Source organism: Pinibacter aurantiacus, assembly GCF_019130065.1.
In the GTDB taxonomy this organism is placed as follows: domain Bacteria; phylum Bacteroidota; class Bacteroidia; order Chitinophagales; family Chitinophagaceae; genus Pinibacter; species Pinibacter aurantiacus.
Map to the genome: position 1 here is coordinate 173,015 of NZ_JAHSPG010000006.1, position 57,671 is coordinate 230,685.

Annotated in this window: 31 protein-coding genes (2 of these 31 running past the window's edge); 25 read left to right on the forward strand and 6 right to left on the reverse strand. The window is 42.8% G+C overall.

Going from position 1 to position 57,671, the window contains the following annotated elements; translation table 11 throughout:
• The 4 genes from KTO63_RS10320 to KTO63_RS10335 form a co-directional block, all read left to right on the forward strand.
• Nucleotides 1-878 carry the 3' portion of a DUF885 family protein gene (locus tag KTO63_RS10320; RefSeq protein ID WP_217791187.1) on the forward strand. 859 nt of this gene lie to the left of the window's left edge, so only the last 878 of its 1,737 coding nucleotides appear in the window; its start codon lies beyond the left edge, outside the window; its stop codon occupies nt 876-878.
• Nucleotides 879-908: 30 nt separating this feature from the next.
• Nucleotides 909-2,159, forward strand: a complete 1,251-nt coding sequence (locus tag KTO63_RS10325) for an NAD(P)/FAD-dependent oxidoreductase (protein ID WP_217791188.1) — start codon at nt 909-911, stop codon at nt 2,157-2,159.
• Between the two features lie 694 nt (nt 2,160-2,853).
• Nucleotides 2,854-5,874 carry a SusC/RagA family TonB-linked outer membrane protein gene (locus KTO63_RS10330; protein WP_217791189.1) on the forward strand — a complete coding sequence of 1,007 codons (3,021 nt, stop codon included), beginning with the start codon at nt 2,854-2,856 and terminating at the stop codon, nt 5,872-5,874.
• Between the two features lie 20 nt (nt 5,875-5,894).
• On the forward strand, nt 5,895-7,280 hold the full coding sequence (locus KTO63_RS10335) for a SusD/RagB family nutrient-binding outer membrane lipoprotein (protein WP_217791190.1): 1,386 nt from the start codon (nt 5,895-5,897) through the stop codon (nt 7,278-7,280).
• A gap of 242 nt (nt 7,281-7,522) precedes the next feature.
• Here the strand turns inward: KTO63_RS10335 and KTO63_RS10340 are convergent, their stop codons facing one another.
• Nucleotides 7,523-8,419 carry a helix-turn-helix domain-containing protein gene (locus tag KTO63_RS10340; protein WP_217791191.1) on the reverse strand — a complete coding sequence of 299 codons (897 nt, stop codon included), beginning with the start codon at nt 8,417-8,419 and terminating at the stop codon, nt 7,523-7,525.
• Nucleotides 8,420-8,673: 254 nt separating this feature from the next.
• On the opposite strand from KTO63_RS10340, the gene KTO63_RS10345 reads away from it, so the two are divergent.
• The 12 genes from KTO63_RS10345 (at nt 8,674) to KTO63_RS10400 (ending at nt 29,679) form a co-directional block, all read left to right on the forward strand.
• Nucleotides 8,674-9,609 carry a dihydrodipicolinate synthase family protein gene (locus tag KTO63_RS10345; RefSeq protein ID WP_217791192.1) on the forward strand — a complete coding sequence of 312 codons (936 nt, stop codon included), beginning with the start codon at nt 8,674-8,676 and terminating at the stop codon, nt 9,607-9,609.
• Between the two features lie 109 nt (nt 9,610-9,718).
• Complete coding sequence (locus KTO63_RS10350) at nt 9,719-11,242, forward strand: aldehyde dehydrogenase (NADP(+)) (RefSeq protein WP_232373116.1); 1,524 nt, start codon at nt 9,719-9,721, stop codon at nt 11,240-11,242.
• A 50-nt stretch (nt 11,243-11,292) separates the two neighbouring features.
• A complete protein-coding gene (locus tag KTO63_RS10355; protein WP_217791193.1) occupies nt 11,293-12,294 on the forward strand; it encodes a 4-hydroxyproline epimerase in 1,002 nt (333 codons plus the stop codon).
• 264 nt (nt 12,295-12,558) lie between these two features.
• Nucleotides 12,559-14,799 (forward strand): putative Ig domain-containing protein, encoded by a 2,241-nt coding sequence (locus tag KTO63_RS10360; RefSeq protein WP_217791194.1) that lies wholly within the window; start codon nt 12,559-12,561, stop codon nt 14,797-14,799.
• A gap of 60 nt (nt 14,800-14,859) precedes the next feature.
• The gene (locus KTO63_RS10365) at nt 14,860-16,314 is read left to right on the forward strand and encodes an APC family permease (protein WP_217791196.1); all 1,455 of its coding nucleotides are present in this window, start codon (nt 14,860-14,862) and stop codon (nt 16,312-16,314) included.
• A 45-nt stretch (nt 16,315-16,359) separates the two neighbouring features.
• The gene (locus tag KTO63_RS10370) at nt 16,360-19,095 is read left to right on the forward strand and encodes a DUF5695 domain-containing protein (RefSeq protein WP_217791197.1); all 2,736 of its coding nucleotides are present in this window, start codon (nt 16,360-16,362) and stop codon (nt 19,093-19,095) included.
• A 35-nt stretch (nt 19,096-19,130) separates the two neighbouring features.
• Nucleotides 19,131-21,692: an alpha-L-arabinofuranosidase C-terminal domain-containing protein gene (locus KTO63_RS10375; RefSeq protein WP_217791199.1), complete on the forward strand. Its 2,562-nt coding sequence runs from the start codon at nt 19,131-19,133 to the stop codon at nt 21,690-21,692.
• Between the two features lie 31 nt (nt 21,693-21,723).
• Entirely contained in the window at nt 21,724-23,130 is a 1,407-nt protein-coding gene (locus KTO63_RS10380; RefSeq protein WP_217791201.1) for an aminopeptidase P family protein, read from the forward strand.
• Nucleotides 23,131-23,372: 242 nt separating this feature from the next.
• On the forward strand, nt 23,373-25,739 hold the full coding sequence (locus KTO63_RS10385; RefSeq protein ID WP_217791203.1) for a glycoside hydrolase family 127 protein: 2,367 nt from the start codon (nt 23,373-23,375) through the stop codon (nt 25,737-25,739).
• 382 nt (nt 25,740-26,121) lie between these two features.
• Nucleotides 26,122-28,290 (forward strand): family 43 glycosylhydrolase, encoded by a 2,169-nt coding sequence (locus KTO63_RS10390; protein WP_232373117.1) that lies wholly within the window; start codon nt 26,122-26,124, stop codon nt 28,288-28,290.
• 193 nt (nt 28,291-28,483) lie between these two features.
• Nucleotides 28,484-29,134 (forward strand): hypothetical protein, encoded by a 651-nt coding sequence (locus KTO63_RS10395; RefSeq protein WP_217791205.1) that lies wholly within the window; start codon nt 28,484-28,486, stop codon nt 29,132-29,134.
• 62 nt (nt 29,135-29,196) lie between these two features.
• Nucleotides 29,197-29,679 (forward strand): thermonuclease family protein, encoded by a 483-nt coding sequence (locus KTO63_RS10400; RefSeq protein ID WP_217791207.1) that lies wholly within the window; start codon nt 29,197-29,199, stop codon nt 29,677-29,679.
• A gap of 99 nt (nt 29,680-29,778) precedes the next feature.
• Here the strand turns inward: KTO63_RS10400 and KTO63_RS10405 are convergent, their stop codons facing one another.
• The 5 genes from KTO63_RS10405 to KTO63_RS10425 form a co-directional block, all read right to left on the reverse strand.
• On the reverse strand, nt 29,779-30,042 hold the full coding sequence (locus KTO63_RS10405) for a YciI family protein (protein ID WP_217791209.1): 264 nt from the start codon (nt 30,040-30,042) through the stop codon (nt 29,779-29,781).
• Nucleotides 30,043-30,157: 115 nt separating this feature from the next.
• Nucleotides 30,158-30,481 (reverse strand): ArsR/SmtB family transcription factor, encoded by a 324-nt coding sequence (locus tag KTO63_RS10410; RefSeq protein WP_217791210.1) that lies wholly within the window; start codon nt 30,479-30,481, stop codon nt 30,158-30,160.
• A complete protein-coding gene (locus KTO63_RS10415; RefSeq protein ID WP_217791211.1) occupies nt 30,478-30,906 on the reverse strand; it encodes an SRPBCC family protein in 429 nt (142 codons plus the stop codon). The genes KTO63_RS10410 and KTO63_RS10415 overlap by 4 nt, the downstream gene beginning before the upstream one ends.
• Before the next feature lie 343 nt (nt 30,907-31,249).
• Entirely contained in the window at nt 31,250-33,685 is a 2,436-nt protein-coding gene (locus KTO63_RS10420; protein WP_217791212.1) for a beta-propeller fold lactonase family protein, read from the reverse strand.
• 402 nt (nt 33,686-34,087) lie between these two features.
• Nucleotides 34,088-36,733, reverse strand: a complete 2,646-nt coding sequence (locus KTO63_RS10425) for an AfsR/SARP family transcriptional regulator (protein ID WP_217791213.1) — start codon at nt 36,731-36,733, stop codon at nt 34,088-34,090.
• A 491-nt stretch (nt 36,734-37,224) separates the two neighbouring features.
• On the opposite strand from KTO63_RS10425, the gene KTO63_RS10430 reads away from it, so the two are divergent.
• The 9 genes from KTO63_RS10430 to KTO63_RS10470 form a co-directional block, all read left to right on the forward strand.
• Nucleotides 37,225-40,494: a SusC/RagA family TonB-linked outer membrane protein gene (locus KTO63_RS10430; RefSeq protein ID WP_217791214.1), complete on the forward strand. Its 3,270-nt coding sequence runs from the start codon at nt 37,225-37,227 to the stop codon at nt 40,492-40,494.
• A gap of 34 nt (nt 40,495-40,528) precedes the next feature.
• Nucleotides 40,529-42,304 carry a SusD/RagB family nutrient-binding outer membrane lipoprotein gene (locus tag KTO63_RS10435; protein ID WP_217791215.1) on the forward strand — a complete coding sequence of 592 codons (1,776 nt, stop codon included), beginning with the start codon at nt 40,529-40,531 and terminating at the stop codon, nt 42,302-42,304.
• Nucleotides 42,305-42,324: 20 nt separating this feature from the next.
• Nucleotides 42,325-43,440 carry a glycoside hydrolase family 99-like domain-containing protein gene (locus KTO63_RS10440; protein ID WP_217791216.1) on the forward strand — a complete coding sequence of 372 codons (1,116 nt, stop codon included), beginning with the start codon at nt 42,325-42,327 and terminating at the stop codon, nt 43,438-43,440.
• 300 nt (nt 43,441-43,740) lie between these two features.
• Entirely contained in the window at nt 43,741-45,981 is a 2,241-nt protein-coding gene (locus tag KTO63_RS10445) for a GH92 family glycosyl hydrolase (RefSeq protein WP_217791218.1), read from the forward strand.
• A 213-nt stretch (nt 45,982-46,194) separates the two neighbouring features.
• Nucleotides 46,195-47,469 carry a glycoside hydrolase family 71/99-like protein gene (locus KTO63_RS10450; protein WP_217791220.1) on the forward strand — a complete coding sequence of 425 codons (1,275 nt, stop codon included), beginning with the start codon at nt 46,195-46,197 and terminating at the stop codon, nt 47,467-47,469.
• A gap of 265 nt (nt 47,470-47,734) precedes the next feature.
• Nucleotides 47,735-49,966, forward strand: coding sequence for a GH92 family glycosyl hydrolase (locus KTO63_RS10455; RefSeq protein WP_217791221.1), 2,232 nt, complete (start codon nt 47,735-47,737; stop codon nt 49,964-49,966).
• 11 nt (nt 49,967-49,977) lie between these two features.
• Entirely contained in the window at nt 49,978-53,604 is a 3,627-nt protein-coding gene (locus tag KTO63_RS10460; RefSeq protein WP_217791223.1) for a glycoside hydrolase family 2 protein, read from the forward strand.
• 317 nt (nt 53,605-53,921) lie between these two features.
• Nucleotides 53,922-55,718, forward strand: coding sequence for a GDSL-type esterase/lipase family protein (locus tag KTO63_RS10465; protein ID WP_217791224.1), 1,797 nt, complete (start codon nt 53,922-53,924; stop codon nt 55,716-55,718).
• Nucleotides 55,719-55,979: 261 nt separating this feature from the next.
• Nucleotides 55,980-57,671 carry the 5' portion of a glycoside hydrolase family 3 N-terminal domain-containing protein gene (locus KTO63_RS10470; protein ID WP_217791225.1) on the forward strand. The gene runs 666 nt beyond the window's last position, so only the first 1,692 of its 2,358 coding nucleotides appear in the window; it begins with the start codon at nt 55,980-55,982; its stop codon lies off the right edge, out of view.

The following is a 57,671-nucleotide window of genomic DNA, read 5'->3' on the forward strand; positions in this document are numbered from 1 at the left end:
AAGCCAGCAGGGAAATGGGATTTGGCGATAACTGGAAACAGGCGCTGGAAAAAGTTAAGACAATGTATGTGAAGCCGGGAGAACAGCCTGCAGCAATGCTTGCGCTGTACAATGAATCTGTCGAATTCATTAAAAGTCATGACCTCATTACCATACCACCATTGGCCGAAGAAACATGGCGCATGCGCATGATGACGCCAAAGGAGCAACTGATCAATCCATTTTTTACAGGAGGAGAAGAATTTAGTATTTCTTACCCCACCAATAGCATGAGCCAGGATGAAAAGCTAATGAGCATGCGCGGTAACAATCCGCATTTTTCAAGGGCAACCGTGCATCATGAATTGTTTGCGGGACATAGCTTGCAGGAATTTTCAACGAACCGTTATAAAACATATCGTCACTTTGAAACACCATTTTGGATAGAAGGGTGGGCGCTGTATTGGGAAATGTTGCTGTGGGACCAGGGGTTTGCAAAAAAGCCGGAAGATCGCATTGGCATGTTGTTCTGGAGAATGCATCGTTGTGCAAGGATCATATTTTCTTTAAACTATCACACCGGCAAATGGACACCGCAACAATGCATCGATTTTTTGGTGGATCGCGTGGGTCATGAACGTGCGAATGCAGAAGGCGAAGTTCGTCGCTCCTTTGTAGGAAGCTATGATCCTTTGTATCAAATCGCATACATGATCGGTGGGCTGCAGATCATGTCGTTGAAGCGTGAATTGGTAGATTCAGGAAAAATGACCTTCAAACAATTTCACGATGCCTTCATTCAACAAAATATGATGCCCATTGAAATGGAGCGTGCCATTCTTGAAAATAAACCACCGGCAAAAGATTTTACAACCAGCTGGAAATTTTATAACTTTTAAAGGCATCGACAAAAACAAGGAAACAGATTTATGAAAAATGTTATCGTGATAGGTGGGGGCGTGATCGGTTTAAGCAGTGCTTTCTATTTGCAACGTGCAGGCCATAAGGTGACAGTGATTGATAAGAATGGGTTTACCGACAATTGCTCATACGGCAATCTTGGTTACGTTTGTCCGAGCCACTTCATTCCGCTTGCGGCGCCGGGCATTGTGTGGCAAGGATTTAAATGGATGTTCAACAGTAAGAGTCCGTTTTATGTGCAGCCTTCCCTGAACCTTTCATTGATTGACTGGGGATTGAAGTTCATGAAAAGTGCAAGCAAAAGAAATGTTGAAAATTCGGCAGTGCCGTTAAAGGACATCGCCGTTTTCAGCCAGGCGGAATATGCTTCATGGGAACAAATGCCGGGTTTCGATTTTGCCTTTGAAAGAAAAGGCATGCTTGAAATTTTCCAGACAGGAAAAGTCGGTCACCATGCGCAGGAAACTGTAGAAGCAGGCAAAAGGCTGGGCCTTGATGTAGATCTTATTGATCAGAAAGGGCTGAAGGAATTGGAGCCGCAAACAACCATCAACGCGCTGGGCGCCATTTATTTCCGTTGCGACTCGCATTTGTATCCGGATAAATTGATGGCGAGCCTGAAAAATTATTTGACTCAAAACGGTGTGAGTATGTTGCATGAGGAAGTGAAAGGCTTTGAATTCATCTCCGGAAAGGTAACCAAAGTCGTTACGGATAAATCAGTTCATGAAGCAGATGATGTTGTGATCGCAACGGGCTCATGGAGCAGGGAGGTAGCGGCGATGCTGCAAACAAGCATTCCGCTAATGCCTGGAAGAGGTTATTCATTTACACTTGAAAATTCCCCATATAGTTTAAACAGGCCCGCCATACTCACAGAGGGCCGCGTTGCCATTGCGCCAATGGATGGCAACAAAATGCGTTATGGCGGTACAATGGAAGTAGTTAGCACAAAAACACCGCCACGATATGAGCGTGTGGAAGGCATTGTAAAAGCCGTGAAAAGTTTTCTTCCGGAGTTTGAAATTGCACTTCCTTCACAGGATAAAATATGGTATGGCTATCGTCCCACCTCCGCGGATGGAGTGCCTTATATCGGCAGGATAAAACGCTTTAAGAATGTGATAGTTGCAACAGGGCATGCTATGTTGGGTCTTAGTCTTGGCGCGGGCACCGGTAAGCTGGTAAGTGAATTGGTGGAAGAGAAAAAAACAAGCATCGATTTGCAAGCCTTTGCAGTTGAAAGGTTTGGGGGATGAGTTAGGAGTTAGGAATTAGGAATTAGAATATCACTCTAATAATTAAGAGATTGCTTCGCAGTTCGCGGAGCAATCTTTTTCTTTTTATAGACCCGAAATGTTTTATCGGTTTTTCACCACTAAGACACTTAGGGCACTAAGTTTCACTAAGAGAGTTTTTTAACCACAGAGTGCACGGAGAAGGAGTTTCGAAAGAAGTGGTGTAACTCACGAGAGCACAGAGGAAAGGAGGGCTGCTGGATTGATAGCAAAAGAATGGAGGTAAGGGAAGGTTTTCAAATCTTTTTTGCTGAATTTTCTAAAGGTGCTTGTTTACCAAGAACATCCTCCTTTCCTCTGTGAAAAAAATCTCCTTAACTCTGTGGTTAAAAAACTCTTAGTGCGTCTAAGTGTCCTTAGTGCCTTAGTGGTAAAATTTGATCTCCTTTCACGTCATAAAGTGTCAATTTTACACAACAGTTGTAGTATAAAATAAACCATTCTGTAAATAAAGTATCAGGATAAATCGTGTTACCAATCAAAGCCTTGCCCATATTGATATTTGTATAAATGACAATTTTTAAAATCGCACACAAAACTTCAGTGTGAAATAATGGTTAAATATCGCTAAGGATGGGTTAAATTCTCTAAAGTAATAATGTAGATCCAATGATAGATTTGTTTTATTAAATCAAGCTTTTTTAAACTCTGACATATGCTGTATTTAACCAAAACAAAATTGTCATACGGTCTGCTTGTCCTCATGGCGTTCCTCTTTTGTTGCATGCACGTGCAGGCGCAGCAAAACCTCAGGGGCAAGGTCATCGACTCGCTGGGCAAGGCAATTGCCGGAGCCTCCGTAAAAGACAGAGCATCAAAGATTACAACCGTTACGAAAGAAGACGGTTCTTTTACACTTCCCGGTGGAAAGAAAACAACACTTGAAATTTCCTATGTCGGTTACGCTGCAAAAGAAGTGGCAGTAAACGGACAATCCGATGTAGTTATCACACTCTCTAACAGTGGCACTGCACTAAATGAAGTAGTAGTTACCGCGCTGGGTGTAAAAAGAGAAAAGCGCAATCTTACTTACAGCACCCAACAATTATCGGGCGATGAAATTCTGAAAGCGAAAGAGCCCAACCTTGTAAACGCCGTTGCGGGAAAGATTTCCGGCGTGCAGGTTACAAGCTCCTCAGGTAATGCCGGTGCTTCTGCCCGCATTGTGATCAGGGGAAATAGTTCTGCTACAGGAGACAACCAGGCTTTGTTTGTAGTGGATGGAATTCCTATCAACAACGACGAAACAGGTTCTGCGGGCGGTGCTGCTCCCGGTGCTGGTATGAATCGTGTGGTGGACATTGATCCCAACACCATTGAAAGCATCAACGTGCTGAAAGGCGCTGCTGCCACTGCCTTGTATGGATCATCCGGTGCAAAGGGTGTAGTGCTGATTACTACAAAATCCGGCGCGGCAGATAGAAAGCCGGTTATCACTGTTTCATCTGATCTGTCATTTGAAAAACCATTGTTGCCTGAGAGACAGACAGCTTATTCACAGGGAACCACCGGCATATTTTACGATGGCGAAACGCAAAAAACGAGTGCATCTTGGGGCGCACGAATGGATACATTGAAGATCAACGGAAAGCCTGCTCCCCAATATGATCCGTACGATTTTTTCCGCACGGGTATTACCTCGAACTCCACCGTTTCGGCAGCAGGAGGAAATGGAAACTCTGCATACTATCTAAGTTATTCTTTCTATGATCAGAAAGGAATAATGCCTGGCAACGATTTTAAAAGACATTCCTTCTTCGCAAAATACAACAGCAAGATTGGTAAGTATGTGAACACGGTGTTCCAACTGGGATATAGCAACTCCAATCAAAATAGGTTGCCGGAAGGCGCCAGCAATGGGCCTTTGTTTGTTGTGCTCGATCAGCCGGTGTCATGGAACCCTTACCCGGTGTTGGATTCGAACGGTAACGCACGTATGTACAGGTACTCAAGAAACAGTCCGCTGTGGTCTGTTGACAACATGAACAACAATGATGTGGTAAATAGATACCTGCCAGTGTTTACATTAAACGTGACACCCGCAAGCTGGTTGACCATTACCGAAAGAATTGGGGCGGACATGTACAGTGAGCAAAACAAATACTTCGAAAATCCGCAACCGGCCATTGGATTGAATGGCAAGGTGATTGACAACAATTCAAACTTCCGCCAGTTTAATAACGATATCATGATCAATGCGTTCCAGCACTGGGGCAAGTTTGACGCAAACCTTCTGGTGGGGAATAACATTCTTTCCACTTACTACCAGAACACAAACCTTACGGGCAATGGCTTAACGGTAGAAGAATTCTACAACGTTTCGGCTGGTAGCAATATCGCTTCGTCTGAAAGTCATTCACTGCAAAGAAAAATCGGTTTTTACGCCCAGGCAAACGTTGAGTACAACAAATTGATCAACTTATCTCTTACAGGCAGATACGATGGTAGTTCTGTTTTGGCCAAGGGAAATAATTTTTATCCTTACGGATCAGTTGCTGCAAGCTTTATGTTCTCCGAACTTTTAAATACCAATGTTAAAAACGTGCTGAGCTTTGGTAAGCTAAGATTATCTGCTGCCACTGTTGGTAATGACGGTGTAGGTCCATACTCATTAAACACGCCGTTCATACAAGCTGGAAGGAACACAAACGCAGGCTACTTTTTGTATCCATACCAGGGGCAGCCGGGCTTTTTGCAAAGTTCAGTATTGGGCAACCCAAATTTGCAGAACGAAAGATTGGAAGAATACGAAGGTGGTCTTGAATTGAAGTTCCTGAAAAACAGGATCAGTTTTGAAGGTTCTTATTTCTATCGCAAATCACACAACGGTATTATTCCGGGTGTAAGCATTTCAAATGCAACAGGCTTCAGTGGAACAACTGTAAATAGTGCCAGCATTGAAAACAAAGGTCTCGAGTTGTTGTTAAGTGCAACTGCCATCAGATCGAAAGACTTTAGCTGGGACATCACCTTCAACTTTACAAAAATTAAAAACAAAGTACTTGCACTGTATCCGGGCATTGATCAATTGGGGCGCATTATTGTTGGTCAGCCTTACAACGTCTTCTATGGTGTAAAATATAAACGCACTGCAGATGGTCAGTTGCTGATCGATGCAAACGGTTTGCCGGTAGTAGGAGATCAGGGTGTTGTGGGCAATGCTACACCTGATTGGCTTGCGGGTCTTGAAAATACTTTCCGCTACAAACAATTTGCGTTGTCGTTTTTCTTCGACATGAAGAAAGGCGGCGATGTGCAAAACGATGTTGACAGCTACGGATTCTTTTACGGTACTGCAAAAGCAACAGCGGACAGAAATCCAATCGTTGTGAAAGGTATCAGTGAAGTGGACAACAAACCAAACACTGTTGCTGTGAACGCGCAGACTTATTGGCAAAGCAGGCAATACGAAAGCACCATCCAGGATGGCACTTACCTGAAACTAAGAAATGTTGCCCTGACATACAATGTAAATCCTAAAGCGCTCGCACATTCATGGGTGAAAGGTGTAAGCCTCACCGCATCAGGAAGAAACTTATGGATATACAGTCCGCACTTCACAGGAGCCGATCCTGAAGTGAGTTCTTATGGCAACAACAACTCTGCGCAGGCGATCTATGCGTTTTCAACGCCTACTTCAAGATCATTCCTGTTTTCAGTAAAACTTAATTTTTAATGACGCTCAACATTATTAAAATGAAAAAGAAATTATTATTCATCATAGTGACGCTGGGCATTGCAGCAACAGGTTGTCAGAAGTTCCTGGATGTAAACAAAGATCCTAACAATCCGTTGAATGTTCAGGAGTCGTTATTGCTGCCACCAATTGAACAAAATGTATCTGACAATATACAAGGTGGCAATGCAAGCATCAATGTTCAAAACTATCTGCAGAACATCGCGCCGAACCAGCTCAATCCAGGCATCTGGAACTATCAGTCTTTTAATGTTGATTTCGACGGCGACTGGAATGCGTTCTATGTCATCTGTCTAAACAATCTTAAGATCCTGAATGACAAAGCCACCACCAATAAAAAATGGAACTATGCAGCGATAGCAAAAATTCTGACCGCCTATACACTGGGCTCTGCCACAGACTATTGGGGTGATATTCCTTATTCAAAAGCATTTGACAAGACTCATTTCTTGGTGCCATACGACAGCCAGGAAAGCATTTATAATACCATACAATCCTTGCTCACAGCAGCAATTGATGATATTGACCAAAACAGCGGACCAGTTCCCGGCGGTGATGATTTTTTATACAATGGAGATATGGGTAAATGGCGAAAAGCAGCATTGTCATTGAAGGCAAGGTATTTCATGCACTTAACCAGAGCTCCCGGACACACTGCTGCCACACAATGCGACAGTGTGTTGAAAGCACTAAGTGGAGCAATGGCAGCAAACGATGATGACTTAAAATTCAGTTATGGTGGTGAAACAGGATCTGAAAATATCTGGAACCTGACTTTCTCACCTGTTACTACCTATGTGTTGAATGAAACATTAATAGAAACGCTCAAACAAAGAAACGATCCGCGTTTGCCTTTTATAGCTTTGAAAGCAGAAGGCACAGGCAAATACACAGGACGAAGAATTGGAGCGCCTACGGCAGATCTAACTATTTATTCGTACCCTAATAACTTTTACGGTGGTACAAGTTCTTCCAATTATTTAATGACATATACAGAGTCATTGTTTCTACAGGCAGAAGCTCTATTCAGAAAGTCAGGATTTGCGGCTGCTCAACCTATATACGTCAATGCGATCAATTCCAACATGTCGAAAATGGGACTTGATACGCTTTCTGCAGCAGCGGTCGCTTACGTAGCATCAAGAACATTAACAGCACAAAACGGATTGCAGCGCATCATGGAAGAGAAAGCAATGGCAAACCTTTTCAACTTCGAAACATGGACAGACTGGAGGAGAACCGGTTATCCGGCACTCGTAAAAGTTGATGGCGCATTATCTGAAATACCAAGAAGAATACTATATCCAAATAGTGAGATTTTAACCAACCCGCAAGCGCAGCAGTCGGCGAAGTTGACTGACCGTGTTTGGTGGGATGTGCAATAGGTTTTGAGTCCCGAATTTTTACCACTAAGGCACTAAGAACACTAAGCCTCACTAAGAGAACCCGAACTTTCAGGGATTCCTTAGTGAACCTTAGTGGTTTCTTAGTGCCTTAGTGTTTTTATTTTGAACTGGCACAAACAAAGTCACGAAACATTTGGAGCGTGTAAAAGCACTTGCAGAATGCAAAAAAGCTCCCAAATTCGGGAGCTTTTATTTTGAATAACCATAGACAGTAATTGAACTCAGGCACTAGCCATCGGCTGTTCAATATTTTGAAAGTAATTATCAATGTACTCTTTCGGGGATTTTTTTACAATGCTTTTAAAAACACGATTGAAATTGGTAATGCTGTTAAAGCCAGTATTGTATGCAACTGAAGCGATGCTGTCATAGTTTTTGTCAACCAGTTTTTTACATGCTTCATTTACACGCACCTGGTTCACAAACGAAACAAGCGTATTGTGTGTGTGTTTTTTAAAGTAACGGCAAAACGCCTGCGGTGTCATGTACGCCAGCTTTGATACTTCATCCAGTGTGATCGGCTGTTTATAATTTTGCATCACATAGTTGTAAATACTCGCGATCCTGATCCCTTCAGTATCATCATAAGAAGCTGTTTGTGTCTCCGCGGCAAGTGGATCAAGGTTTTCAAACGAAGCAATAAGTTTAAGCAGATCTATAAAATAAAGGAACTGTTCAACACCATTGGTGCTTTTTACTTTCACCATTTTTTCAGATACTTCTTGAATATACTTTTCAGGAATCTGAAAACCACCGCTGTTTTGCTCAATAAAGTTTTTCAAATGCTTTACCTCAGGAATAGAAAAGAAAGAACCAAGTTTCGAGTCACAACTGAAAAAGATGTCAATGGAGTGTGTGCTTTGGTTGCTTGTACTTTCAAAATAGCTTGGGTCGCTTTTAAAAACATGTGACTGATTCGCCGCTATCCAATAGATCTGGTTACCATGAAAGGCATGCATCCTGTTGTCAACCACCAGCGTGCCTTCGCCTTGTATTACCCAGGTTAACTGCACTTCATTATGTCTGTGTAAATGAGGATAGAAGTGGTGCAAAGACTCTTCCTTACATATCAGGGTCTTATTATCCGGAACCGGAAGTGTGAATTGAAGGATCTTCATGGCAGTTCTTTTTAGTTAATAATGGTTAGTAATCTAATTTACGGAAATTATCCGCCTTTTGCCAAAAAACTAGGCCATTGGGTTAAAATACGGTTATAGTTGGTTAAAATAGATCAATTGTTACAGCATCTTAAACGTGTTTTTGACACTTAATTTGCACGGGATCATTGGGTTAATATCAGGTTATTATTTATTAAAAACGATAAATTCCTCAGCCTTTTTGTGGGATAGTTTCGTAAGAAATTATTAGCAATATGGCAATTGAATGGAAAGGCGTATTTCCAGCGCTTACAACAAAATTTGATGCATACGATCAGCTGGATCTTCCTGCATTTGAGAAAAACCTTTACGCACAATTGGAAGCAGGGGTAGACGGAATTATTTTAGGAGGCACCCTTGGTGAAAGCAGCGTATTGACAGTAGAGGAAAAAGAAATCCTGGTTAAGTTTTGTATAGCAAAAGTAAACGGAGCCGTACCGGTCGTAGTGAATATTGCGGAAGGTTCTACCAAAGAAGCCATCAGGCAGGCAAAGCTCGCCAAAGAATGGGGCGCAAAGGGCTTGATGTTATTGCCGCCGATGCGATATAAAACCGATCATCGTGAAACGGTTGAATACTTCAAAGCAGTTGCTGCGGCGACAGATCTGCCGATTATTCTGTACAACAATCCCATCGATTATAAAACTGAGATCACACTTGAAATGTTTGATGAGCTCGTAAGTATTCCCTCCATACAGGCCGTTAAAGAATCAACAAGAGATGTGACCAATGTAACGCGTATGATTAACCGCTTTGGTGATCGCTTTAAATTGCTTTGCGGTGTGGATACACTTGCAATGGAAGAAATGCTGCTCGGTGCCAGCGGTTGGGTAGCTGGATTGGTATGTGCATTTCCTGCAGAAACAGTTGCGATCTACCGCCTTGTGAAAGCCGGCAGAGCAGAAGAAGCCGTTCCGATTTATCGTTGGTTCATGCCATTGCTCGAGCTTGATATTCATGCAAAACTTGTTCAATATATTAAACTCGCGGAGGCTCAAACCGGCATTGGTACAGAGAATGTAAGAGCGCCAAGACTTGCTATTGTTGGTGCAGAGAGAGAAAGAATATTGGGCATCATTACGAAAGCATTACAAACGCGTCCCAAGCTACCTGAATACCTGAGCATCGAAGAAAAAATATTAGCTGTTTAATTGTCTTCAATGTACGATGTACGAAAGTCATCCGCATGTTGCACTCTAACGAATTTCGTACATCGTACACCGTATGTAAGCTGCAATAATGAATTTAAAAAAATAAGGAATGGCCGGAAATTTTACAACTGATATGATCGCTCCTTCTACGCAGGTTGATATTGCTGAAGTAATGGAACGTTCTGGAAAAGCGTTTGCTGATTACAAAAAACTGTCACCACAAAAGCGTGCGGATTTTTTGTTAGCAATTGCTGCACACATAGAAGATGCAAGGGAGGAGCTTATATTGCTTGCACAGGAAGAAACAAATTTGCCGCAGGGAAGACTGAACAACGAAATAACACGGACAACAACACAGTTAAAAATGTTTGCGTCTTTGCTGCAGGAAGGCAGTTGGGTAGAAGCAACAATTGACACCGATATTGATGGCTCGGTACCAGCGAAACCAGATACGAGGAAGATATTGTTGCCTACCGGCCCTGTGATTGTTTTTGGTGCAAGCAATTTTCCCTTTGCATTTTCAACAGCAGGAGGCGATACAGCGAGTGCGTTGGCTGCGGGATGCCCGGTAGTAGTAAAAGGGCATTCTGCGCATGCGCAAACTTCGCTTCGTGTATTCAAGGCAATTGAAGCTGCTATTGCACAAGTGCAGGTACCCGCATATACCGTGCAACATGTTATGGGGCCGGGCTCAGCTGTGGGAAAACAATTGGTGATGCACCCGGCGGCAAAAGGAGTTGGCTTTACAGGTTCTTATAACGGTGGCACTGCTTTGGTGGAGTATGCAAGACAACGTTCAATTCCTATACCTGTGTTTGCAGAAATGAGCAGCATAAATCCGGTAGTGTTTTATCCCGATACGTTGGCAAAAAATGCGACCAACCTCGCCACAACTTTTGCAGCGTCTATCACACTTGGTATGGGACAGTTTTGTACAAACCCGGGGCTGCTGATTGGAATAGAGGGCAGCGCTTTTGAAGGATTTCTTGAATTGCTGGCTGCTGCAATTAAAGAAGTGCTGCCGCAAAAAATGTTGCATACCAGTATTCACACAGCATACGAAACAGGCTTGAAAAAAATATTAAGCCTCGAAGGCATTCGCGAACTGGGGCGCTCTTGCAAAGAAGCTGCTGTATTGGAAGGAACGCCTGTGGTTGCTATGGTACAAGCGAAAGATTTTTTGGCGAACGAGCATTTTACTGAAGAAGTTTTTGGTCCTTTTTCCCTGGCCGTTAGTTGCCGTGATAAGGAAGAATTACAACAAGTATTAAAAAGCCTTAAGGGACAACTTACCAGCACGATTGTAGCAACGCCGGAAGATATTCGTGCCTTTGAAGATGTTATTGAACTGCAACACAATCTTGCGGGCAGAATTATTTTGAATAATGCTCCAACCGGTGTTGAGGTTTGCGCAAGCATGGTGCATGGAGGCCCGTTTCCCGCTACAACTGATGAGCGATTTACGTCGGTTGGTACATCCGCCATCAAACGTTGGGTAAGACCTGTTTGCTTTCAGAACTTTTTAGATGAAATGTTGCCTGCGGCACTCCAAAATAGTAATCCTTTAGGTATATTACGATTGGTAAATAACCAATACACACGCGACGCAATTGTAAAGGTGCCGTCTCCTTAAAAAGAGAGGCACTGTTTTCTTAACCTTGATGCTTATACTGAAACCTGCGAATGAAAAAAACTTTTTTCTGCATTGATGCACATACTTGTGGTAATCCTGTAAGACTTGTTGCAGGAGGTGGTCCGGATTTAAAAGGCGCAACGATGAGCGACAAGCGCCAGCATTTTTTAAAAGAATTTGATTGGATAAGAAAGGGCCTCATGTTTGAACCACGCGGTCACGACATGATGAGCGGAAGCATTTTATATCCGCCGCATGATGAAGCTAATGATGTGGCTGTACTGTTTATCGAAACGAGCGGATGCCTGCCCATGTGCGGACACGGAACCATTGGCACCATTACCATCGCCATTGAAGAAGGATTGATCGTTCCTAAAACGCCGGGCATTGTGCGTATGGAAGCGCCTGCCGGTTTGGTAATGATCAGTTATAAACAGGAAGGCAAAAAAGTAAAATCCGTAAAGCTTACGAATATCCCTTCTTTCCTCGCAGTAGAGAACATTCAAGTTGAATGCCCGGAGTTGGGAATGCTTACAGTGGACGTTAGTTACGGAGGAAACTTTTACGCTATTGTTGATCCGCAACCCAATTTCAAAGGGCTGCAAGAGTACAGTGCCGATAAATTAATCAGTTGGAGCAGAGTGATGAGAGACAGGATCAACGCCGCTTACACGTTTATTCATCCTGAGAATCCAACCATCAACGGTTGCTCACATATTTTATGGACAGGAGAGGTGATTGATAAAACTTCCACCGCACGCAACGCAGTATTTTATGGCGATAAGGCGATTGACCGCTCGCCATGTGGAACCGGCACGTCAGCAAGAATGGCGCAATGGTACGCAAAAGGAAAACTTAAAAAAGGAGATCAGTTCATCCACGAAAGCATCATCGGTTCCAAATTCATCGGTACGATAGAAGAAGAATTAAAAGTAGGAGACAAGGCCGCCATTAGACCTGGAATTGAAGGCTGGGCAAGGATTTACGGGTACAATACCATTTCCATAGATCCGGAAGATGATCCGTATGCGTATGGGTTTCAGGTGATCTAATCGGTGAAGAAAAATTAATAATTAATAATTAAGAATTAATACGGCGGCTGCAAGGGGATTCTCAACAGCACGCTCGTGAACCAGCCCCAGAGGGGCGGCACGTTAGTAGACTAAGATTTAAGGTGCACCGTAAATTCCAGCCCCAGAGGGGCGACATGTTAGTTTCGAAGAAGCGCGGTATTAGGCTGTTCGAAATTGAACACCTTGTGTGCAATTTTTTTGCATCATTTTTTAAATGTTAAACAGACAGTTAATTTCCATATCATGAACAGGCATTTTTTTTCACTGATATTTCTTTTGCTGCTTCAATGCATGATGGCTCTGGGGCAACGCCAACAGTCAATATCATTGCCTGCAGCGAAGTTTGTTACCGGCGATAACACCCAATGGTCAATGCCTGGCTTCAACGACAAAGAATGGAAAACCATTAAAACCGGCACCGTTTGGCAAGAGCAGGGATTTGCCGATTATCATGGATATGCATGGTACAGGATACACATAGTGATTCCTTCACGCATGAGGCTGCAATCATTTTGGAAGGACAGTCTCTGCCTCTACCTCGCACATGTCAACGATGTTGATGAAACATATTTGAACGGAAGAAAGATCGGCAAGACCGGTGCGTTTCCTGAAGATGCAGGTGGATATGTAAGTAAATGGCCCGCGGTAAGGGCTTATCATATTGCGGCGTCTGATCCTGCAATTAAATGGGACAAAGAAAATGTGATCGCTATAAAAGTCTACGATGGCGGCGGCTCTGGCGGTATTTTTATGGGGAACCCAAGCATCACGATGCTGGAGAAAATTGACGGTACCAGTATTGGCGTCATGACCGACAGCACGCTCTTTGATAATGCAAAAGCGATTGTTCCTGTGAAATTAAGTAACGACTTTAACACCCGGATAGAAGGCGCCTTGCAAGTAAAGGTGATCGATAATTTTCAACAAAAAGTTATACAGACAAAAACAGTTAAGCTCACCATTGAACCTTTTAGCAAGAAAATATTTTCCTTCACTGTTCCTAATAAAGCGGGCATTTCTTTCAACAGTTCATTTATCGATAACAGTTCAAAGTTGTCCGTAACAAACAACCAGTCACTGGCTTATATACTAACTCCAAAGGCATCAGGCAAGCCACAGATCAATAGCGCCAGCGCTTTTGGCGTTCGACCCGCCTCGCCAGTGTTATTCAGGGTTGCCGCCTCTGGCAACAAGCCCATGCAATACTTCGAAAAAGATCTTCCTGCCGGTTTGCAACTCGATTCATCTACCGGCATCGTCACCGGTTCAATCAAACAAAAAGGTGATTATATTTTTACTGTTGGCGCAACCAACAATCTTGGGGTTGCCTCAAAGCAGATGGTCATTAAAATAGGCGATCAATTGGCGCTCACGCCTCCGATGGGCTGGAACAGTTGGAACTGCTGGGGTATAATTGTAAGTGCAGATAAAGTGAAGAGTTCCGCGCAAGCGTTGATTGATAAAGGATTGATTGACTATGGCTGGTCGTACATCAACATCGACGACGGTTGGGAAGCGCCGGAACGCAATGTTGACGGCACCATCGCCACCAACGAAAAGTTCGGCAACATGAAGGAGCTGGGCGACTGGCTACACAGCAATGGATTGAAATTCGGGATTTATTCTTCACCCGGTCCACGCACTTGTGGCGGTTATCTCGGTTCTTATCAACATGAAAAACAGGATGCTGATTCATACGCATCATGGGGCATCGACTACTTAAAATATGACTGGTGCAGTTACGACGGCATTGTTGGAAAGGATACGACGACTGCTGCATACATAAAGCCCTACACAATAATGTCAGAAGCATTGCGTGCTCAACCGCGTGATATTGTGTACAGTCTTTGCCAATATGGTATGAAGGATGTTTGGAAATGGGGACCACAAGTGAACGGACAAAGCTGGCGCACTACCGAAGATATTGAAGATACCTGGCAGAGTCTTTATTCAATTGGCTTTCACCAGGATAGGCTATTTTCTTATGCAGGTCCCGGTCATTGGAACGATCCTGACATGATGATCGTAGGGCAGGTCGGTTGGGGCGAAAACCTTCATCCATCAAGACTTACACCGGATGAACAATATACGCACGTAACGTTGTGGTCGCTTTTGTCAGCACCATTGCTGATAGGATGTGACCTGAGCAAGCTCGACAATTTTACTTTACAACTACTCACCAACAGTGAAGTTATTGCGGTGAATCAGGATCTGTTAGGAAAGCAGGCGCAACGCGTCTTTAATACTGACAGCACACAAGTGTGGATGAAGGAATTGGAGTCTGGAGAAAAGGCTATCGGGATATTTAACATGAGTACCAAATATAGAACCGTGAAGGTCACCTGGGATTCATTGGGCCTTACTGCTCCACAACAAGTGAGAAATATTTGGAGACAACAGAATGTAACAGCAAACAAACTTTTCTACACGGCTGAACTGCCGCCGCATGGAGTGGCGTTTATCAAAGTGGTGGCAAAAAAGTAGACGAGGGCTTGGGTTGAAAACAAACACAACATTGTTTAAATAGAGAACCAAATTTTCTGCATGGAGAAAACTGCAACAACTCAAAAGAAATTCAAACAATCATTCAGCCTGCTGGATGCAACAATGATCGTAGCAGGGTCAATGATCGGCTCGGGCATTTTTATCGTAAGTGCCGACATTACAAGAAACGTGGGCTCAGCAGGATGGATGATCCTTATCTGGTTACTAACTGGTTTGTTAACATTAATCGCTGCGTTAAGCTATGGTGAACTCAGCGGCATGTTTCCAAAGGCCGGAGGACAATATGTTTATTTGAAAGAAGCATACAATCCTTTGGTCGGATTTCTTTTCGGCTGGAGTTTTTTTACAGTCATACAAACAGGTTCCATTGCGGCGGTAGGTGTTGCCTTCAGTAAATTTGCTGCATATATTTTTCCAAGTTTGAGCGAGAAGAACATTTTGTTTGAACTTGGCATTCTCAAAATTTCTGCTGCACAAATCACTTCCATCATTGTTATATTGTTACTAACGTATATCAATACTCGAGGAGTTAAAGAAGGTCGCGCCATTCAAACTACCCTTACTTTAATTAAACTTGTTTCACTCTTCGGTCTTGTAATCTTTGGTTTTTGGGCCGCCAATAAAAATACCTGGGATGCGAATTGGACAACCGGATTTTCACTTCATAAAATAGACGGTAACTTTTTGATTCCCTATTCGGGTATGGCTGTGCTGGGGGCAATAGCAGGAAGCATGGTAGGCAGTTTGTTTAGTAGTGATAGCTGGAACAATGTGACCTTCATTGCAGGCGAAATAAAAAATCCCAAACGCAATATTGGCCTTAGTTTGTTTTTGGGAACGCTGATCGTTACTGTTATTTACACAGCCACTAATTTTATGTATCTCAGTGTAATTCCTTTGCACAATATTGCGTTTGCCGAAAATGATCGAGTGGGCATGGAAGCGGCAACAATTATATTTGGAGACAGGGGTACAAACATACTGGCTGTATTGCTGATGATATCTACGTTTGGATGTGCCAATGGGTTGATACTTGCCGGAGCCAGGGTTTATTATACCATGGCAAAAGATGGATTGTTTTTTCAAAGAGCCGCCAAACTCAATTCCAACGCGGTGCCGAGCAATGGCTTATGGATACAGAGCATTTGGGCCGCAGTGCTTTGCTTAAGTGGCAGATACAATGACCTGCTTGATTATGTAATATTTACCGTTCTTATTTTTTATATACTAACCATTGCGGGTATTTTCATTTTACGACGCAAACGACCTGATCTTCCAAGACCCTACAAAGCTTTCGGTTATCCTGTGTTGCCCTTCCTGTATATTCTTTGTGCCGGTACTATTTGTGTTTCGCTACTGATATATAAACCGCAATTTACTTTCCCAGGACTGGGCATTGTATTGTTAGGCATACCGGTTTACTATTTCATTTTGAAAAGAGGTGGTGCTAAGGAAACCTCACTCGTAAGTGATAGCCTACAGGCGTTCGAATGATAAGATGGAGGGGTGAAAAAGTAAAAAGTAAAAAGAGAACAGATAATGATGATGATAAAAAAGATAAAGATATTTTTTGTTGCAGCAGGATTGTTTTTGGTTTCAAATGCGTCTGCGCAATCACCGTGGCAAAAGCTTGCTCAAAAGCCTTCCACGCTTGGTTTGCAGGACGGACGAATAGAATTCAAAACATCGTCCTTCCGTTTGCAACTGGTAAAAGCTTCGCAAACAGTATCGGCACTCAATCCGTTAAGCATTCCTGCATTTGATTTTACTCCCGGTGATAGTTTGAAAATTCGCAGCAGCAATGGCATGTACCATCTTGGGGATATCAATATCAGTTTGCAGGTTGAAGGAGATACGGCATGGAAAAATTTTTCAACCGCAAAAGAGCGCAATAAAGTAAAAGCTCTTCCTGCGTCTGGTGATGTATTGGCTGCAGCAGATTTGACATCCACATTAGATGCAAGTATTCCACTCACCATCAAACGCTTCTGGGAAGTGCATGATGGTAATCTTGTTTTGAGATTTGAATTGCAGAACAAAATAAACAGTGTCGTTGAAATTGGTGCATTGGGGATTCCAATGGTATTCAACAATCTGCTCGAGGGAAAAACTTTGGAGCAGGCACACGCCCGCAATGTATTTTACGATCCATATACAGGAATGGATGCGGGTTATTTGCAGGTAACGCGCTTAAGTGGAGCGGCACCTTCTTTACTTGTTTTGCCTTATGGTAAAACGCCTTTCGAAGCATACAATCCTTTGCTGGATGATCCTACTCCACGCGGAATTGTGTTTGAAGGATTTTATGAATGGTTGGTGCACAGCAAGGCATACGCACAAACCACCTGGAAAAATGCGCAACAATGGAACGAGCCAACATCAGTGAAGATCATGCCTGGCGAGACGAGAAGCTATTCACTGCAGTTTGTATTGGCTGGTGATCCGAAGAATATTGAAACTACCTTGAAAAAATATCACCGTCCTGTGGCAGTGGGCGTACCCGGTTACGTGTTGCCACAGAATGTTAACGGAAAACTTTTTCTTCAATATGGGAAAAACGTTTCTTTCATAAATGTAGAGCCTGCAGGTGCTATCGATGTGGAACCTGCGCCTTCCGAAAATGCAAACTGGAAAGTGTATTCCTTGCACGGACACACATGGGGCAGGGCGCGAGTTACAGTAAACTATGCTGATGGAGCAGTTCAAACAATTCATTACAAAGTCATCAAACCTGAAGCGGAAGTGATTGGAGACTACGGTAACTTTCTCACCAATCAACAATGGTTTGAAGTGCCGAATGACACTTTTCACAGAAGCCCTTCGGTTATTAGTTATGACTATGAAAAGAACCAACAGGTTGTGCAGGACAGTCGCGCATGGATAGCGGGCCTGAGTGATGAAGGTGGCGCTGGTGGCTGGTTAGGAGCGACCATGAAACAATTGATATTGCCGGACAACACGCAGATAAAAAAACTCGAGCGCTTTGTTGACCAGACCCTCTACGGCAACATACAATACACGATGGGCGCGAATAAATTTGGTGTAAGAAAAAGCCTTTTCTTTTACGAGCCGGATAAAATGCCCGCAGGTACTTACGACAGCTCCATCAACTTTAAAACATGGGCGGCATGGCCACGAAAAGAGGCAGAGAATATTGGCCGGTCGTACAACTATCCACACGTTGCGGCTGCCTACTGGGTAATGTATCGTCTCGCACGTTACCATCACAATCTGGTGAATAATCATGAATGGGACTGGTATTTGAACAATGCTGCGCAAACAACAATTGCCATGGTAGAGAAAGCGCCTTACTATGCGCAGTTTGGACAAATGGAAGGTTCCGTTTTCTTTTTCATACTGAGAGATTTGCGCAGAGAAGGGCTTACAACGATGGCTGAGAAAATAGAAGCATTGATGAAAAAAAGAGCCATTCATTGGCGCTCACTTGCCTATCCGTTTGGAAGTGAAATGCCATGGGATTCCACAGGGCAGGAGGAAGTGTATGTGTGGTCATATTTTTTTGGTTACACAGATAAAGCAGAAGTGACGTTGAAGGCAATCCTTGGCTACATGCCAACATTACCAAGTTGGGCATACAATGGAAATGCACGCCGTTACTGGGATTTTCTGTATGGGGGCAAACTTTCACGCATAGAAAGAATGATCCATCATTATGGCTCGGAGCTGAATGCCATTCCTGTTTTGCAGGAGTACAGAACACATCCGGATGACCTTTATTTGTTGCGTGTAGGTTATGGTGGCGTGCTGGGTGGCATTGCAAATATTAATGAAGAAGGTTTTGCGCCGTGTGCATTTCATTCGTTTCCCTCCACGCTTGTAAACGATGGACTGTCTGGCGATTATGGTTCCGGATTTTACGGATACGCAGTCAATACTGCTACCTATCTCACAAAAGACAAAGAGCTTGGCTGGCTTGGTTTTGGCGGCAATGTGAAACAAGAGAATGGCTGGATCATAGTTGAGCCAACCACTGCTGCTAAAACATCTGCATTCATTGCACCTGTTGGTTTGTGGCTGGATTTAAAAGCTGGAACGATCAAGCAGCTTGCATTTAATCCGGTAACGAAACAGTTGAAGTTGCAATTAGACAATGCTGATGAACATACTGCGATCGCTTATCTCGATATTTCAATTACAGGAAGAAAAAACAAAACGTTCACGGTAAAGGGCTCTTCAAAAATGGAGAAGGGAATGTATGTTGTCCCCTTGCATAACCAGCCAACAGAGGTAGTTATTTTCGTGACAGACAAATAGTCAATCAGATCAATTCAATACCAACAGGATCACTCATGAATTGTAAAAGCATTTTCTTAACTGCACTCAGCATAGCATTCTGTATGGCCACAATTGCGCAACGCGAAGCAACTGTTCGTGTGAGTTTGTCTGATACAGGAGCAATAGTAGCGCCTACGTTGCATGGTGTTTTCTTTGAGGAAATTAGTCATGGAGGAGAAGGCGGCATCTACGCTGAGCTGATCCAGAACAGAGGGTTTGAAGAAGCGAACATTCCGCCGGGAACGACATTGAAAGATGGGTTCATCTTTCCGCCTGCAACACCACACTTTTCATTGTCCGGAAATGCTGTAAGCGATTGGAAAATGGAATGGCCCAATCACGGCGAGTTTCCCGCGTGGACGGTTCATGCAAATGGCAATGCTGCCATAAGTGAGTTAAGAACAAGCAACAATCCTTTGAATGATGCAACACCCCATTCGTTACAAATAGAAATCAGCAAAGCAGATGCGGCCAATACTGCAGATGTAATCAACGAAGGATTCTGGGGCATTAACGTGCAGGCAAATGAAAATTACAATCTGAATTTTTTCTTGCGCGGAAATTACAAAGGACAAGTGAAAGCTTTGCTGGTTGCACAAGACGGCACTATACTTGGATCGTGCACGTCGCAAGTTAATAACGATGTTAAGTGGAGGAAATATGTTGGTGTTATCAAAGCGCAAAAGACTGATACAAAGGCAAAATTTGTTTTGCGATTTGACAGACCCGGAACAGTGTGGCTGGACTTTGTTTCATTGTTTCCGCAGAAAACATTTCACAATCGTCCCAACGGACTAAGGCAGGATCTTGCACAATACATTGCCGATCTTAAACCTGCATTTATCAGGTGGCCGGGCGGCTGCTTTGTAGAAGGTATTACTATCCAGAGCGCACCGGATTGGAAAGCCACAATCGGTCCGGTAGAAAAAAGGCATTCGACTTACAGCCCCTGGGGTTACTGGACCTCAAATGGTTTTGGCTATCACGAATACCTGCAGTATTGTGAAGATATTGGCGCAGCTGCGTTATATGTTTTCAACGCTGGTGTGTCGTGCGATTTCAGAAGTGGCACATTTGCGCCGGATGATAGCTTGCAACCATATATTCAAAGTGCATTGGATGCTATTGATTATGCCATCGGTCCGGTGAATTCAAAGTGGGGCAAACTCAGGGCCGCTAATGGACATCCGAAGCCTTTTCCATTGCAATATGTTGAAATAGGCAACGAGCAAAACGGCCCGCGATATGCAGAGCGTTACAATATTTTTTACGATGCCATCAAAGCGAAATATCCAAACATCAAAACAATCGCAAGCATGGGTATTGGCGATGTCAATGATTTTACTTTGAAAAAAATGAGACGCGTTGATTTTGCGGATGAACATGCGTACAAGTCTGCGGGATGGGCAATGCGCAACTTCGAACATTTCGACAAATACAAAAGAGGTGCATGGGATATTTATGTGGGTGAATATGCTACCAACGCAGGAGTTGGAGCAGGTAATATGGAAGCAGCGCTAAATGATGCAGTTTACATTATGAGCATGGAGAAGAATGGAGACCTTGTAAAGATGAGCAGTTATGCGCCGTTGCTTGTTAACACAAATGATATTGACTGGCCGGTAAACCTGATTAATTTTGACAATGCTCAAAGTTTTGCACGCATTTCTTATTACGCTATAAAAATGATGAATGAAAATCGTGCGGGCATTAATGTAAAAGCTGTTGTAAACATTGGGTCTCCGGTCATTAAGAAGCCTGCGTTTGCGGGAGGAATAGGCCTTGCAACATGGGACACAAAAACTGCTTATAAAGACATTGAAGTTATACAGAATGGAAAGACCATTTTTAAAAGTGACTTTATCAACGATCTTAATAATTGGCAATTTGTAAGAGGGCAGTGGGGCGTGAACAGTAGCGATAGTTCGTTGCAGCAAACAGCTGAAGGTGCACAGCAATTTGAGATGTTGAAAAACAAATCGTTTGAAACCTACACCTTACAACTTAAAGCAAAAAAACTTGAGGGCTACAATGCATTCATCATTCCATTTGCGGTAAAAGACAGCAATACATTTTATCGTGCGCATATTGGTGCGTGGGTAAACAAAGTAGGCGTATTTGAAAAAGTTACGAATGGCTACGATGTTAGCAACATATCATCAACAGTAAATTTGCCTGATTCTATCCAAGCTGGAAAGTGGTATGATATAAGATTGGAGGTTGGTCTGGATACGGTGAAATGTTTTTTAAATGATAAGCTAATCATGACTTACAGCGAGCCGGTTAAAATGTTTGCCATCGCCGGTAAAGATGATAAAACAGGAGACGCGATCATAAAAGTGGTGAATGGCTATGGTGATGCAGTGGAGACGGATTTTGATCTCACAGGTTTTGCGGGCAGCATCTCAAAGATCACCCAAACTACCTTGAAAGCATCTTCATTGAATGACGAAAATTCTTTCGCAGAAAAAAATAAATTTGTGCCTGTGAACTATTCCATTGAGATGAAGGCGAAGCCGCTGCATTTATCGATTTCTCCTTATTCAATCAATGTGATCAGGATATCAACGAAGTAAAAAGCAAACAAACGAATTCAATACGCAAGCCATGAAAATGACAATGTTCGATAAGACAGTATATATTGAAAGACGCAGGAAATTAGTGCAGGAGCTGGGAAGCGGCATCATCGTGTTAATGGGCAATGAAGAAAGCAGCATGAACTACAGAGATAACTGTTATTCATTCAGGCAAGACAGTACATTTCTGTATTATGTGGGCATTAACAAACCCGGGCTTGTATTGGTGCTGAATATTGATGAAGGAACGGAAACATTGTTTGGAAATGATCTGAGCCTTGATGATATTATCTGGACAGGAGCAATGCCTTCAATCAGCGAATTGGCAGCACTTTCAGGTATTGGGCATACAAAGCAATCCAACTCGCTGGAGCAATTTTTTAAATCAAAAGAGAACTCAGGTCAACGCATTCACATTCTTCCACCCTACAGGCCGGAGAATGTATTGAAGTTAAAAAGTTGGCTTCATGTGCCGGTCGCAAAGTTGCAGGAGTTTGTATCGGTTCCATTGATCAAAGCGATAGTGAAACAACGCGAGATTAAAGAACAAGCAGAGATTGAGGAGATTGAAAAAGCTGTAAACATTAGTGCCGACATGCATTTGGCCGCTATGCGCCACACGCGACCAGGCATGAAGGAGTATGAAGTGCTGGCGAAGGTGCAGGAAGCTGCACTGGCCGCAAATGCGGGTGTATCTTATCCTGTTATACTAACCATCAATGGTCAAATCTTACACAACCACTACTATGGTAATACCATTCAGGAAGGCAATATGATACTTTGTGATGCAGGTGCAGAGAATGCCATGTGCTATGCAGGTGATCTCACGAGGACATTTCCCGCAGGCAAAAGTTTTACAAGCGAACAAAAGGAAATTTATCAGGCGGTGCTGGATTCGATACAGCATGCGGCTTCTTTGTTAAAACCCGGTGTGCAATTTCGCGAAGTGCACAGGCAGTCGGCCGTTAAACTATTAGAAGGTTTAAAGCAAACCGGTCTTGTAACCGGCGATGCCGAAGAGGCCGTGGAGTTGGGAGTACACACATTGTTCTTTCAGTGTGGCCTCGGCCACATGATGGGGTTAGATGTGCATGATATGGAGGATCTCGGTGAAGAGTATGTTGGCTATACTGACGCGATAAAAAGAAACACTTCCTTTGGATGGAAGTCATTGCGCCTTGCAAAGGAACTTCAACCGGGATTTGTACTGACCGTTGAACCCGGCGTTTACATCATTCCTGAATTGCTGAACAGATGGAAAGCAGAGAATAAACTTGCTTCCTTTGTGAACTACAATAAACTTACAGCAATGCAATCATTCAGCGGCGTGCGTATAGAAGATAATTATGTGATAACAGATAACGGCTACCGCAAGCTCGGCAAAGATTTACCGACAACCATCAAAGAAGTTGAATCATTCAGAGCTGCGCAGTTTTAGAGGGAGCACGCAGATGACGCTGATTAGACTGATTTTCGCTGATTAGTACGGTTGCTGCACATAAATAATCATGTATTCAGTCAATAAAAGATCAGTGCAAATCAGCCTAATCAGCGTCATCTGCGTGCCAACTGCGTGAAATTCAAACCAGGGTTAGTTAAAATACAAGTAGGCGACGTTCTTATTTTTTAGTCACTTTACGTTACCTATTAATCATCTGAAAATTGCACGATTATACTGGTATGAAGAAAATATTACTGACTATAGCAGGGAGCGCTTTCCTTATCGGAGGATTTGCGCAATCGTATTTGCCGGAAAGAAGCAATGCAAAACTCAAAGTAAAAAACGTCATCCCGTTAAAGGCATACGCTTTTAACCTTAAGGATGTCACCTTATCGGATAGCGGTCCTTTTAAACATGCAATGGATATCGATGCCAACTACATGTTATCCCTGGAGCCTGCAAGATTGTTGAATCGTTTTTATAAGAATGCTTCAATCGCTCCGACAGATAGTGCTTATGGCGGTTGGGAGAGCGAAGGCCTTTCCGGGCACACGCTCGGGCATTATCTGTCTGCATGCTCCATGATGTATGCGACAACGAAAGATATGCGGTTTAAAAAGATTGCGGATCATATTGTGCAGGAATTGGCGAAGTGCCAGAGTGCTCGAAAGACGGGATATGTGGGCGCGATACCAAATGAAGATTCTATTTTTAACAGAATAAAAAGAGGTGAGATAAAATCAGGTGGCTTTGATCTGAACGGTGGATGGAGCCCATGGTATACTGTTCATAAAGTGATGGCAGGCCTTGTAGATGCTTATATGTATTGTGATAATGCGCAGGCATTGGAAGTGGTGAAAAAAATGGCTGATTGGACTGGTGACATTGTAAACCCGCTGACAGATGAACAAAGACAGCGCATGCTGAAATGCGAATACGGTGGCATGAACGATGTGCTGGCAATGATATACGCAATTACCGGCGATAAGAAATATTTGACTTTGTCTTACAAATTCTATGATGATTTTATCATGCAGCCGCTTGCTGAAAACAAACCGGATCCCATTGCAGGAAAGCATTCCAATACCAACATTCCGAAAGCTTTGGGAAGTGCGAGGCAGTACGAGTTAACATCAAATGCCGGTGACATGACTATTGCTAAAAGATATTGGGACATCACGGTGGATCATCATACCTATGTAAACGGTGGCAATGGCAATTATGAATACCTTGGAGCGCCGGATAAATTGAACGATGCATTGAGTGACAATACTGCAGAAAGTTGTTGTGCATACAATATGCTTAAACTGTCTGGGCATTTGTTTACATGGCAGCCGCAAAGCAAGCTAGCAGACTATATGGAGCGCACTTTGTACAATGATATCCTCGCTTCTCAAAATCCTATCGATGCGATGATGCTGTACTTCGAACCATTGCGCATGGGAAGCAAAAAACAATTCAGTGATTCGTTTAACACCTTTACCTGTTGTGTAGGCAGTGGTATGGAGAATCATGCGAAATACGCTGAGAATATTTATTTTGAAAGTGCTGATGGCAACAGCTTGTACGTGAATCTTTTTATCCCTTCAACGCTTAACTGGAAAGCAAAACAGTTGACCATTTCGCAGCAATCAAATTATCCCGAAGCAAACAATATAACACTTGCAATTGGCGGTGTTGCAAACAAAAACATTGCATTGCTCGTAAGAAAACCATGGTGGACAAACAAAGGCTATACAGTTAAAATAAACGGACAGGCGTCCAGCTTATTTAAAGAAACAGATGGCTACATTGCTATCAAACGCACATGGAAAAAAGGAGACAAAGTTGAACTGACATATCCAATGGAGCTGTACACGGAAAGCATGCCTGACAATAAAAATCGCATTGCCATTTTGTATGGGCCTGTGTTGCTTGCTGGAAACCTTGGTGACACAATGCCTGATCCTGTGTATGGAACGCCGGTGCTGATGACAGACAACAGGAATGTTGCGCAATGGGCAGTGGCTGATGATAATGCCCCGTTGGTTTTTCGCATGAAAGGCGTAGGCAAACCATTCGATGTAACGCTTAGTCCGTTTTACAAAAACATCGACAATTATTATTCTGTATACTGGGATTTCTTTACCAATGCAGAGTGGAGCGCCAGAGCCGCGGAATATGAAGCGGAGAAAAAACGTCAGAAGGAAATTGAAGCCAATACAATAGATGTGATGCGGTTAGGGGAGATGCAGCCGGAGCGTGATCATAATTTGAAGGCAAGTGAATTCTCGTATGCCAGTGATGCCTTTGGCAAGACGGGAAGAGAGGCACGCAAAAACGGATTCTTTTCATTTGACATGAAAGTGGAACCGGGTTCAAAAAATGCATTGCTCTGTACCTATATTGGAGATGATAAAAATCGATTGTTCGACATCCTGATCGATGACGTAAAAATTGCGAGCCAGGAACTCAAAGGTGGCACACCGGGTAAATTTTTTGATGTTGAATATCCAATACCTGCAGAGTTGATCGCCGGCAAAACAAAAGTGGTCGTAAAGATTCAGGGCAAGGAAGATAAGACGGCAGGCAGGATGTTTGGGTGCAGAGTAATTAGGAAATCGTAGAGACAAGGCAATGCCTTGTCTGTACCGACGTTGAAAATTGAAAATGGTAGCGGCGAATCGCTCTCGTCCTCAAACATAAACAATTAGCAATAAGTCAACATGGGGCTATTTTTAATAGCCCTTTTCTATGTCCCGTTATTTGCATGATCGAAAAAATACACGCCGTTACCCTCTCAATTCCTAACTCCTAATTTCTAACTCCTGCTTATTCGTGTCAATTTTACAATAAAACCTGTCGTTTTCACCTGCGCCGTTATTTTCTCCCCCTTTAAATGTGAATTTTCCCCCCTAATGGATATTTTAGCAACGCTATTTTTGAATAAAATCCCCCGCATTACTGTTCCCACAGTATTGTAGGGAAATAAAATTAAGTTGCCATAAGATGAAGTATTTGTTCCGCTCGCTTTTGTTGTTGTTTTTTCCTTCTATGATTTTTGCTCAGGCTACTGCCAAAAAAAAGGTGACGCTGTCGACGTCCAGGGAAAAATACCAGGGTTACCTTTTCGCATATTTTACAGGTAATAGGAAAAGTGAAGAAGCCATTCGATTTGCGATCAGCATAGATGGTTATCATTATCGCGCCCTGAACAATAACGAACCCATTGTTTCTTCAGAGAAAATAAGTTCTACCGGCGGCGTTCGCGATCCGCATATTTTGCGCGGTGCCGATGGCAAAACATTTTACATGGTGGCGACCGACATGGTGTCTGCACATGGCTGGAACTCGAACAGGGCAATGGTGTTGTTGAAGTCAACTGATCTTGTCAACTGGACCTCCAGTGTGGTGAATATTCAAAAACGTTTTCCCGGAAACGATAGCCTGTTAAGAGTTTGGGCACCGCAAACGATCTATTATGCGGAAAAGAAAAAGTACATGGTGTATTTTTCATTGAAACATGGCAATCAGCCAGACAAGATCTATTATGCGTACGCAAACAATGATTTCACGGATTTGGAAACAGCACCGGTGCAACTTTTTTACAGTCCAGACAATGCTGCTTGCATCGATGGCGATATTGAAATAAAAGACGGTAAATATTACCTGTTCTTTAAAACAGAAGACAGATTGCCCGGCATAAAAGTCGCAGTATCAAACAAATTGACTGAAGGCTATGTGATGCAGAGTGACAATTATGTGCAACAAACAAAATCTCCGGTAGAAGGAGCGGGTACATTCAAGTTGAATGATGGTAGTGGTTATGTGTTGATGTACGACATGTACACTAGTGGAAAATATCAGTTTACAAAGACAACAGATTTTAAAAGCTTTTCGGTGATTGATCAGGACATTGCGATGAATTTTCATCCACGTCATGGAACGGTGATGCCTGTTACAACAGAAGAAATAAAGCGTCTTTCGAAAGAATGGATGAGCTATGATGCTGTGATCACCAACGTTGCGAATGCTCAAATAAAAAAGATCAATATCGTTTTGGATACAGCCACTAAAACGTTGACACTGCCTGTGTTGCCGGGAACTGATTTGAAGAATTTTGATCCGGGTTTTGTAACCTTTCCAGGCATAACGGTTACTGCCGCGACTCGTGATTTTTCTTCCGGTGGTGTTCGTTGTACAGTAGCCATTGCTGGAAAGGGTTCTCAATCCTATACTGTAAAGGCAGTGGAAAATCACAACCCGGCGATTGCTGGTTTGTACGCTGACCCCGATATCATTTTTGCAGAAAAAACAGGCAGGTTCTACATGTTTCCAACCAGCGATGGATTTAACGGTTGGTCCGGCACATACTTTAAATCATTCTCATCTCCCGATCTGGTGAACTGGAAAGATGAGGGCGTGATTTTGCAATTGGGAAAAGATGTTAGCTGGGCGAAATCAAGAGCATGGGCACCTTGCATTATTGAAAGAAAGGTCAACGGACAATACAAATACTATTATTACTTCTGTGCTGAGGCGAAAATTGGTGTGGCGGTGAGCGATAATCCAACAGGTCCGTTTGTAGATCTTGGCCAGCCTTTGATCAGCAAGCGTCCTGAAGTGATTACACGCGGCGGACAGACAATTGATCCCGATGTATTTCAGGATCCTCAGACGGGTAAATGTTATTTGTATTGGGGCAACGGTTACATGGCGGGCGCTGAGTTGAATGATGATATGATTTCTCTTAAAACAGAAACAATAAAAGACTTTACACCAGATAGTACCTATCGCGAAGGCACGCATGTTTTTTACAGAAACGGTATTTATTATTTCATGTGGTCGGAGGATGATACACGTGATCCCAACTATCGTGTGCGTTACGGCATGTCCACATCGCCAATGGGGCCAATGAAGATTCCTGTAAGTAATTTGGTTGTTGCCAGAAAAGATGCTTCGGGTATCTACGGGACGGGGCACAACTCAACAATACAGGTGCCGGGAAAAGATGAATGGTATTTGGTATACCATCGCTTCAACTATCCCAATGGCATAAAGATGGGTGGAGATGCGGGTTTCAATAGGGAAGTCTGTATTGATAAAATGGAATTCAATCCAGATGGAACAATAAAGCAAGTGGTGCCTACGCATGAAGGTATTAAGCCCGTGAAGTGAGACAAAACAGGGACGCAGATGTCACGGATTGGACTGATTTTCACTGATTTTTTCGTCATAAAATAAATAATAAAGCCTGTACATTTAAATGTGTGCAGGCTTTATTATTTATTTTATGGAAAAATGAGTTAAATGCATCTTTGCTGAATGGATAATGGATAAGCGAGGGTGTTTTAAAATCAAAATTACGAGTATGAGAATAATGATCTGCCTAACAAATATCTTGATTGTCGCTGTTTTGATGACTTCCTGTGGCTCAATAAGAACGAGCCATTATGCTGCCTACAATCAATTTCGCTATGGCAGTGAGCAACCGCGTTTTCATTTTAGCAATGATACCTTGAAAATAGAAGGGGCGTGGAGTTGGGCGAATGAGGCACGGGCAATACCCAAGCTTTCATACATTCCTAAAAATGTCCGCAAGACATTGGAGCCTATTGCGAAAGAAAAAGGTTACGTATTGTTTGCAACCTGGACACCTAATCGTAAAAAGTTCCGAAACGAAGGATATGTACAGGTGACGAAAGATGATGTTCGATATGTAGACGAGAACAATCAGCAATTCTTTGTAACAGTTTTAGTGAACGATCAGGAGTTTAAAACTGATACAAGCGTCTACAAATTCCGTGGAGTAAATTATGATACCAAATTTCAGATTTACACGAGCAAACCAAAGCTCGCAGCATCAGGCTACTGGGTAATGGAAGTGATTGCTGCGTCAGAAAAACGGTACTATGATTTTGTTTGCATCACAGACGAATCATTCATGGAGTCGAAAGAAACAAGAGAGTATCAGGCTAGTGTTTTTCTGGAAGATATTCAGCACCAGTTTGTGGGGCAATAATGTACCTTCGTGCCATTGTAAGTCTTCTGCATAAAAAAATAATCCGACGACTGAAAACACACATGCGTACATTCCTATTTTCTCTGCTATTGATTTTTACAATCAATGTTTCCGCACAAACTTTAAAAGGCAAAGTGGTCAAGGTGAGCGATGGCGATACGATCACAATTCTAGACAGTGTGCATCATCAAATTAAGATACGGCTATATGGTATTGATTGTCCTGAAAAGAAACAGGATTACGGAACTGTGGCCAAAAACTTTACCGCTGATAGATGTTTTTCAAAAGTGATCAGTGTTGTGTCAAAGGGAAAAGATAAATATGGCAGAACGCTTGGCGTTGTTATCTTGCCTGATAAAAGCGAACTTAATTTGTTGCTGCTTCAAAGGGGGCTTGCATGGCATTATAAAACTTTTGACAAATCAATAAGATATGCAGGCGCTGAGCTTAATGCAAAGCAGCAAAAATATGGTTTGTGGGCAGGCAAAAATCCTGTGGCACCATGGGAGTTTAGAAAGGAAGGCAGTATAATTTCGAAACCGTAGAAACGCATTGAATGCGTTTCTGTAGTATAAAGTATTTGTGATTTTTTGAACAATGTTTTTGTCTGTTTCGGACGCAAGAGAGACGCGTTCAACGCGTCTCTACAACATACTATCATCCCAATCTTTAATCACAAAGGATTTAATGATTCCTTCCAATACAAAAGGATCTTCTGCAACGAATGCTTCAGCTGCTGCACGCGTTCTAAATATTGCAAGATTGCCACCTCTGTCGGCAAATGGGCCAATACCAAGGACTTCGCCTCTTGCGACATATTTATCTACGATCACTTTGTGTCTCGGATAAACAGACAGAATTGTTTCCATTGTTGCCCCGGAGCCTTCGCCAATTACTATGGTTTTCATTTTTTAAGTTCTTAGTTGATAGTTGTTGGTTGTTAGGTTTTTAATTCCGAGAGTTCTCATTTAGTGAAATATGTTTCACAGAATGTCTAACAACCAACAACTATCAACTAACAACTTACTTCCCCGCTTTATTGTTCAAAATCGTTTCCAGTTTTTTCAACTTGCTTGTCCAGAATTTATCAAAGTAATTAATGAAATCCTGCAACTCGTTAAAACCATCCTGCTTCAATGTGCAATAGCGTTCGCGGCCAATATCTGTAATGGAAATAAAGCCTGCGTTGTACATGATCTTTATATGCTTTGAAACGGCAGGGCGGCTCATGTCAAAGTTTTCTGCCAAAGCATTTATGGTCATGCTTTCGTTTGAAAGCAGGTGTAACATTTGCCGGCGGCTGGGGTCTGCAATTACCTGGAATACATCAAGTGCTGGAGCTGTCATTGAGTAACTGTGTTTATTGATTCTTCGAAACGTTTTAAGCAGTGCTTCCATCCGCTGTCGTGCGCAATAATGTCTTCCAAAACAGTAAATCCATTGTGTTGTAAATGAAGCTCTGTTCCATCGCCTTTAGGAACAAGTGTCCAGTCAACTTTCGAATTGAAATTCCTGTTCTTATCCATTGTGCTGCCATTCCAGGAGTAAGAAAGCTTCGTGTAAGGATTTACAGTTAATACTTCACAATCGACAACGCCTGCGTAAGCACTATCTGCTTTTGGCACAAATGTAAATTGAAATTTGTAGCCGACAACTGGCTGAAAGTTAGATTTCATCAGCCATTGCTCAATGAGTTCGGGTTTTGTAAGATAGTCCCAAACTTCTTCCGGTGATTGCTTAAAGAACCACGATTGTTTTATTTCTTTTTCCATAATGAGTAACTTTTAGGTTACGTAAAGTTATATGTAACTTTTGAGTTACGCAAGTATTTTTTGAAAAAAAACTGCCGGAGTTGGTTGGGAGTTGAGAGTTGAGAGTTGAGAGTTGAGAGTTGAGAGTTGAGAGTTGAGAGTTGAGAGTTGAGAGTTGAGAGTTGAGAGTTGAGAGTTGAGAGTTGAGAGTTGAGAGTTGAGAGTTGAGAAATTTGTGCCCGACAAGATACAATTTGTTTCAAAAGTTCTAAAGTGCCTGCAGGTTGTGCTTCGCAGGCACTTTAGTGCAAGGTCAAAATAACTCTCAATTCTCAACTCTCAATTCTCAACTCTCAATTCTCAACTAATCATCGTCGTCATCGTGCTTCATTTCGCTCGCCTTGATAAACGCCGCCCGGCTTGGACCGGGAGTTACAGCATGTTCACCTTTAATGCTTTTCCACAAAATGTCATTGAGTACAAGGTCAGGTATTTTATCTTCTTTGCTCCAATCAAGCTTTTCGCTCATTTCCGCTAATTTATTTTGCGCGGTGTTCTTGTCATTTAAATTAATGTTTGCATGCAAATGTGTGAATGGAGTAAGATCAGCTTCCGTTGTAAAGCAGCGAAACATAGGTGTTGCAGCGGCATCATACTGCGTCATTGGCGGCATGCCAAGGATCAGTTCAATAGTTCTTAGCATACCGGTTGTTGAATACATCGTATGGTCAACAAAGTGTCTTTTTACCAGGCCGCCTGCAACATAAGCGGTGCTTCTGTGCGCATCCACATGATCTGGTCCGTTTTGTGCATCGTCTTCCAAAATAAATACAACGCTTTCTTTCCAGATAGGACTTTTGCTCAGGTGTTCGATGAACATGCCAACTGCAAGGTCATTGTCTGCAACGTGTGCAAATGGAGTTGCTTTACCTTTACGCAAACCTTCTGTGTGGTCATTTCCAAAACGCATGGTAGAAAGTTGTGGAACAGCGTTTGCCGCTACAAGTGAATCAAAATCATGTTCCCATTGATAGTACCTCGTCGTATCACGAATACTCAGGTCCCATCCAGTGTAAGGAGCGATGTGTCCTTTCAATACAGGAATGTTTGGTTTGCCATCATCGGCAAATTCACCATAAGTTCTAAAGCTAACATTGTTGCGATGGCAGTGGTCCCAGATAAAACCTGCTTTGCCGTTCGCGATTTCTCTTTTGCCTTCTCCGCTATAAGTACCGCCACGACCGCCATAGCTCGTTGGCCATGTTTTTTCAAGGAAGTCAGTTGCGTACGCACCCATGCTCCAGTTGTGACCATCGGCGCTTACTTCTGCATCCACATAAAAGTTATCGAGCAGCACAAACTCATTTACCAGTTTGTGCAGGTTCGGTGTAACCTGTTCACCAAATAAAACAAGACCTGGATCTCCATTGCCATTTTTTACATCACCCAATACCTGGTCGTAAGTGCGGTTTTCTTTTACTATATAGAAAACGTGCTTGATAGGGGATGCGTCTCCAACCTTCATTGGCACAGGGTTTCCGGCCTCGCCCTGTGCATTCAGTTCTTTGTCTTTTGAGTAAGGAGTATTGGTGTAAACCTGTTGTGAGTAGGCGCTTAGTTGTTCCACGTTAGGTTCTTCTATAACACTCAATGTGCCTTTAAACAAACCGGCGATGTATTGAACAGGTACCGTTGTTTCATTATCGCTCTTCTGATAGTTTACTGATTGTTTTTTGCCAACAGGATTAGGGCCATGCGGGTTTGCCATTGAGGATAGTCCTTTGCCGTTGGTTACATATATCTTTTTGCCGACCACCTTCACATTAGTTGGATACCATCCAACAGGAATAAAACCTTTTGATTTGCTTTTTCCTGGAGTTGATACGTCGTAAACAGAAAGACAGTTGTTGTCGGCGTTGGCGATGTACAAGGTCTTTTCATCTTCCGACAATGCAACTGCGTTACTTGTGGAACCGCTTGGTGCATTGGGATACAAGGCTGCATTCAGGGTTTCGATCACCTTCGCGTGTGCCACATCTATAACAGATACAGAGTTGTCGTTGGCGTTTGCAACATATAGATATTTCTCTTTTTTAGATAGATAAATTTCATTTGGATTATCACCAACCGCAACTTCGCTCCTGATGTTTTTTGAAGCAACATCATAGTATAAAATCTTGTCGCCTCCCCAAAGACTTATGTACAAAGTCTTTTTATCGTCGCTTAGTAAACATGTGTAGGCCTCTGCCCCAAGATTGAATTTTTGTGTAACTTTTTTAGAAGCAAGATCAACAACATAGAGGCTATTGTCTTCTTTGGTTACAACATATAGAACATCCTTTTTGTCATCAACAGCGATACCCGCAGGCGAAATTTTATTGGGCCATTTTTCTCCGAGTGCTATTGAATCTTGTAGTATTAGTTTGCTGCCCTTTATGTCATATTGCATGATCCAGTTGTCGTTGCCACCAGATGCGTATAACGTTTTGTCATTGTCGGCGAAGGTTAGTCCATACCATGATTTTGGAATGGTAACGTCATCAAGGATTTTTTGTTTGGCAACATCGATCAATTGAATAGATTGTGTGCTTTGGCCGTTATTGGCAACTGCAAGGAACTTTCTGTTTTTACTTACCGCAAGATTCAAAGGAAGATCGCCGAGTGTGATTGCATTGTTACCAGCGGGTGTGAGGTTCCAGCCATTTGGTAATTTGATTTGTTTGTAAGCTGCGGGCCCTTCCGATTGTGCGAAAACAGCAGTTGCCGCGCACAAACTTGCTACCAATAGAGTACATCGCATAGAAGAAAAATTTTGGCAAAATTAAGATTCCTACAAAGGGGCGTATGTTACCAAAATATGAAGGATTAGAGTGGACGATAGTTTTTTCACCACTAAGGCACTAAGGACACTAAGTCTCACTAAGAGATTCTTTTAACCACAGAGTTCATGGAGATTTTTTTACAGAGAAACGGAGGGTGTACTTCGAAAGCATTGCGAATTACGAGCATATTAAAGAAAAAGGGGGATTAAAAACCTCATTCTCTCTATTTTCTCAACACTAACTAATTTTTCCCAAGAGCTTCTCCTTTCCTCTGTGAAAAAAACGCCCTTCCTCCGTGGTTAAAATACGAGTCGCACCAAGAGTATGCCTTAGTGAAACTAAGTGCCCTTAGTGTCTTAGTGGTCAATTTTGAGATGCCGTTAAGAAATCATCTTTGTATAGTTCGTCTCATAATCCTCTGCATAAATCTCTTTATACTTTGATGCGAATTTTTCGAAAGCCTCTTTGGCAAGCGTGTGACGGCCAAGAGATACAAGGCTTTTGCATTTCAACTGCAATGCATTTTCATTCAATTCATCAAACGCAAAAATGGCGTTGCAAATATTGATCACTCTTTCCGCATTGTCTGGCAAAGAAAGGTATTGACAGTATTTCAACAATGCATCTATAGTAAGGCTCGATATTTCTGATTTAAAACTATCTGCCCATTGATAGGATGTTTGCGGCAGGAAAGGGCCCCGCTGCACAATTGCGATCAACTCGTTAAGGCTCTTGTTGTCAAGCGTACGTTCAGCAAACAACTGAAGGAAATGATCAAGGTCGATATACAACTTATCTCTGTCGAAAGTAAGTTTCCAGTTGCCAAACTCTTTCTGTAAAGTGCAATCCTCTATTTTTTCAAGAATACTTTTAAGCTTCGCAATATTTACCGATCTGTTATTGATGGCATCTTTGGTGTCTTTCGTTGACCACAAAGTTTCAATTAGTTTCTCCGGCGATACGCCTTTGTTGTATTTTAAGGAGTGGATGCACAACAATAAAAACAATTCCTTTAATAACGGAGTGAACAGTCTTGTGATGTTTTCTCCATTGCTCGCTGCTACCTCAAAATTGCCGAAGAGATAGATATGGACGCCGGCTCTGTTTTGTTGTTCGCTCGTGATATCCTCATATTCGTTGGTGATCACGGGAATGGCTGGCGGTGGGCCCGGAGCAATTGCAGCAGGATTTGTAGTGGCCGTTAGCGGTGCAGCAGCCATTTCTGCCGGTGTAGTTTTTTCCCCGGCAGCCTGGGTGGTTAACTTTCTTCTGAACAATCCGGTTTTATAAACAACAAACGCAATAGCCGCTAAAATGATCGCTGCCAGCGCAAAAACATATTTTTTCGAAGTATTTACAGGCGCTGCAACTTCAGGTGTTACAATGCCACTCGGCGGAAAATTGATGCTATATACTTTTACATCTGTTACGTTGGCGTCTTTGTCTGTAAACAAAGTCACGGCCAGCATTACTTTCGAAGCATCACAATAATATACATTGGCAGCAGATTTTACATCAACGAAGGTGAAAGGAAACGAGGAGCCGATCAATTCATACTCTGGTTTTTCCAGTGAACCTTTTATCAATTGCAATTGAGTGTTGCGCTGGTCCTTTGGATTGATGAGTGCATAATAATGTTTGCCATCTTTATCAATAACCATTGAATTGGAGAACACAAAAGGCTCGGCTGGTTCTTTGAGCGTGTATATTTTTTTGAAGGTAGATGTCTTTACATCATACATTGTCAGGTCGTAATAGAATTGCGGGTTGAGCAATTGATCTCCGTCCTTGCTTCCATAGCCCCCGAGGATATATGCAGTATCGCCGTTTGGTGTGGTGCCAAGTGCACAAAGGTATCTTGGGTTAAAATGCTCACCGGCAGTTTTTACTGTATCCCATTTTTTCGTAGCGAGATGATAGCGCTGCACAAGGTTTTTGTATCTCAACTGACCGTAGCCTGCCATGAAATACAATGAACTGTCGGGGCGCGAAAAGAATTTGTTCACCTGCCAATAGGCGGTGAGGGGAGCTGCGTTAAAATTCTTTTCCCAATGTTGAGCCTGCGCATCGTATGCCGCAATGTCGTGCTCATCAGGATAAAAATTGTACAGATGATTATTAAATGGATTAAAGATCGTTTGACTGCCCGGCAACAGGTCGTGTTTTGCTGAGAGTGGCACAGCTGTCAACGCAGCAGTTTTTGCCGAGTATATATATATGGTGTCCTGCCCCGTGATATATACCAACTCATGCACCGGATCAAAGCCCGCACTCACCCAGCTTTTAATGGTGCGGTTGGTTCGCAGCTGCCAGTTTGAGTGTTTCGGTCTTAACCAATGCTCATTTTGTACTGTTGCTTTTTTCCCCGAAATGCTGTCCAGTGCCTGGTTGCCCGATGATTCATTTAGCGGCCAGAAAGCTTTTTCTTTTTCGTCCACATTCAAAGCGACATTTCTTAATCGCATCGGGATAACATCGGACGATTTGAAGTAACTATGTGTAGTGGCGCCAAAATATAAATTGAAGCAATTTTCTTTAAAGGAAATGTTACTGCTTTGAACAAGTTTGTCATCGCAGTACAACGAAATGGTTTGATGGGTAAGATCGAGTGATAAATGAAATTTTACCCACCTGTTCACTACATCGTTGTAAAGCATTGGTACACTTATATTGGTATATGCATCTCCAAAAACGATAGTGAAACTTTTTTTGGCCTCGTCATACAACATGTCGAGGTTTTGTTTCTTGTCGTTTACAAGTCGGAAAGCATAGCCAAAATTGTCCGTGATGCCCGGTGTAAAACTCAGTTCAAACGAAAGGTCAAGCTTTTGGGAAACGCAAAACGGTTTGTCGGGTGTAATATTTAAAGAGGTCCTTTTTTCGGGGTCGGCATCGCGACTCGCAAACTGAAGACCGTATTGAGCGAATGAAGTTGAAGAAAAAACGATCAGTATAAGCAATGACAGAACAGCTGGATACGGGAAACTCCTTCTGATTAGATCGTTAATGGCAGGCCGGCTATTCATTTATAAAAATCTGATTTTCATTTTATTTTCAATGAAGCAACAAAACGCTGGACTTACATTGATAATAATAACAGTTTACAATCTTCCTGTTCCATAAAAACAAATGAAAAAATGGTTACTGTTCGAAGGCAGTAATCTCCGTATTTAGTAAAGACCCCGTCCGGAAGCGGAGAGGTGCAAATTCTTGCCAGTTACTTTATTAATTAGTGTAGAATGCAAGCGATCGTCTTCTTATACGAGTTCAAATTCTCAAAAGCCTTTGGTCAGGTGTTGCAATTTAGCATATTCAATGAAATTTTCTACCTCTTATCTTTAGTTTTTGACATGAAGCCTAAAAAATAATGAAGCATCCGTTTAAGTTTTTCCCCAAAACATCTTTTTTAAAACTTAATGAGCAAAATGAACGATCATTAATGTTTTATTAATGCAATATTAGATTGAGCATCATACTTTTAGCCCATTAGTTTTCTTCAATTCCAAAACTATCATTTATGCGATTGCGACTAAAACTGCCATTCCTGATGGCCCTCTTGATTTTTTTAAACCTCCTTTCTTATGGTCAATCAGTACCAATAAAAGGTAAGATAATTGACGAGAAAAATGTTCCGCTGGCAAATGCGAGTATCCTGGTAAAGGGTAGCAGAGTGGGAGCAGCTTCTAAAGACGACGGATCTTTTCAGTTAAACATTAACCCCGTTGGCAAAACGACATTGGTTGTAACAATGACCGGTTACCTCTCCAAAGAAGTAGAAGTAGATGCAAAGACCGGTTATGTACAAATAACACTCACGGCAAGTGCCTCCACAATGGATGCCGTGGTGATCTCCGCCCTCGGACAAACGAGAAAGGCAAGATCGGTTCCTTACTCAAGCCAGTCTGTTGATCCGAATAACATGACCGAGGCAAGGGATATCAACCTTGCCAACACACTTGCCGGTAAAGTGGCAGGTTTGCAGGTGACAGGTACCGGGCAGCCGGGCAGTTCATCCCGTTTGATATTACGTGGTGAAAATTCACTCACCGGAAGTAACCAGCCGATATGGGTGGTAGATGGTGTGATCATTTCCAACAAGACCGGAGAAAATGGCAACCTTGATTATGGTAATGCAGCGCAGGATCTTAACCCGGATGACATTGAATCCATGGAAGTATTGAAAGGGCCAAACGCCGCAGCGCTTTACGGATCGCAGGCCGCGAATGGCGCCATCCTCATTACCACTAAAAAAGGAAAGGTTGGTGACAAGAATTTTGGTGTTTCATTGAACCAAAACTATCTCACTTACACTGTGACCGAATGGCCCGACTACCAAAATGTGTACGGTGAAGGGACTAACGGAAGATTCGCTCAAGGTGGCGATAGAATCATCCCAGGCACAAATGCCGTGAACATGGGATCTATCAACACGCAAAGCTGGGGTATGCCAATGCTCGGCCAGCCTTATAATACTTATGACGGTAAGCCGCATGGCTACTGGCCACAGACGAACAACGTGAAGGACTTCTATCAGTCACCTTATGTGAATACAACAAATATTGCTATCAACAAATCTGATCAGGTGTCAACCTTCCGTTTGTCGTATGGCTTTACAAAAAGCAATGACGTGGTGGACAACATCAACCTGAAAACAAAGCACAACCTTTCGTTCTACGCTTCAAGAAAATTAAACTCAAAAGTGACTGCAGATGCGAAAGTGATGTACACCAATGATAAAACAAAGAACAGGATGACGAGAAACCTCACGCCGGGTAACCCTCTCGTGTTGTTTGTGTATCAGCCACGCAGCATCGACATGGCTAGTTTGTATCCTTATAAAGACGCGGATGGAAATGCGCTCATCTTCACAGGAAGCAACGGTCAGCAATTATTGTCAGACACAGAAAACCCTTACTGGTCAATATACGAGAATGAAAACGAAGATGCGCACAACCGCATTATCGGAAGTACTTCTTTGAACGTTGACATCTTTAGCTGGTTAAAGGCAAGAGCGTTGATTGCAGGCGATTTGAATTTTGGTGAATACTATATATATAATGAGCTGGGTGGAAAGAAAACGCCTACAGGTAATTACACCAACAACATGAGCTCTGATCAAAACTGGAACTACGAGGGACAGTTGATCTACAACAAAAAAATCAACGCAGATTTTAATATCAATGGCGTAGTAGGGGTGAACTACACAAGCTTTAACGCACGTTCACGCACATCATCTGTTGGTTCTTTGCTCGTGCATGACATGCCTGCCATCAGCAACTCTAAAATTGCACCATCTGCATCTGAGTTCTGGGGAAGAAGAAAATCTGCATCCGTGTATGGCTCTGCCACACTGGGTTTCAGAGATTATTTGTTCCTTGATGTTACAGGAAGAAATGAATGGTCATCAACGTTGCCTAAAGGAAAAAATGATTTCTTCTATCCTTCAGTAGGTGGTAGTTTCTTGTTCTCTCATTTTATCCGGAAAAATGATATCCTTTCTTCCGGTAAGTTAAGGGCCTCATGGGCAAAAGTAGGTGGAAGTCCAAACATGTACCAGTTGCTTGAGACATACAACCTCGGAGGTTTCTATGTAAGCAATCCATACCTCGTATATACAGATCAAAAGAAAAATCCTAATCTGAAACCGGAACAAACTGTTTCAAGAGAGTTGGGCGTTGACCTTGCATTCTTCAACAACAGAATTACGTTGAATGCTACAGTGTACAAGTCAAACACCACCAACCAAATCCTTACTGTGAACACACCGAAAGAAACAGGTTTCAATACACGCGTACTCAATGCAGGTGAAATTCAAAACAAAGGGATCGAGTTAACATTGGGCGCAACACCTATCAGAACAAAAAAGTTCCAATGGAACACGATGGTGAACTTTTCTAAAAATGACAACCTTGTTAAATCACTTGTGCCAGGTGTGAACAGTGTAAACCTTGGTCAGAACCTTGGTGTGACAGTATATGCAGAAGTAGGCAAGTCTTATGGAACCATGAGAGGTAATGCGCCATACAAAGTAGGCGACACAATCATTGTTGGTTCAAACGGACGTACGATTGCGGATCCTAACGTACTTGCAGGAAACTTCAGACCAAAATGGCTGGGTTCTTTCAGCAATAGTTTTAGATACGGAGCATTCGACGCATCTGTTATGGTAACTGTGAAATATGGTGGTAGCCTTTATTCTGCTACTTATGGAAGAGCGATGTTCCAGGGTACAACCGTACAAAGTTTAACAGGAAGAGATGAGTGGTTAATGAGCCAAACTATTTTAGGTGAAAATGATAACGAAAGAAAAAATATCGGACAGACAGTTGGTTCTACAGTTACACGTTACGCAGATTCTGCACGCGTAAAAGGCTTGCGCTATCCGAACGCGTACATGGCAAAAGTGGATGCAAGAGGAAATCAAATGCTTGATAAAAACGGCAGACTTATTCCCGGAGATCCTTTGCCAGCATGGATCTATCCTCAGTTGGTAAATGGTAATGACAAAGTAACGAACGACGTTCCATCACTTACATACGATGCAACTTCTATCAAAGTAAGTGAAGTGATTGTTGGTTACACATTCCCTAAGAAGCTTGTTTCAAAAATTAAAATGCAGAATGCACGCATCGCATTCGTGGGAAGAAATCTGTGGCAGATCTACAAGAACACGCCACTCGGTATCGACCCTGAAGCTGCTGCAAACTCAGGCAATGCGCAAGGTATAGAAGCCGGTGGCTCATTCCCTTATGCATCATGGGGCTTCGATCTAAAATTATCATTCTAAAAAAGTTTCAACTGGAGCACTAAAAAACACACAGATGAAAAAGATATTTTCTATAGCGGTCATCGCAGGCGCCATGTTCTCTGCCTGCTCTAAAATGACAGATATTAATACAGACCCGACGCAGTTCGTAAAAGTAATGCCGGAAGGTTCCATGAATACTGCGATTAAGGCAACGCCCTCCATACTGGCACAATATCCTGTTAACAAATATTGGGAGTATGCCAACTGGGTATCACTCACCGGGAGATATGATTGTGCAGATGTGATGTGGCAAACATCTTACGTAACCATACTGAACAACCTTCAGCAAATACTCACCAATTACGGCAGTGATACGGCATTCAATAACAGGGTGCAAATTGCAAGAATATACAAGGCCTATATACAATCCTTACTGGTGGGCGCTTACGGCCCCATCGCTGCGAGTCAGGCAAATGATCCGAACCGCATGAGCTCCATTATGTACGACAAAGAAGATTCGGTGTACGCCAATATTCTCAATACATTGAAAGAAGCATCGGCAAAGATGAACGTCGCAAAAACAACTGATAAATTACCCTACGATGCGATTTATAATGGCGATCTGCTGAAATGGAAAAAATTTGCAAATAGCCTTCGTTTAAAAATTGCACTTCGTGCTCAGTTGCTTTTGGGCAATACAGCCTTAGATGCGGTAAGAGAAATAATGGCAGATGAAACAAACCTCATCGGCTCCGATGCAGACGCTGCAAAGATACAGTTTGATAATACCACCAATGGTAATCAGAATCCTTACTACATCGGCTATTCGGGCAAAGCGAACGTAACTGCACCTACAGGAATTTCATTTCCAAAGATGAGTGATTACATGCTTGACTTCCTGCGCTCCTACAAAGATCCAAGGATCAATGTGTATTTCGATTCTGTAGCAAAAGCAACCGATCGTTACATACTTACTGATACACTTGCAAGTACTGCCGATGATTCATTAAGAATTGTAACTTATCCGATTCCACACTGGGGCATTCCAAAGGCCAATAACAAATTATCCGGATGGACAGCAGGGTTGGCGAACCAGGTAGATCCGATAGGCAACGCCAATACTTTCTCCAATGTAACTACCAAAGTTTGGAGCGATCCTTTGCGTCCGATGGTCATCATGGGTTTTGCAGAAACATTGTTCCTGAAAGCAGAAGCTGCGCAGCTGGGCCTTGGAGGCTCGCAAACAGCAGACGCATACTATAATGCAGGTATTGATGCGAACTTCCTTTCATGGGGATTAACACTGGCGGCTGCGAACAATTACAAACAGGTAGATGGTGTAAAATGGGGCACAAGCTCTGTTGGTAAAACTTTCAGGAATTACATAGGCATTACCAATGCAGACATTCCAGATGGTGACATCAACAAAATATATGCACAAGCCTGGATGAATTATTTCCCTGATGGTGGCTTTGATGCATGGTGCATGATACGTAGAACATGGTCGTTGAATTTCCCTCCGCACACCAATCCTTCCTCACCGGGAGCATTGTATTCGGACGTGCCATTCCGTATGTTTTATCCGGCAAACCTTGTATCGTTGAATCCTGACGGATACGCGGACGCCATGACACAGCTTGGCCTTGTGGGTACCACTTCCGAAGCAATCAACAATACTGTTGCATTGAAATTTATGAAGCCGCATGTAACGATCAACTGGAACGATGTGCCTGCGCAATATGATTATTCACTTGTACAAAAATGGTATGGTAAGACAATACAAGAGTTAAGTGCCGCTGCAAAAGCAAGCGGATTTACTTACACAGTTCTTTCAAGTTATAAACCATAAGTACTTCAATTTAGAAAAGTATGCAAACAAAATATTTTCGCCTTACAATAATTGCTACAGCGCTATTCGCTTTCATCGGTTGTGTAAAGAAAAGTGATGCACCCACTGCAGCAGATAATTTTCTGAACTATCAGATCAATGAAATTCCCGTAACAAATGATTACGTGGTAGGTGCTATGTACTATACCTTCGGAACCTTCAATGTGAATGTGCCAGATACGCCAACATTGGGAAGATACAACATGCCTGCAGGCGTTGTGCCTCCGGATGTAATGACTGGACACATTGACCAGGCAAGCAGTGCAGGTATTGATTATTTCCTTTTCTCGATAAGATCATTCAGTCGCGACTACAACAACTTCAAAAGCGATTCATCCGTAGTGCGTTCGTTCCTTAAAGCTAATACGGCAAACAAAATGAAAATGGCGCTTGCTTACAACTGGCAGTCAGGTACGTACGGGCTTTCTACTACAACACCATTGGAAAATGACAAAGTGAAGCTGGAGCAGTTCTTTCAGGACATCTTAAAGCTTGTGCCATACATGCAGGATGCGAACTACATAAAAGTGAACAATAAAACTTTATTGTACATCTACAACGCACAAGTACTTTATTCAAACGACAATGCATCGATATATGCTACCCTCAGACAACGCCTGAGTGACGCTGGCATCCAAATATACATTGTTGGTCAACAGGACAGATGGACTCCTCCTGCACGTTATCCTTTCCGTTTTCAAAAATGTGTAGATGCAATCGTACATCAGTCTTTCAGCACTAACATCAGTGATTGGGACAGGTTCTATCTGCTGCCGCAAATGACGAATGAAAACTGGAAGTACAGTGTTCAATACTGGCAGGACAACAACTGGGGAGTAACCTATGTGCCTTGCGTATCGCCAGGTTGGAACCAAAAGATCACACAACCAACGGGCCTGCAACCTTTGTACGGAAGAAACGATACCTGCAGACTTTACAAACAGTTGTGCAATGTAGCAAAGATGAACGCTGACCAAAGTACAAGGCTCATTCTGCTTGATTCATGGAACGACTGGGCGAGTGCTTCGCAATTAGAGTCATCAAAAAGCTACGGCGATTTATATCTCAGGACGACGAAAAGTGAGTTTAAGAAGTAGAAGAGAGCAATTAATAATTAATAATTAATAATTAATAGGGTCGCACCTAAATGATGTTTGGATGGTGTGAGAGGTGCAGCACTTATTATTGCCCGTAGGGCATTGATGTCAATAGGGACATGACACAAGGACAATCCTTGTCCGTAGGACATTAATCTTAGGCTCTGATTAGAACAAACCCGTTTTAACAACGACAGATGAGGCCTTCAATCCGCTGCAGTGTTATGTTGCAGCGGAAGGCTCTTGTCATGGCAAGAAACCAATTCAATCAATCAAAAAGATACTTCCGTTATAAAGGCTATGACAATAAAGAAAATAAGGGCTATCACACATTTACTCGCCTGCATGGTTGTATGCAACAGCATTCAGGCACAAGACAATAAGAAGGTTAAGATAGAGGTAAGTAACGATCTTGATTATATCGATCCAACCATTGGAAACGTAGGACAGTTGCTGCAGCCAACAAGGCCAACGGTGCAGCAACCCAACCAGATGATGAGAATGTATCCTGTTCGCGCGGATCATATTGATGATCAGATAGCAAGCTTTCCTTTGCTCATTGTATCGCATAGACTGGGAATGGCATTTTCTATGAAACCTGCATTGTCATTGCCTAAAACAGCAGACGACTGGAAAAAGAGAATGACCTTCGATCATGATCTTGAAATTACAAGGCCATGGTACTACTCAACATTTCTTATCGACAATGGTATCACAGTGGAATTTGCGCCGGGTAAAAAAACAGGCATTTATCGTTTTGCATTTCCTGCAAATGCACATACTAAATGTTTGCTTTTAGAACACTATAACACGGGCAGCAGTTCCTGGGATCTTATTTCAGACAATGAGATCGCAGCAACTGAAACCTATCACGGTGACATAAAAGTTTACATGTATGGTCGCTTCAATGCAAAAAAATGCAAGATCGACAAGGTAGATGAAACCAAAGCCAGTGTTAGCTTTGGCGGGAGTGCAAACGATACCATTGAATTGAAATATGCAGTTTCATTTATAAGCGCTGAACAAGCAAAAAGGAATTACGAAGATGAATTAAATACAACAACGTTTGAACAATTGGCAGATGATGCGCAACTGGCATGGCAAAAAGTAGTTAACCAGGTTAAAGTGGAAGGGGGAACAACGGCACAAAAACGTTCGTTCTATACAGCGTTGTACAGATGTTATGAGCGAATGGTGGATATCACCGAAGATGGAAAATACTACAGCGGTTACGATAAAAAGATACACGCAACCAATAGGCCATTTTATGTAGACGACTGGACATGGGATACGTATCTGGCGCACCATCCCTTGAGAGCAATTCTTAATCCATCCATGGAAGAGGATATGCTAAACTCATACGTAAACATGTATGAGCAAAGTGGCTGGATGCCAACATTTCCGGTGCTTTTCGGTGATCATGCATGCATGAATGGTTTTCATTCATCTGTAATGTTTCTTGACGACGTTCGAAAAGGTTTGAAAAATTTTGATGTTGAAAAAGCATACGAGGGCATGTTGAAAAATGCTACGCAGGCAACAATGCTGCCATGGCGCAATGGCCCAAAGACAGAGCTTGAAGACGTGTATTATTCAAAAGGATTTTTCCCCGCCTTGAAACCCGGAGAAACAGAACCTGTTGCCCTTGTGAATTCATTTGAGAAAAGACAGGCAGTGGCTGTAACGCTTGGTGCTAGCTACGATGACTGGGCGGTGAGCGAAATGGCTGCAATGCTGGGTAAAGAAAAAGATCATTCAAAATTCGCCGCAAGGGCATCGAATTATAAAACACTTTGGAACAAGCAACAAAAAATATTTCTACCTAAAGACGCGCAGGGAAATTGGATAAACATTGATCCAAAATTTGATGGCGGCAAAGGTGGCAGAGACTATTACGATGAAAACAACGGATGGACGTATATGTGGCAGGTGCAACATGACATCAGCGGTCTCATGGCGCTGATGGGCGGAAAAAATGATTTTGAAAACAGGCTGGATCAATTGTTCAGGGAACCGTTGGGAAGAAGCAAAAGTGAGATGTGGTACAAGTTTCCCGATGCAACGGGGCTCGTTGGTCAATACTCGATGGGCAATGAACCCAGCTTTCACATACCTTACTTGTACAACTTTACGTCGAGCCCATGGAAAACGCAAAAGCGTATTCGCTTCCTGCTGAGCACCTGGTTTAAGGATAATATCTTCGGCATTCCGGGAGATGAAGATGGAGGCGGCATGTCTGCGTTCGTTGTGTTTTCCTCACTTGGCTTTTATCCTGTAACGCCCGGAATTCCTGCTTATACCATCGGTAGCCCGTTGTTTACGAAGTCAACAATTGATCTTCAAAACGGAAAACAATTCACCGTGATCGCAAACAATTCGTCGGTTGTAAACAAGTACATCCAGAGTGCAAAACTCAATGGACAAACGATTAACACGCCATGGTTCACGCATCAGCAATTGGTTGATGGAGGGACACTGGAACTGGAAATGGGGCCGAAGCCAAACAAACGGTGGGGAACAGGCGAGAAGGCGGGCTTTTGAAATGAGTTAAACAATTTCATGGTGGTTGTGATCAGTAAAAAAAGACTGCTTGTCATCCCGACGAAGGAGGGATCTGAGTCTAACACTAGCAATCAGTTTATGCAAGCACCCAGATCCCTCCTTCGTCGGGATGACAAGCAACATACATTCAGTTTTTCGAACAGTTTAGCTAGACAATTAACAATTAAGAATTCAATCAACTATTAAAAACCGATGCGACAATTTAAATACATTCTTGGTTTGGCAATACTGTTTGCCACGAGTTTGAAAGCGCAACACAAACACAGCGCCAGCTCGGCCTTTACCTCATACAAGGGGCTCGTAATGGCGGGTTACCAGGGTTGGTTCAATGCGCCGGATGATGGCGCTGGGCGTGGTTGGAACCATTATGTGGGCAAAGGAAAATTTGAACCCGGCAATTGTAAAGTCGATCTGTGGCCGGCAACATCAGAATATAAAAAAACATACAAAACTCCATTTCGCCTGGCAGACAGCAGTACAGCTGTATTGTTTAGTTCCTACGATGCTTCCACTGTTGATCTTCATTTCAAATGGATGAAGGAATATGGCATTGATGGTGTGTTCGTGCAAAGATTTGTGAGCAATGTGAAAAGCCCTGTGAGCTTGCGTCACAATAATACGGTATTGAGTCACGCCTTGAGTGCGGCAAAAAAATATCATCGCGCTATAGCAATCATGTACGATCTCTCAGGCATGCATGAAGGAGATGCTGATGTGGTGATAAATGATTTTAAAAAGCTTGTTGATAGCCTGCGACTTACAACAAGAGGCAAGAAACAAACCTACCTGTATCATAACGGCAAACCTCTTGTAGCGCTTTGGGGCGTTGGTTTTCCGGGTCGCTCGTATGGTTTAAAGGATATTGAAAAGATGATGGACTTTCTGCAAAATGACAAAGAATATGGCGGATGTTCCATCATGCTCGGCGTACCTACTTACTGGCGCGATCTGGATAAAGACGCAGTCAAAGATCCGCATTTAACAGAAGTTATAAAGAAGGCAGACATTGTTCATCCCTGGTTTGTTGGAAGATACAATGAAGAAACATATCCAGCCTTCAAACAGCATGTGGCAGGAGATGTACAATGGTGCAAACAAAACAAAATTGACTATGCACCCGTGGTTTATCCCGGATTTAGCTGGCACAATATGTATAACAAAAGTCCACAAAACCAAATGCCGCGTAATAAAGGTGAATTCTATTGGAAACAGATTGCCGGCGCTTTAGAAAGCGGCGCGGAAATGTTGTATGTCGCAATGTTTGATGAAATAGACGAAGGCACTGCGATTTTCAAAGTATCAAAGAACCCGCCGGTTGGAGCCAGCAGTTTCGTAACATTTGAAGAAAGTGTTCCGGAAGATCATTATTTATTTCTTACAGGGATGGCCGCAAAAATGTTGCGCAAGGAGATTCCGTTCAGCGAAACGCAACCTGTGCAGCAAGGGGATGGCCTGGGTAGGAAGTGAGAAGTAAAAAGTAAAAATTAGAAATGTCTAAGGAACACGACTGTAATAATTGAACTGACAATTTTTGAAGTAAGATGATTCTAATTTTTGGTGTTACACGTCATTGCGACCGCGAGGAACGAAGAGGGAAGCAATCTCCTGCTCTCAACAAATGAGATTACTTCGCTGCGCTCGCAATCACGTGCGATACGCATGGAAGAAAGACACAGGAAGTAAATAAGCTAGAGAAAAGTTATTTCTAAAAAAGAAGGATGAGTAATCTAATATGAAGAGTTTAAAATTTTTTATAAACATCATTTCATTCGTTTGCATAACGCATCAATCACAATCGCAGGATTTGACAAAGTACGTTGATCCTTACATTGGTTCCGATGGTCATGGCCACGTATTTGTGGGAGCGAGTGTACCATTTGGAGCTGTGCAATTGGGGCCTTCTAATTTTTTTAAAGGATGGGATTGGTGTTCCGGTTACAATTATGGCGACAGTATCGTAACAGGCTTTGCACATACACATTTAAGCGGTACAGGTATTGGCGATCTTGGAGATATTTTGATGATGCCTTATGTTGGTGAAATAAGAACAGACAAGGCAACGGAGAAGGAATACCAGAAGGGTTACGGTGCACATTATTCCCATAAAAATGAAAGTGTGCAGCCTGGTTACTATTCTGTAATGCTTGATGGCTCCAATATTAAAGTGGAGTTGGCCGCAACGGAGAGAGTTGGGTTTCATCAGTATCAGTTTCCTCAGGATAAGCAAGCGCATGTGGTCATTGACCTGAAAGAGGGTATTAATGATCAAAGTGCTGAAACTTACATCAGGCAAGTCGATCAATACACATTGGAAGGTTATCGTTTTTCAAAAGGATGGGCGAAGGAACAGTTGATATTTTTTGCTGTCCGTTCATCTGAACCGCTTGAACATTTTTCTGTTTATGATGATAATAAACTATTGCAGGGTGATAGCGGGAAAGGCAAAGCTATAAAGGGCTTGATCAGTTTTGATAAAGCGCCCAAAACACTCAAGTTGAAAGTAGGCATTTCTCCTGTGAGTTGCGAAAATGCGTTAGCAAACATTACTGCGGAAATTCCGCGTTGGAATATTAATGAAGTCGTGGCGGAAGCAAAAGCAAAATGGAATAAAGAGTTGTCAAAGATTGTCATCAATACGCCTTCTGACAAAGTCAAGCGAATTTTCTACACTTCATTGTTTCATACAATGATTGATCCCGCATTGTTCAACGATCACAACGGAGACTATCGCGGTGCTGACAAGCAGGTATATAAAAAAGCACCGTTTGCCAACTATAGTGTCTTTTCTCTTTGGGATACCTATCGTGCAGTGCATCCGCTGTACACCATCACGCAGCCCGAAAGAACCGCCGACATGGTGAACTCGATGCTCGCCATCTACGATCAAAAAGGCTTATTGCCTCAATGGCATTTAGAAGGATGGGAAACGGGAACCATGGTGGGTATTGCAAGCAGGCAGGTAATTGCAGAAGCATATTTGAAAGGCATAAAAGGATTTGACGCTGAAAGGGCTTTCAATGCAATCAAAGGAACGTCAGCATCAGACACTTTGGGAATGTTGTACGTGAAAACATCTACAGCAATTCCCTCGGATAAAGAAAGACGCTCCGTTGCCAAAGGTCTTGAATACGCCATTGGAGATGGTAGCATTGCCTTAATGGCAAAAGCTTTGGGCAAACAAAACGAGGCTGAATATTTTTCAAAACGTGCAATCAGTTACAAATTGTATTTCGATTCAACTACACAATTCTTCAGAGGTAAACTTGCGAATGGAGATTGGGCACCTGATTTTAATGCACTCAAGGCCAACAATACCATTTACGCCGAAGGCAATGCCTGGCAATACTTGTGGCTCGTGCCGCAGGATGTGAAAGGCCTGATATCGTTGCTTGGCGGCGAAAAAATGTTTAACAACCGGCTCGATTCAATGTTCGCTCTCGAAACAACCGCCGATGAAAAAGGGTTGGCGGATCTTACCGGGACCATTGGTCAATATGCGCACGGCAACGAGCCCAGTCACCACATCGCTTATCTCTATGCGTATGGTGGTCGCCATTGGAAAACAGCAGAAACAGTAAGACATATTATGAACGATATGTACCACGATCAACCTGATGGTATCATTGGGAATGAAGATTGCGGGCAGATGTCTGCATGGTACATTTTCTCTGCAATGGGCTTCTATCCGGTCTTTCCGGCTAATGGCAAATATGTATTTGGAAGCCCTTTGGTAGAGAACGCAACATTGCAATTGCCAAATGAAAAAACATTTACCGTAAAAGCTACCGGAGCTTCATCTAAGCCATACATACAAAAAGTATTACTAAATGGAAAACCTTATGAGGCTGCGTATATCGATCACGCCGCGATTATGGCGGGTGGCACGCTGGAGTTCATCATGAGTAACAAACCTAATAAAGATGGGAGCTATGCTTCTAAACTAAAAGCATCGCTCTTAAAATAAATGAATTGATCATGAGATTAAAAAGAATTTCCCTTACAACATTATTGACAGTAATGTCATTCCTCTTCGCATCGAATATGCGGGCGCAGGATGTTAACTCTTCGGGTGCACAGTCTACATTCAAAGGCGCTTTTCAAACAAGGGGGCGTGGTATTTGTGAGATGAATAACGGTGTGTTGAAAACAAAAGATGCGTATGCGGCTTTTGGTGATGAAAACATGAGCGACTATGAGGCGACATTTCGTGCATGCACACCAAAAGGAGAAGATCAGGTACAACTGTGGGCGGGCTTTAGAGAGTTCAATAGGAACGACAGGTATATCATTGGTTTACGCGGTGGCCTGCAAAATACTTTGTACTTAAGCAGGCTTGGTTATTTAGGCACAGATGAATTTCTCGCATTGCGCCCGTTGGATTTTAAGCCAGAACCCGGCGCATGGTACACATTCCGAATACAGCTGAGTGGCAAAAGAATTCGCGTGTTTCTCAATGATGAATTATTGCCACGTATAGACATAGAAGACAAAAACAGTGTGTTGGCACCTTCGGGAAAAATCACGCTTGGTGGCGGATGGATCACTAGCCTTTATGAAGGTCTTACGATAACTCCGTTGCAAAAAGGAGCATTGGATAACATGCCAAAACTGGAATATGCAGCGGCGACAAAAGCAATTGATAAAACGGCAAAGAGAAAACAGGAACGCAGCACTTACAAAGCTGTTGTTGTAGATAAAATTAATCCGGGACGCACCGTCGTTTCACTCGATGGCCAATGGTTGTTCATGCCCGTATATGAAATGTCCGATCAGAAGAAAGCTATTTCTCCCAAGGAAGATGATAAAGAATGGCACAGCATGCACGTGCCTGATTTTTGGAACCCTATTCGCATTTGGCTGCACGGGGAAACCTTTGGCCCGTTTGCCAAAGGTGCTTCTGATAACTACTTTCAGGCTGAGACAGATCGTTGCGAAGGTTACACATTTGATTACAAAAAAACAGCCGCCGCATGGTATCGCCAATGGATCGAGTTGCCTGATAACATAGACGGGAAAGATGTGTCGCTGCAATTCGATGCTATTTCAAAAATTGCAGAAGTCTGGATCAATGGTGTGCATGCGGGTAAACATGTCGGCATGTTTGGCGATCTTAATGTAAATGCAAAAGGTTTGTTTCACAAGGGAAAAAACCTTGTAACTGTAAAAGTGATTCGCGATTACACAAACGACATTAAAGACGAAGGCAAGGTGGTCGATGTGGCAGTTAGCGTGGAGGTAACAAACAAAATGCTAAAGGACCTTGCGCATGGATTTTACAATGGCGACCCTGCCGGTATCTGGCAACCGGTGAAGCTCGTGATCACTGATCCGTTAAAGATCAGCGATGTGTACATCAAACCGAATCTTACTGGCGCGTCATTTGAAATTACGGTGAAAAATTCTGAGAAGACTGACAAGCAATTTTCATTCGTTACAAAGATTGTAGATAAGAATGGCAAGCCACTATACGTTGGATTGGGATTGGACAAAAACATTATTCACGCAGGAGAAGAACGTACTTTCAATTATAGTGTGAAAGATTTGCAACCTTTGTTGTGGACACCACAAACGCCGAACCTGTATGACTTTACATTCTACATCATGTCAAACGGTAAGGAGGCGGATAGTTCTGTCATTGTTTCCGGCTTCAGAACTTTCGAAAGTAAAGATGGTTACTTGTGGTTGAATGGTAAACGCTATTGGCTGAGAGGCGGAAATCAAACTCCTTTTGCACTTGCTCCCAATGATGTGGCATTGGCCGACAAATTCTACGATCTTATGAAGGCAGGTAACATGGAAGTGACACGCACACACACCGCGCCGTACAACGAACTCTGGATGCAGGAAGCGGATAAAAAGGGAATCGGCGTTAGCTTTGAAGGTACATGGCCCTGGCTCATGCTCGCGACTTCCATGCCCGATAAAAAACTGATCGATATGTGGGCAGATGAATTTCTTGCCATGATCAAAAAATACAGAAACCATCCTTCTCTGTTGTTCTGGACGGTAAACAATGAAATGAAGTTCTATGACAACGATCCAGATATGGAACGTGCGAAATTGAAAATGACGATCATTTCTGATGTGGTGAAAAGGATGCGAACAGTAGATAATACGCGACCAATTTGTTTTGATTCCAACTACAAAAGAAAAGGCAAGGCAAAGAAATTTGGTGAAACATTTTTTAGCAATATCGATGATGGCGATATCGACGATATTCATTCCTACATCAACTGGTACGACCATACTGTGTTCAAGCAATTTAATGGTGAGTTTCAAAAAGAAAACTGGTCCGAAGGCCGGCCGTTGATCAGCCAGGAAATGTCGACAGGTTATCCAAACAGCGAAACCGGCCATCCCGTGCGGTTTTATACGCAGGTCCATCAAACGCCGCAATCGCTCGTTGGTGATCTTGCTTATGAATACAATGATCCAGCGTATTTTTTGCAGGCACAATCATTCATCACCAGCGAAGTTGCCGAAGCATTAAGAAGAAGCAATGATAAATCAGCAGGCATCATTCACTTTGCGCTCATTACATGGTTCCAGAATGTCTACAATGCGTCAACTATAAAACCATACGTAACCTATTATGCAATGCAAAGAGCGCTGCAACCGGTACTTGTAAGCGCTGAATTGTGGGGGCGTCATTTTTACGCAGGTGAACAGTTGCCCGTGAGAATATGCATTGTGAACGACAGGAGCGAAGGTAGCGCCATTGCTCCTTCTGAACTGGAATGGAAGATTGTAAACAATGACGGAAAAGTGTTGCAAAGTGGTATGCAAAAGGTTCCCGAAGTTGCATACTATGGCCGCGAGTGGGTAACGCCAACGATTAATATTTCTGCGTTACCACAAGATAGGATTAATGGAAAGCTGGTATTGTCGTTAAAAGAAAATGGCAAGCAAATTTCATCCAATGAATATTCGATAACATTGGCAAACAAACAGTGGAACAAAGCAAGCGTTTCTAAAAAGATTTTGCTGGTGGATAAAACAAATATGAAGGCGGTGTTTGATAAGCTCGGCATTGCACATGCATTATCATCAACGGTGAGTGAAGCTTTACAACAGAAAGCTGGTGTTTATGTATTCTCCGGTGTAAATTCCGGCGAGGTATCTGCACAGGACTTGCAGCGAATCAAAGAAATGAAAGCAAATGGTGCCAAGTTTCTTTTGCTTAACTCAGGCTTTGCTGCAGACCTTTTTACAGAGTATATAACAGGTTCAATTGTACCGACAGAGGGTGACATTGTTAACATGGAAATTCCTGAATCGCCTGTGTTTAACGGCATTGAATTGATGGACCTACGTTATTTTAATGACAACAAAAGAGAGGTTCCAACGGTTTGTAATTCAGCTTTAAAAGTAACGCGGAGCGAGCATGTTGAACTATTGGCAAAGCACATCAAGATTCATGGATACATCAACGGGGACATGGCCGAGCGTGCAAAATATATGCAAGGCATAGAAGGCAGTACGATCGTAAAGATCAATGATAAAGGCACCGCCATTGTATCAACCATGGCATTGGAAAAAGGAGTAACAGATCCGGTCGCAGGAAAATTATTGGTAAATATGTTGAATGATTTGGCAAAGTAATGTTAGTCAGTTAGAACGTTTAATGTGCAGAGCCATGAAGGCGGCATTTAACGTGTCGCCCCTACGAGGCTGGCAGTGAATTTTCTAAACTGGTTTCTTTTTCTACGAACGTGAAGCTCCTACGGAGCTTGATGATCGAGATTCAACCTAGCCCCAGCGGGGCGACACGTTCGTAGCCAATGTGAAATTGCAGCGAATCGAATGCCAGCCCCGTAGGGGCGAAATGTTAAATGTCGCGAAGCAACAGCTTTTTAACATGAATTAAGTTGGCTGCAATGATGCTTACTCGCATCACGGCTGCCTAAAATAAAAGAGTGATGAACAAATTTTTTAAAAATACTTTGTTATTATCGGTCTGCGCAATATCGCTCTATAGTGGCGATGCGCAAACTCCATTGCCTGCTAATGATTTGGTAGCGCCAAACTACACAACAGCGCCAATGCAGGATTGGGAAAAGAAATTCTCCGATTTCTCTTTCAATGTCTACAAAAAAAATGACCATGTTTTGCCCTACAGGCTTTACAAACCTGCGGCCCAAAAGGGAGAGAAATATCCGCTGGTATTGTTCATGCATGGAGCCGGAGAAAGAGGCGTTGATAATCGCAAGCAATTCCTTCGTTTTTCATGCACGAAGTTTTGGGAAAAATATCCGTGCTATGTTTTAGCACCGCAATGTCCGGAAAGAAAGGATGTGGATAGTGATGCAGGAGCAGTGTGGGTACATACGCCTTTTGGTGCGCAGAGTCATTCAATGCAGAAGGAGCCTACATGGCCAATGCAGTTGTCCTTTGAATTGCTCGATAGAATTATCAAAGAGAATAACATTGATCGCGACCGCATTTATATAACGGGACTTTCAATGGGCGGCTTTGCTACATGGGAAATGTTGCAGCGTCATCCGGAGTTGTTTGCCGCAGGCATCCCCATTTGTGGTGGTGGCGACACTGCTTTTGCGGGAAAGCTTTCGCGTGTTCCGCTTTGGGTGTTTCATGGCGATGCGGATAGCACCGTGCCCGTAACGCGTTCGCGTGCAATGGTTCAACAGGTTGTTGCCAAAGGTGGCCATCCGCGATATACGGAATATCCCGGAGTTGGTCATGATTCATGGAGCAGAACTTATCCAGAAAACGAAGTATGGGATTGGTTGTTTGCTCAGTCAAAAAAGAAAGATTCTCCAAAGAAAATTGCATATGGTTCGCTGGAAGACGATCACATCAAATACATTGGTCGTTGGGATAAAAGCAACGTTGCGGAATATGTGAGCAGATGGGGTGGTGCTTATTTTAAAGTGGCATTTACCGGAACGAAAGTGAAATTGAGAATGGGTACGAACAAAACGAACTACTACGTTAAGATAGACAATGGTCCCTGGATCAGCTATAAGAATGTAAGCGATACAATTGATATCACGCCGGTTGCATTGTCAAAAGGTAAGCATACACTGAGCGTTGCGCAGGGTAAGGATTACAATTATGTTTTTAGTTTTCGCGGATTGATTTTGGAGCACGGCGCTGTAACATCAGATCCGCCTGTGTCGCCATTTCTCATTGAATTTATCGGTGACTCGATCACAGCGGGTTATACAGATGATCAGGCAAATGTTTCTGATTATGCATGGATAAGTGCAGAGAAATTGGGTGCGGAACACACACAAATCGCTTATCCCGGCATTACGCTGGTGAGCGGATATCCTAAGGGTGGCATGGATAATCAGTATTTCAGAATGGGTTCTCCCGCATCAATAGTGAGTCCTATGTGGGAGATGAACAAATATGTTCCGGATATGATTGTGATTAATCTGGGCACAAATGATAACAACAAGCGTGTGCCAGATAGTGTGCTGCAGGCAAATTATACTGAATTTCTTTTCAAAATCCGCAAGCAATTTCCAAATGCACAGGTATTGGTGATGCGCACGTTTCTTGGCGTGAAAGTCAATCCTACACTGGCTGCCGTGAATGCACGCATCGCGGCGGGTGATAAAAAACTGCACTATGTAGATACAGAAGGATGGCTAACGAAAGCTGATTACGGAGACGGTTTGCACCCGAGCGTGGAAGGACAGATGAAGGCTGCGGGGTTGTTGATGCCTGTGATTGAGAAGTACAGGTAATTTGAAAATTTGAAGATTTGAAAATTTGAAAATGCATTATGTGCGGCACTCATCTTCTAATGGTTCTTGTTTTCAGTTCAAGTTGTTAAAAGCTTTATTGAAATTTGCACAGAAATAATTCTCAAATTCTCAAATCTTCAAATTTTCAAATTTGCATTTTTTAATGTTCATGAGAGTGAAATCATTCTGGAATTTTAGCTCCCTGCTTTTAGTGTCGATTTTTTTTACAATTTTATAGCCCTTTTTAAAAGTGATTGCATAATGAATAGAATTTTGATAGCGCTGACTTTGTCGGTAACGTGTTTGGCTAACGGCGTACTTGCTCAGTCGGCGAAACAGAACGGATGGATAGATTTTAATAAGAATGGCAGGAAAGATGTTTACGAAGATCCAACACAAGCGATAGATAAACGTGTAAGTAATCTGCTTTCGCAAATGACAATGGAAGAAAAGACATGTCAGCTGGCCACGTTGTATGGTTATGGTGCTGTTCTGAAAGATCGTTTGCCACAACCCGGATGGAGAGATAGTGTGTGGAAAGACGGAATCGCTAATATTGACGAGCAACTCACCGGACTGCGTAAAGACACAATGTACGCTTATCCGTACTCATCCCATGCCGGAGCAATCAATTCCATTCAGAAATGGTTCGTTGAGCAAACGCGTTTAGGTATTCCTGTGGATTTCACTACCGAAGGCATTCGAGGATTGAATCACATGAAGGCTACGTATTTCCCGGCGCAAATTGCACAGGCTTGTACTTTCAACAAAGAGTTGGTGCACAGAATTGCACAGGTGACAGGAAGAGAGGCTAAAGCATTGGGTTACACAAATGTGTATTCGCCCATACTCGATGTGGCTTCAGATCCGCGTTGGGGAAGAATTGAAGAAACTTATGGCTGCGATCCGTTTCTTGTTGCAGAGCTGGGTCGACAAAATATAACTGGTATACAGGAAAACAAAATTGTATCTACTGTAAAACATTTTGCAGTGTACGGCATTCCCGTTGGTGGCCGCGATGGAGGTACCCGCACCGATCCGCATGTGGCGCCGAGAGAAATGTGGGAGCTATACCTGGAACCATTCAGGGTGGCATTTGAAGAAGCGGGAGCAATGGGGACAATGGCTTCATACAATGATTACGATGGCGTTCCAATCATTGGTAATTATTATTTCCTAACCGATATTTTGCGTAAGCAGTTTAAGTTTAAAGGTTATGTAGTAAGCGACAGTCACGCGTTTGAAGACCTTTGGGATAAATATCATGTTGCAGTTGATACCGCAGATGCCGCTAAGCAGGCGCTTTCGGCGGGCATGAATGTTCGTACAGATTTTGCAGCACCGCGTCCGTACATCATGGGCATAAGAAGAGGCATTAAAAATGGCAGCATTCCAATGAGCGTGATAGATCAGCGTGTGAGCGAAGTATTGCGTGTAAAATTTTGGTTGGGACTTTTTGATAATCCATATGTCAAAGATACAACGCTGGCGGATGGCCTGGTGCACAACCAGGAAGCGAAAGATCTTGCTGCATTGGCGGCAAAGCAAAGTGTCGTTCTGTTAAAGAACGAAAACAACACATTGCCTCTGAACAAGAATAGTATCAAGACTATTGCGTTGATAGGGCCGAATGTAAAAGAAGAAAAAAGTTTGCTCTCGCGCTATGGCCCGGTGCATACAAATGTTGTTACCTTTTACGACGGCATTACAAAAGCCCTCCCTTCGGGAACAAAAGTTTTGTACGCGAAAGGCTGTACACACACTGATAAAAATTTTCCTGAAAGCGATATAGAAGATTTTCCTCTTACTGCCGATGAGGATGCAGCCTTAAAAGAAGCTGTTGACGCAGCTTCTGCAGCAGATGTAGTTTTGCTTGCAGTAGGCGACAATGAAAATACAATTGGCGAAACGCATTCAAGACTTAGCTTAAAATTGCCGGGTAGACAAGAAGAG

Coding starts and splice junctions, on each gene's coding strand:
- KTO63_RS10325 (WP_217791188.1), top strand. CDS start 909: ATGAAAAATGTTATCGTGATAGGTGGGGGCGTGATCGGTTTAAGCAGT.
- KTO63_RS10330 (WP_217791189.1), top strand. CDS start 2,854: ATGCTGTATTTAACCAAAACAAAATTGTCATACGGTCTGCTTGTCCTC.
- KTO63_RS10335 (WP_217791190.1), top strand. CDS start 5,895: ATGAAAAAGAAATTATTATTCATCATAGTGACGCTGGGCATTGCAGCA.
- KTO63_RS10340 (WP_217791191.1), bottom strand. CDS start 8,419: ATGAAGATCCTTCAATTCACACTTCCGGTTCCGGATAATAAGACCCTG.
- KTO63_RS10345 (WP_217791192.1), top strand. CDS start 8,674: ATGGCAATTGAATGGAAAGGCGTATTTCCAGCGCTTACAACAAAATTT.
- KTO63_RS10350 (WP_232373116.1), top strand. CDS start 9,719: ATGGCCGGAAATTTTACAACTGATATGATCGCTCCTTCTACGCAGGTT.
- KTO63_RS10355 (WP_217791193.1), top strand. CDS start 11,293: ATGAAAAAAACTTTTTTCTGCATTGATGCACATACTTGTGGTAATCCT.
- KTO63_RS10360 (WP_217791194.1), top strand. CDS start 12,559: ATGAACAGGCATTTTTTTTCACTGATATTTCTTTTGCTGCTTCAATGC.
- KTO63_RS10365 (WP_217791196.1), top strand. CDS start 14,860: ATGGAGAAAACTGCAACAACTCAAAAGAAATTCAAACAATCATTCAGC.
- KTO63_RS10370 (WP_217791197.1), top strand. CDS start 16,360: ATGATGATGATAAAAAAGATAAAGATATTTTTTGTTGCAGCAGGATTG.
- KTO63_RS10375 (WP_217791199.1), top strand. CDS start 19,131: ATGAATTGTAAAAGCATTTTCTTAACTGCACTCAGCATAGCATTCTGT.
- KTO63_RS10380 (WP_217791201.1), top strand. CDS start 21,724: ATGAAAATGACAATGTTCGATAAGACAGTATATATTGAAAGACGCAGG.
- KTO63_RS10385 (WP_217791203.1), top strand. CDS start 23,373: ATGAAGAAAATATTACTGACTATAGCAGGGAGCGCTTTCCTTATCGGA.
- KTO63_RS10390 (WP_232373117.1), top strand. CDS start 26,122: ATGAAGTATTTGTTCCGCTCGCTTTTGTTGTTGTTTTTTCCTTCTATG.
- KTO63_RS10395 (WP_217791205.1), top strand. CDS start 28,484: ATGAGAATAATGATCTGCCTAACAAATATCTTGATTGTCGCTGTTTTG.
- KTO63_RS10400 (WP_217791207.1), top strand. CDS start 29,197: ATGCGTACATTCCTATTTTCTCTGCTATTGATTTTTACAATCAATGTT.
- KTO63_RS10405 (WP_217791209.1), bottom strand. CDS start 30,042: ATGAAAACCATAGTAATTGGCGAAGGCTCCGGGGCAACAATGGAAACA.
- KTO63_RS10410 (WP_217791210.1), bottom strand. CDS start 30,481: ATGACAGCTCCAGCACTTGATGTATTCCAGGTAATTGCAGACCCCAGC.
- KTO63_RS10415 (WP_217791211.1), bottom strand. CDS start 30,906: ATGGAAAAAGAAATAAAACAATCGTGGTTCTTTAAGCAATCACCGGAA.
- KTO63_RS10420 (WP_217791212.1), bottom strand. CDS start 33,685: ATGCGATGTACTCTATTGGTAGCAAGTTTGTGCGCGGCAACTGCTGTT.
- KTO63_RS10425 (WP_217791213.1), bottom strand. CDS start 36,733: ATGAATAGCCGGCCTGCCATTAACGATCTAATCAGAAGGAGTTTCCCG.
- KTO63_RS10430 (WP_217791214.1), top strand. CDS start 37,225: ATGCGATTGCGACTAAAACTGCCATTCCTGATGGCCCTCTTGATTTTT.
- KTO63_RS10435 (WP_217791215.1), top strand. CDS start 40,529: ATGAAAAAGATATTTTCTATAGCGGTCATCGCAGGCGCCATGTTCTCT.
- KTO63_RS10440 (WP_217791216.1), top strand. CDS start 42,325: ATGCAAACAAAATATTTTCGCCTTACAATAATTGCTACAGCGCTATTC.
- KTO63_RS10445 (WP_217791218.1), top strand. CDS start 43,741: ATGACAATAAAGAAAATAAGGGCTATCACACATTTACTCGCCTGCATG.
- KTO63_RS10450 (WP_217791220.1), top strand. CDS start 46,195: ATGCGACAATTTAAATACATTCTTGGTTTGGCAATACTGTTTGCCACG.
- KTO63_RS10455 (WP_217791221.1), top strand. CDS start 47,735: ATGAAGAGTTTAAAATTTTTTATAAACATCATTTCATTCGTTTGCATA.
- KTO63_RS10460 (WP_217791223.1), top strand. CDS start 49,978: ATGAGATTAAAAAGAATTTCCCTTACAACATTATTGACAGTAATGTCA.
- KTO63_RS10465 (WP_217791224.1), top strand. CDS start 53,922: ATGAACAAATTTTTTAAAAATACTTTGTTATTATCGGTCTGCGCAATA.